Source organism: Niveibacterium umoris, from assembly GCF_014197015.1.
In the GTDB taxonomy this organism is placed as follows: Bacteria; Pseudomonadota; Gammaproteobacteria; order Burkholderiales; family Rhodocyclaceae; genus Niveibacterium; species Niveibacterium umoris.
Genome location: NZ_JACIET010000001.1, coordinates 1660957 through 1717260 on the forward strand (window position 1 = coordinate 1660957; position 56304 = coordinate 1717260).

The 56304-nt window shown below is 65.0% G+C and carries 54 protein-coding genes and 1 tRNA gene (2 of these 55 cut by a window edge); 16 read left to right on the plus strand and 39 right to left on the minus strand.

From position 1 onward, the window contains the following. From GGR36_RS07490 to hppD, 5 genes are all read right to left on the minus strand, one after another. Positions 1-1039, minus strand: the 5' portion of a protein-coding gene (locus GGR36_RS07490; protein ID WP_183633696.1) for a methyl-accepting chemotaxis protein. 581 nt of this gene lie to the left of the window's left edge; the window shows 1039 of its 1620 coding nt (coding positions 1-1039); the start codon lies at positions 1037-1039; its stop codon lies beyond the left edge, outside the window. Between the two features lie 197 nt (positions 1040-1236). After that, on the minus strand, positions 1237-2223 hold the full coding sequence (locus tag GGR36_RS07495; protein WP_183633698.1) for a fumarylacetoacetate hydrolase family protein: 987 nt from the start codon (positions 2221-2223) through the stop codon (positions 1237-1239). Positions 2224-2247: 24 nt separating this feature from the next. Beyond that, positions 2248-3387, minus strand: a complete 1140-nt coding sequence (locus GGR36_RS07500; RefSeq protein WP_183633700.1) for a homogentisate 1,2-dioxygenase — start codon at positions 3385-3387, stop codon at positions 2248-2250. Further along, positions 3384-4247 carry a phenylalanine 4-monooxygenase gene (phhA, locus tag GGR36_RS07505; protein ID WP_183633702.1) on the minus strand — a complete coding sequence of 288 codons (864 nt, stop codon included), beginning with the start codon at positions 4245-4247 and terminating at the stop codon, positions 3384-3386. The genes GGR36_RS07500 and phhA overlap by 4 nt, the downstream gene beginning before the upstream one ends. Before the next feature lie 109 nt (positions 4248-4356). Continuing rightward, positions 4357-5460: a 4-hydroxyphenylpyruvate dioxygenase gene (gene hppD, locus GGR36_RS07510; protein WP_183633704.1), complete on the minus strand. Its 1104-nt coding sequence runs from the start codon at positions 5458-5460 to the stop codon at positions 4357-4359. 152 nt (positions 5461-5612) lie between these two features. Between hppD and GGR36_RS07515 the strand changes: the two genes are divergently transcribed. Beyond that, positions 5613-6098, plus strand: coding sequence for an Lrp/AsnC family transcriptional regulator (locus tag GGR36_RS07515; RefSeq protein WP_183633706.1), 486 nt, complete (start codon positions 5613-5615; stop codon positions 6096-6098). Here the strand turns inward: GGR36_RS07515 and GGR36_RS07520 are convergent, their stop codons facing one another. After that, on the minus strand, positions 6099-6641 hold the full coding sequence (locus GGR36_RS07520) for a DUF2062 domain-containing protein (RefSeq protein WP_183633708.1): 543 nt from the start codon (positions 6639-6641) through the stop codon (positions 6099-6101). Positions 6642-6755: 114 nt separating this feature from the next. Between GGR36_RS07520 and GGR36_RS07525 the strand changes: the two genes are divergently transcribed. Then, positions 6756-7880: a peptidogalycan biosysnthesis protein gene (locus GGR36_RS07525; protein WP_183633710.1), complete on the plus strand. Its 1125-nt coding sequence runs from the start codon at positions 6756-6758 to the stop codon at positions 7878-7880. A gap of 128 nt (positions 7881-8008) precedes the next feature. Here GGR36_RS07525 and GGR36_RS07530 read toward each other — a convergent pair whose 3' ends face one another. From GGR36_RS07530 to GGR36_RS07540, 3 genes are all read right to left on the minus strand, one after another. Next, on the minus strand, positions 8009-8749 hold the full coding sequence (locus tag GGR36_RS07530) for a hypothetical protein (protein WP_183633712.1): 741 nt from the start codon (positions 8747-8749) through the stop codon (positions 8009-8011). 501 nt (positions 8750-9250) lie between these two features. After that, complete coding sequence (locus tag GGR36_RS07535) at positions 9251-10594, minus strand: sodium-dependent transporter (RefSeq protein WP_183633715.1); 1344 nt, start codon at positions 10592-10594, stop codon at positions 9251-9253. Between the two features lie 100 nt (positions 10595-10694). Continuing rightward, a complete protein-coding gene (locus tag GGR36_RS07540; RefSeq protein WP_183633717.1) occupies positions 10695-11489 on the minus strand; it encodes a transporter substrate-binding domain-containing protein in 795 nt (264 codons plus the stop codon). Positions 11490-11654: 165 nt separating this feature from the next. Between GGR36_RS07540 and GGR36_RS07545 the strand changes: the two genes are divergently transcribed. Then, positions 11655-12434: a ferredoxin--NADP reductase gene (locus tag GGR36_RS07545; protein ID WP_183633719.1), complete on the plus strand. Its 780-nt coding sequence runs from the start codon at positions 11655-11657 to the stop codon at positions 12432-12434. Between the two features lie 8 nt (positions 12435-12442). Here GGR36_RS07545 and GGR36_RS07550 read toward each other — a convergent pair whose 3' ends face one another. The 4 genes from GGR36_RS07550 to GGR36_RS07565 form a co-directional block, all read right to left on the minus strand. Continuing rightward, positions 12443-13291 carry a CPBP family intramembrane glutamic endopeptidase gene (locus GGR36_RS07550; RefSeq protein ID WP_183633721.1) on the minus strand — a complete coding sequence of 283 codons (849 nt, stop codon included), beginning with the start codon at positions 13289-13291 and terminating at the stop codon, positions 12443-12445. 3 nt (positions 13292-13294) lie between these two features. After that, a complete protein-coding gene (locus tag GGR36_RS07555; protein ID WP_183633722.1) occupies positions 13295-13957 on the minus strand; it encodes an HAD family hydrolase in 663 nt (220 codons plus the stop codon). A gap of 2 nt (positions 13958-13959) precedes the next feature. Further along, positions 13960-15258, minus strand: coding sequence for a tryptophan--tRNA ligase (locus tag GGR36_RS07560; RefSeq protein WP_183633724.1), 1299 nt, complete (start codon positions 15256-15258; stop codon positions 13960-13962). A gap of 101 nt (positions 15259-15359) precedes the next feature. Beyond that, positions 15360-16109, minus strand: a complete 750-nt coding sequence (locus GGR36_RS07565; protein WP_183633726.1) for a class I SAM-dependent methyltransferase — start codon at positions 16107-16109, stop codon at positions 15360-15362. Positions 16110-16277: 168 nt separating this feature from the next. Here GGR36_RS07565 and GGR36_RS21870 point away from each other — a divergent pair, with 168 nt between their 5' ends. The 3 genes from GGR36_RS21870 (at position 16278) to GGR36_RS07580 (ending at position 20330) form a co-directional block, all read left to right on the plus strand. Beyond that, positions 16278-16631 (plus strand): FKBP-type peptidyl-prolyl cis-trans isomerase, encoded by a 354-nt coding sequence (locus GGR36_RS21870; protein WP_183634935.1) that lies wholly within the window; start codon positions 16278-16280, stop codon positions 16629-16631. Between the two features lie 191 nt (positions 16632-16822). Continuing rightward, the gene (locus GGR36_RS07575; RefSeq protein WP_183633729.1) at positions 16823-19192 is read left to right on the plus strand and encodes an ATP-binding protein; all 2370 of its coding nucleotides are present in this window, start codon (positions 16823-16825) and stop codon (positions 19190-19192) included. Between the two features lie 43 nt (positions 19193-19235). Beyond that, positions 19236-20330 (plus strand): HD domain-containing phosphohydrolase, encoded by a 1095-nt coding sequence (locus GGR36_RS07580; RefSeq protein WP_183633730.1) that lies wholly within the window; start codon positions 19236-19238, stop codon positions 20328-20330. Between the two features lie 8 nt (positions 20331-20338). Here the strand turns inward: GGR36_RS07580 and gloA are convergent, their stop codons facing one another. The 4 genes from gloA to gmhB all read right to left on the minus strand — a co-directional run bounded on the left by gloA (position 20339) and on the right by gmhB (position 22892). Then, the gene (gene gloA, locus GGR36_RS07585; RefSeq protein ID WP_183633732.1) at positions 20339-20725 is read right to left on the minus strand and encodes a lactoylglutathione lyase; all 387 of its coding nucleotides are present in this window, start codon (positions 20723-20725) and stop codon (positions 20339-20341) included. 67 nt (positions 20726-20792) lie between these two features. Further along, complete coding sequence (locus tag GGR36_RS07590) at positions 20793-21560, minus strand: M48 family metallopeptidase (RefSeq protein ID WP_183633734.1); 768 nt, start codon at positions 21558-21560, stop codon at positions 20793-20795. A gap of 19 nt (positions 21561-21579) precedes the next feature. Further along, positions 21580-22362 (minus strand): lysophospholipid acyltransferase family protein, encoded by a 783-nt coding sequence (locus GGR36_RS07595; protein WP_242533074.1) that lies wholly within the window; start codon positions 22360-22362, stop codon positions 21580-21582. Continuing rightward, positions 22359-22892 (minus strand): D-glycero-beta-D-manno-heptose 1,7-bisphosphate 7-phosphatase, encoded by a 534-nt coding sequence (gene gmhB / locus GGR36_RS07600; RefSeq protein ID WP_183633736.1) that lies wholly within the window; start codon positions 22890-22892, stop codon positions 22359-22361. The genes GGR36_RS07595 and gmhB overlap by 4 nt, the downstream gene beginning before the upstream one ends. Before the next feature lie 148 nt (positions 22893-23040). On the opposite strand from gmhB, the gene pstS reads away from it, so the two are divergent. Continuing rightward, positions 23041-24084 carry a phosphate ABC transporter substrate-binding protein PstS gene (gene pstS, locus GGR36_RS07605; RefSeq protein WP_183633738.1) on the plus strand — a complete coding sequence of 348 codons (1044 nt, stop codon included), beginning with the start codon at positions 23041-23043 and terminating at the stop codon, positions 24082-24084. Between the two features lie 71 nt (positions 24085-24155). On the opposite strand, the gene glyS is transcribed toward pstS, so the two are convergent. The 3 genes from glyS to GGR36_RS07620 all read right to left on the minus strand — a co-directional run bounded on the left by glyS (position 24156) and on the right by GGR36_RS07620 (position 27754). Beyond that, positions 24156-26237 (minus strand): glycine--tRNA ligase subunit beta, encoded by a 2082-nt coding sequence (gene glyS / locus GGR36_RS07610; RefSeq protein ID WP_183633740.1) that lies wholly within the window; start codon positions 26235-26237, stop codon positions 24156-24158. Positions 26238-26291: 54 nt separating this feature from the next. Continuing rightward, positions 26292-27260 (minus strand): glycine--tRNA ligase subunit alpha, encoded by a 969-nt coding sequence (gene glyQ, locus GGR36_RS07615; RefSeq protein ID WP_183633742.1) that lies wholly within the window; start codon positions 27258-27260, stop codon positions 26292-26294. Between the two features lie 95 nt (positions 27261-27355). Next, positions 27356-27754, minus strand: coding sequence for a TerB family tellurite resistance protein (locus GGR36_RS07620; protein ID WP_183633744.1), 399 nt, complete (start codon positions 27752-27754; stop codon positions 27356-27358). 132 nt (positions 27755-27886) lie between these two features. Between GGR36_RS07620 and GGR36_RS07625 the strand changes: the two genes are divergently transcribed. After that, on the plus strand, positions 27887-29269 hold the full coding sequence (locus GGR36_RS07625; RefSeq protein WP_183633746.1) for an MATE family efflux transporter: 1383 nt from the start codon (positions 27887-27889) through the stop codon (positions 29267-29269). Here the strand turns inward: GGR36_RS07625 and GGR36_RS07630 are convergent. Continuing rightward, on the minus strand, positions 29258-30427 hold the full coding sequence (locus GGR36_RS07630; RefSeq protein ID WP_183633748.1) for a DUF1501 domain-containing protein: 1170 nt from the start codon (positions 30425-30427) through the stop codon (positions 29258-29260). The two genes, GGR36_RS07625 and GGR36_RS07630, sit on opposite strands and share 12 nt — an antisense overlap. Before the next feature lie 3 nt (positions 30428-30430). Beyond that, on the minus strand, positions 30431-31768 hold the full coding sequence (locus GGR36_RS07635; RefSeq protein ID WP_183633750.1) for a DUF1800 domain-containing protein: 1338 nt from the start codon (positions 31766-31768) through the stop codon (positions 30431-30433). A gap of 190 nt (positions 31769-31958) precedes the next feature. Here GGR36_RS07635 and GGR36_RS07640 point away from each other — a divergent pair, with 190 nt between their 5' ends. After that, positions 31959-32498: an NADPH-dependent FMN reductase gene (locus GGR36_RS07640; RefSeq protein WP_183633752.1), complete on the plus strand. Its 540-nt coding sequence runs from the start codon at positions 31959-31961 to the stop codon at positions 32496-32498. Between the two features lie 87 nt (positions 32499-32585). Here GGR36_RS07640 and pap read toward each other — a convergent pair whose 3' ends face one another. The 8 genes from pap to GGR36_RS07680 form a co-directional block, all read right to left on the minus strand. Then, complete coding sequence (gene pap / locus GGR36_RS07645) at positions 32586-34067, minus strand: polyphosphate:AMP phosphotransferase (protein WP_183633754.1); 1482 nt, start codon at positions 34065-34067, stop codon at positions 32586-32588. A gap of 221 nt (positions 34068-34288) precedes the next feature. After that, positions 34289-35749, minus strand: a complete 1461-nt coding sequence (gene lnt, locus GGR36_RS07650; protein ID WP_183633757.1) for an apolipoprotein N-acyltransferase — start codon at positions 35747-35749, stop codon at positions 34289-34291. Between the two features lie 53 nt (positions 35750-35802). Further along, a complete protein-coding gene (locus GGR36_RS07655) occupies positions 35803-36921 on the minus strand; it encodes a DUF2891 domain-containing protein (RefSeq protein ID WP_183633759.1) in 1119 nt (372 codons plus the stop codon). After that, positions 36921-37763, minus strand: coding sequence for an HlyC/CorC family transporter (locus GGR36_RS07660; protein ID WP_183633769.1), 843 nt, complete (start codon positions 37761-37763; stop codon positions 36921-36923). Before GGR36_RS07660 ends, GGR36_RS07655 begins: the two co-directional genes overlap by 1 nt. Before the next feature lie 125 nt (positions 37764-37888). Continuing rightward, the gene (gene ybeY, locus GGR36_RS07665; protein WP_183633771.1) at positions 37889-38581 is read right to left on the minus strand and encodes an rRNA maturation RNase YbeY; all 693 of its coding nucleotides are present in this window, start codon (positions 38579-38581) and stop codon (positions 37889-37891) included. Continuing rightward, positions 38547-39524: a PhoH family protein gene (locus GGR36_RS07670; protein ID WP_183633773.1), complete on the minus strand. Its 978-nt coding sequence runs from the start codon at positions 39522-39524 to the stop codon at positions 38547-38549. The genes ybeY and GGR36_RS07670 overlap by 35 nt, the downstream gene beginning before the upstream one ends. Further along, entirely contained in the window at positions 39524-40861 is a 1338-nt protein-coding gene (miaB, locus tag GGR36_RS07675) for a tRNA (N6-isopentenyl adenosine(37)-C2)-methylthiotransferase MiaB (protein ID WP_183633775.1), read from the minus strand. Before miaB ends, GGR36_RS07670 begins: the two co-directional genes overlap by 1 nt. A gap of 55 nt (positions 40862-40916) precedes the next feature. After that, positions 40917-41228: a hypothetical protein gene (locus tag GGR36_RS07680; protein WP_183633777.1), complete on the minus strand. Its 312-nt coding sequence runs from the start codon at positions 41226-41228 to the stop codon at positions 40917-40919. 114 nt (positions 41229-41342) lie between these two features. Here GGR36_RS07680 and GGR36_RS07685 point away from each other — a divergent pair. The 4 genes from GGR36_RS07685 to GGR36_RS07700 all read left to right on the plus strand — a co-directional run bounded on the left by GGR36_RS07685 (position 41343) and on the right by GGR36_RS07700 (position 44987). Continuing rightward, positions 41343-41419, plus strand: a tRNA-Met gene (locus GGR36_RS07685). 189 nt (positions 41420-41608) lie between these two features. Next, positions 41609-42346: a trehalose-phosphatase gene (gene otsB / locus GGR36_RS07690; protein WP_183633785.1), complete on the plus strand. Its 738-nt coding sequence runs from the start codon at positions 41609-41611 to the stop codon at positions 42344-42346. Then, positions 42343-42882 (plus strand): macro domain-containing protein, encoded by a 540-nt coding sequence (locus GGR36_RS07695; RefSeq protein ID WP_242533073.1) that lies wholly within the window; start codon positions 42343-42345, stop codon positions 42880-42882. Before otsB ends, GGR36_RS07695 begins: the two co-directional genes overlap by 4 nt. Continuing rightward, entirely contained in the window at positions 42879-44987 is a 2109-nt protein-coding gene (locus GGR36_RS07700) for an FUSC family membrane protein (RefSeq protein WP_183633787.1), read from the plus strand. The genes GGR36_RS07695 and GGR36_RS07700 overlap by 4 nt, the downstream gene beginning before the upstream one ends. A 1-nt stretch (position 44988) precedes the next feature. Here GGR36_RS07700 and GGR36_RS07705 read toward each other — a convergent pair whose 3' ends face one another. From GGR36_RS07705 to GGR36_RS07720, 4 genes are all read right to left on the minus strand, one after another. Further along, a complete protein-coding gene (locus GGR36_RS07705) occupies positions 44989-45771 on the minus strand; it encodes a hypothetical protein (protein ID WP_183633855.1) in 783 nt (260 codons plus the stop codon). 16 nt (positions 45772-45787) lie between these two features. Next, positions 45788-46435: a TetR/AcrR family transcriptional regulator gene (locus tag GGR36_RS07710; RefSeq protein ID WP_183633857.1), complete on the minus strand. Its 648-nt coding sequence runs from the start codon at positions 46433-46435 to the stop codon at positions 45788-45790. Between the two features lie 112 nt (positions 46436-46547). After that, positions 46548-47774, minus strand: coding sequence for a patatin-like phospholipase family protein (locus GGR36_RS07715; protein ID WP_183633859.1), 1227 nt, complete (start codon positions 47772-47774; stop codon positions 46548-46550). Between the two features lie 212 nt (positions 47775-47986). Beyond that, positions 47987-48430 (minus strand): phasin family protein, encoded by a 444-nt coding sequence (locus GGR36_RS07720; RefSeq protein ID WP_183633902.1) that lies wholly within the window; start codon positions 48428-48430, stop codon positions 47987-47989. Positions 48431-48727: 297 nt separating this feature from the next. Here GGR36_RS07720 and GGR36_RS07725 point away from each other — a divergent pair, with 297 nt between their 5' ends. Then, a complete protein-coding gene (locus tag GGR36_RS07725) occupies positions 48728-50731 on the plus strand; it encodes an SDR family oxidoreductase (protein ID WP_183633904.1) in 2004 nt (667 codons plus the stop codon). Between the two features lie 118 nt (positions 50732-50849). Here the strand turns inward: GGR36_RS07725 and GGR36_RS07730 are convergent, their stop codons facing one another. Further along, entirely contained in the window at positions 50850-51752 is a 903-nt protein-coding gene (locus GGR36_RS07730; protein WP_183633906.1) for an esterase/lipase family protein, read from the minus strand. 114 nt (positions 51753-51866) lie between these two features. Between GGR36_RS07730 and GGR36_RS07735 the strand changes: the two genes are divergently transcribed. Then, positions 51867-52598 carry a DUF8198 family protein gene (locus tag GGR36_RS07735; RefSeq protein ID WP_183633908.1) on the plus strand — a complete coding sequence of 244 codons (732 nt, stop codon included), beginning with the start codon at positions 51867-51869 and terminating at the stop codon, positions 52596-52598. A gap of 98 nt (positions 52599-52696) precedes the next feature. On the opposite strand, the gene GGR36_RS07740 is transcribed toward GGR36_RS07735, so the two are convergent. From GGR36_RS07740 to GGR36_RS07755, 4 genes are all read right to left on the minus strand, one after another. Beyond that, positions 52697-53623, minus strand: a complete 927-nt coding sequence (locus tag GGR36_RS07740) for a CobD/CbiB family protein (protein ID WP_183633910.1) — start codon at positions 53621-53623, stop codon at positions 52697-52699. A gap of 134 nt (positions 53624-53757) precedes the next feature. Beyond that, positions 53758-54366: a CoA pyrophosphatase gene (locus GGR36_RS07745; protein WP_183633912.1), complete on the minus strand. Its 609-nt coding sequence runs from the start codon at positions 54364-54366 to the stop codon at positions 53758-53760. Between the two features lie 39 nt (positions 54367-54405). After that, a complete protein-coding gene (locus tag GGR36_RS07750) occupies positions 54406-54600 on the minus strand; it encodes a putative motility protein (protein ID WP_183633914.1) in 195 nt (64 codons plus the stop codon). A 111-nt stretch (positions 54601-54711) separates the two neighbouring features. Continuing rightward, complete coding sequence (locus GGR36_RS07755) at positions 54712-55197, minus strand: YajQ family cyclic di-GMP-binding protein (protein ID WP_183633916.1); 486 nt, start codon at positions 55195-55197, stop codon at positions 54712-54714. Between the two features lie 83 nt (positions 55198-55280). Here GGR36_RS07755 and murB point away from each other — a divergent pair, with 83 nt between their 5' ends. Then, on the plus strand, positions 55281-56304 hold the 5' portion of the coding sequence (murB, locus tag GGR36_RS07760; protein WP_183633925.1) for a UDP-N-acetylmuramate dehydrogenase. Its footprint extends 17 nt past the window's final position; only the first 1024 of its 1041 coding nucleotides appear in the window; the start codon lies at positions 55281-55283; its stop codon lies off the right edge, out of view.

Sequence of the window (56304 nt, forward strand, 5' to 3'; positions counted from 1 at the left end):
CGTCGATGTCGCCCACCGTCTGCGCGATGATCTTGACGCCGTCCGCGGCAAGCCTGCCGGACTCGCTCGAGTGCGCGCTCGCGTCCATCGAGCGCTCGCCGACATGGTTGATGCTGACGGTCAGTTGCTCGACGGCCGCTGCCATGCTGGCCGCCGATTCGCTCTCCGCCGCCGCAGCAGTTGCAACCTGGTCTGAGGTCGTCGCCATCTCACTCGCCGAACTTGCTACCGAGCGCGTGGCCTGGGCGATCGACCCCAGGCTCGCCTGGAGCTTTTCAAGCAGGCGATTCACCGCTGCGGCCGTCCGCGCCACTTCGTCCTGCCCGCTGACCGGCACCCGCAGCGTGAAATCCAGTTCATTGTCGATGCGGGTGACCGTGTGCTCAACGGCGTTCAGCGACTTGCTGATGCGCTGCACCAGCACAAAGCCGAGGATCGCCAGCGCCGCACTGCAGCCCAGGCTCAGGGTCCAGGCCAGCGCAAGACCTTGCTTCTGCATCGCCTGAGCGCTTTCGTGCGCCGTGGCCGCCAGCTTGTTGTTGTACTCGACGTGTTTGCCTAGAAGATCGACGAGTTTGTTGCCGGTTTCCGAACCGCGCGTCGTCGCCAGTGCGGTGGCACCGGCGGTATCTCCGGCATTGGAGAGCTTCAACACCTCGGACAGATAGGCCTTGTAGTCGCCGAATGCCGCGACATCATCGGCCAGCATCTTCTTGTCAGTTTCGTCGACCACAAGCTTCTCGTAGTCTTTCAACTGCTTCTCGGCGCCTTCAAGTGACTTTGCAATGCGGCCCTCCATCTCGGTTTTCTTCGCCGCGTCGGTAAGGATGATGTGCTGCAACGCGCGAACGCGAAGCCGGAGTGTCTGATTGGTCGCTTCCTGCAGCACCGCATAGCTGGGCAGGATATTGTCGTTAACGTCATCCAGCGCCGTCCCCAACTGCGACGCCACCCTGACGCCGTTCAGCCCCACCACCAGCAGGGCCGCCACCGCGATCCCCACCATCAACCAAAGCCTGCGCGCAATCGTCAGATTCATGATCAACCCCGGTAAGGTCTGCAAGAAATTCGGGCACTGAAACGGTTTGCGGCAGGACGGACGAATACTTGAGCCGCAGACAGGGGTTTCATAGCACGCAGGCGAGCAGACTTCACCCAACAGCGAAGCAAGCCTTGCGATAGCCCAAGCGGCTGGGGCCAGCGGAGCGGATCACGACGCCCCGCGTGCGCAACGCTTCAGACGGGGTATGCGGCGACCACCTGATCGATTGCACCAAAGATCGACTGCCCGTCGGCACCGAACATCTCGATCGTGACGCGCTCGCCGTAGCCGAGATAAGGCGTGACCGGCTTGCCCTCCGCCAGGGTCTCGAGCATCCGGCGTTCGACGATGCAGGCCGAACCGCGCGAGCGATCGACGTTCGAGATGGTGCCGCTGCCGATGATCGAACCGGCTTCCAGCTCGCGGGTTCGGGCGACATGCGCGATCAGTTGCGGGAAGCCGAACACCATGTCGATGCCGCACTCCGGCCGGCCGAAGTGCTCGCCGCGAACGGTCACCTCCAGCGGGCGATGCACCCGCGCGCCGTCCCAGGCTTCGCCCAGCTCGTCCGGCGTCACCGCCACCGGCGAGAAGGCTGTCGCCGGCTTGCTCTGGAAGAAGCCGAAGCCCTTCGCGAGTTCAGCCGGGATCAGGTTGCGCAGCGTCACGTCGTTCACCAGCATGAGCAGCCGGATCGTGCCGGCGCACTGCTCGGGCGTCGCGCCCATCGGCATGTCGCCGGTGATCACGGCGACCTCGCCTTCAAGATCAACGCCCCAGGCGGTGTCGCGCACCGCGATCGGGTCGCGCGGGCCGATGAAGCTGTCGGAGCCGCCCTGGTACATCAGCGGGTCGCTCCAGAACTCGGGCGGCATCTCGGCGCCGCGCGCCTTGCGCACGAGCTCCACGTGGTTCACGTAAGCCGAACCGTCCGCCCACTGGTAGGCACGCGGCAAGGGTGAATGGCAGGCGGCAACGTCGAAGGGCTGGGCGTGGCGCGCATGGCCGTTGTTGAGCGCCAGCGACACTTCGGCGAGCTGGGGTGCGCAGCGATCCCAGTCGTCCAGCGCTGCCTGCAGCGTGCGGGCGATCTCCGGCACCGGCTGGCAGCGCGTCAGGTCGCGGGAAACGACGACCAGCGTACCGTCGCGGCCGCCGGTCTTGAGGGTGGCGAGTTTCATGTTGCCTCGGTGTGTTCGCGGCCCTCAGGCCTTGGGTTTCCAGGAATCGGCGTATTCATGCAGTTCAACCGCCCGCGCCGGCTCGTTCACTTCGAGCGGGAAGCGGGTGTCGATCATCACCGCGACCTCGTCCGTCTCCTTGCGTTCGGCCTTAAGTCCGGCGGCAAAGGCTTTCGGATGCGGCCCGTGGGTGAAGCCACACGGGTGCAGCGTCGTCATGCCGGGGCGGATGTTGTCGCGCGAAAAGAAGCTGCCGCGGTGGTAGAGGATGAATTCGTCGTAGTCGTCGTTCGAGTGATAGAACGGCACCTTCAGTGCACCGGGGTCGGATTCGATCGGCCGCGGCACGAAGGTGCAGACGACGAAGTTGCGCGCCACGAAGGTGGTGTGCGCCGAGGGCGGCAGGTGATAGCGGTGGCTCATCAGCGGCCGGATGTCGCGCCAGTTCACCCGGCAAGCCGCCAGATCGCCATGCCAGCCCACCGCGTCGAGCGGGTTGAACGGGTAGCGAATCGTCGTGAGCTTGCCCTGGTGCTTGACCTGCACCGCCCAAGGGCGGCTGCCGGCCTCGCCATCGCGTTGCGCGGCAAAGGCGTCGTCGAGCTTGGGCGTATCGAGCGCAGTCGCGTCAAAGATCGCATGCGGGCCGACGAGGCCCTTTTCCGGCAGCTGGTAGCTGCTGCCACTCGCCTCCACCAGCATCACCCGCGTCGGCTGGCGGGGTTCGAGCCGCCACATGGCGCCGCGCGGCAGCACGATGTAATCGCCGTCGCGGTAGTCGAGATGCCCCCAGTCGCAGAACAATGCCCCTTCGCCTTCATGGATGAAGAGCAGTTCGTCACCGTCGGCATTGCGAGCGAGTGCCGGCATCGGCGCATCGAGCAGCCACCAGCGGATGCGCGCATCGCCGTTGGAAAGCAGCGGATAGGCCTGGAACGGGCTGGCGGCACGTACTTCGAGTCGATTCAGGTCGAAGGCGTGCGGCCGCAGCGGGCCGTCGAATTCGGTCCAGCCGGTCGGTGCGTGCTTGTGGTGGAAGTGGCAGGCCGGGCCGAAGAAGCCCTCCTTGCCCATCTCGCGCTCGAAGGTGCCGTCCGGCAGGTCGCAGTGCGCCTGACGGGAGAATTCACCCTCGGCTTTGGGGTAACTGATCCAGCGTTTCATGCGGCGGATCTCCGGTTGAGGTCGTGGTGACGTGCCAGCGGTATCAGCGTATCGCCCCCCACGGTGACGGAAGGATCGATGATCGGCAAGCCCCGCAGCCGCGCGTACAAGGGCGCGAAGTCCTGCGCTGTCTCGCGGAACAACTGGTCGTAGCTGTCGATGACGAAGTAGGTGTCCTGGAAGCGGTCGATGCGGTACTCGGTCTGCATCACCCGCATCAGGTCGAAGCGCACCCGGTGCGGCGCCGGTGAATCGACGCAGTGCAGGATCTCGCCGCCGGAAGACAGGATGCCCGCCCCGTAAGTGCGCAGGCCCTGCGGTGTGTCGATGAGGCCGAACTCGACGGTGTACCAGTACAGCCGAGCAAGATAGCCCAGGCCGCCCAGCGCCGCTGCCTTCATGCCACCGCGGCCGTATTCCTGCAGGTAATCGGCGAACACCGGGTTCATCAGCAGCGGCACATGGCCGAAGAAGTCGTGGAACACGTCCGGCTCGACGATGTAGTCGAATTCTTCGGGCTTACGCAGCCACACCGTCACCGGAAAGCGGCGGTTGGCCAGATGGGTGAAGAACACATCGTCCGGGATCAGGCCCGGCACGCCGACGATCTGCCAGCCGGTGGCGCGGCCGAGAATGGCGTTCGCCACCTCAAAAAGCGGGATGCCATCGCTGAGCAGTTCGTTCACATGCTCGATGAACTCGTCGCAGGCGTAGCCCGGCAGCTTGCGGCTCTGCCGCTCGACGAGGCGGCGGTAGAGCGCATGTTCCTCGGGCGTGTAGGCCGCCCAGTCCTGATCAACGGTGTAGTCCGCGCGCATCTGCGAGTAATCGCCGCGCAGCGGGTTTTCGGGTTTCAGCATCGCGAACCCTCCTGAGGGATGAGGCGGGCCGCGGCCCGCGTGGCGCTCGTCGCACCCTCATGTGTACTGAGAGTGACGGCTTCACCGCGCGTTCCGCGGGGTCGGTAACTCAGGCGGCAGCCGGGTCGGTCAGCACGCCACGGCGGATCTGGTCGAGCTCGATCGAGTCGAACAGCGCCTTGAAGTTGCCCTCGCCAAAGCCCTCGTTGCCCTTGCGCTGGATGATCTCGAAGAAGATCGGCCCGATCACCGTCTCGGTGAAGATCTGCAGCAGGTAGCCCTGCCCTTCGCTCGGCGCCCCGTCGATCAGGATGCGGTTGGCGCGCAGCCGCGCGACATCCTCCGCATGGCCTTTCACCCGCGTATCCACCGCGTCGTAGTAGGTATCCGGCGTGTCGAGGAACTTGATGCCATTGGCCCGCATGCCCTCGACAGTGGCGATGATGTCGTCGGTGCCCAGCGCGATGTGCTGGATGCCTTCGCCGTTGTAGGCATGCAGGAATTCCTCGATCTGGCTCTTGTCGTCCGAGGATTCGTTGATCGGGATGCGGATCTGCCCGCAGGGGCTGGTCATCGCCTGGCTCTTCAGGCCGGTGAGCTTGCCTTCGATATCGAAGTAGCGGATCTCGCGGAAGTTGAACAGCTTCTCGTAGTAGCTGGACCACACCTTCATGCGGCCGCGGTGCACGTTGTGCGTCAGGTGGTCGATGTAGGTCAGGCCGTAGCCCTTGTGCTCCACGTCGTCGCAGAGCGGCACGAAATCGACGTCGTAGATCGAGGGGCCGCCGTAGCGATCCACCAGATACACCGGGCAACCGCCGATGCCCTTGATCGCCGGAATCTGCAGCTCCATCAGGCCGTACTGCTGGGCATGGGGTTCGGCGCCGAGTGACAGCGCGCGTTCGTAGGCGGCCTTCGCGTCACGGACACGAAATGCCATCGCACAGGCGCTGGGGCCATGTACACGGGCGAAGGATTGCGCGAAACTGTCTTTTTCCGCGTTGACGATGAAGTTGATCTCGCCTTGGCGGTAAAGTGTCACGTCTTTGGAGCGGTGGCGCGCAACAGCCTTGAAACCAAGCTGTTGGAACAGCGCGCCAAGCAGCTTCGGGTCGGGCGCGGTGTATTCGACGAATTCGAATCCGTCGGTGCCCATGGGGTTGTCCCATAGGGCGCGCGGTTCCGGCCGCGGCCGGACAAGGTTCAGCGGCATGATTGTGTCTCCTCTGTTGGGGGCCGCTCTGTCGGCAGCGCCTCGCAGAAAGAAGAATAGTCAAACGCGCCGAATTTTTCGTTGCGTTTATTGCTCAAACAAACAGCATTTGCGCAACTTTTGAATAGACTTTTTGATATTCAAGCAACCACATGACTGACGCCGTCAAACTCGATCGAACCGACCGCCGCATCCTCGAAGTGCTGCAGCAGAATGGTCGCATTCCCAACGTCGAACTCGCCAAGAACGTCGCCCTGTCGCCCTCGCCCTGCCTGCGCCGCCTGCAGCGCCTGGAGGAAGACGGGGTAATCGACCACTACACCGCGATCCTCAATCCGGCGAAGCTGGGGCTGACGCTGCTCGCCTTCGTCAATGTCTCGCTCGACAAGCGCGCCGGCGAAGGCACCGACAGCTTCAAGGCCGCCGTGCAGGGCTGGCCGGAAGTGACCGAGTGCTACGCGATGACGGGCGAAATGGACTACCTGCTGCGCGTGCTGGTGACCGATCTGCAGCACTTCTCGCGCTTCGTGATGGACAAGCTGTTGCGCCACCCCGGCGTGCTGGACGTCAAATCCAGCTTTGCACTGGAAGAGGTCAAACACACCACGATCCTGCCGGTCGACGCGCTGATCGAGTAATCAGCCCGGTCGGGCCGCCGCGGCCAATTGGCGGGAGGCAACTCCCCGCATGACCAGCCATGCGACCAGGTAACCGACAATTGCCGAGGCGCAAGCAATCAGCACCAGACCGATCGCAAACGACAGCCCCGCCCAGCCCAGCGACATGCCCTGCCACATCGCCTGCAGGGCGTCGAAGCTGAAAGCCTCCAGCTGCGGAATCAAGGCCGCATCCAGCGTCGGCACCAGCCAGGGCAATAACTCCGCCCCCAGCCGATAGGCCGCCAGATAGATCGGGGGCGCGGTCAACGGGTTGGTGACCAGGGTCGCCACCGCCGCCGCCATCAGGTTGGCCCGCAACACGGTGGCCGCCAATGCTGCCAGGAAGATCTGCGCCACCGGCGACACGATGCCGAAGAACAAGCCGAGCGCAATGCCCAGCCCGATCGTGTGCGGCGCCGGACGCCACAGGCGCCGATCCAGCAAGCGCCCGGCAAAGGGGCGCAGCAATCGTGAGCGCAGAAGGCGCAGCGGCGTGATACGCAGGGAGTCAAACACAAGCATGTCCGGAACAAGGCGTCTGCGATTTGACCCGGCGCGGCGAGCGGGGTTCCCCGTGTCGGCGCCGCGCCAGATCGGCGATGATGCGCCCCATCTGCATCCTCGCCGAAACGCCGCGTGAACCGTCTGCACCTGCACCCCCGCATCAGCGACATCGACCCCGCCGAGTGGAACGCGCTGGCCGGGCCGCAACCCTTCGTCCAGCACGCCTTTCTCGCCGCGCTTGAAGACACCGGCTGCGTCGGCGAAGGCACCGGCTGGCAGCCGATGCACGCCAGCCTGTGCGATGAAACCGGCCGCCTGCTGGCCGCCATGCCGCTGTACGCCAAGCAGCATTCCTACGGCGAATTCGTCTTTGACTGGGGCTGGGCCGAAGCCAGCCAGCGTGCCGGCATCCCCTACTACCCCAAGGCGCTCGCCGCGATCCCGTTTTCACCGGTGCCCGGCGCACGCATCCTCGCCGCCGCGCCGGCGTACCGGACGCAGTTGCTTGAAGCGGTGCTGGTTGCGTGCGGCGAAGCGCGCCTCTCGTCGCTGCACCTGCTGTTCCCGGATGCCGATGCACGCGCCGCCGCCGAAGCGCTCGGCATGCACCTGCGCCGCAATGTGCAGTTCCACTGGCACAGCGCGGGCGAAGCCGATTTCGAGGCCTTCCTCGGCCGCATGTCGCACGACAAGCGCAAGAAGATCCGCCAGGAACGCCGCAAGGTGCACGACGCCGGGGTGCGGCTGCGCTGGCTCGAAGGCAAGGCGATCACCGAAGCGGACTGGGCCTTCTTCTACCAGTGTTACGCCACCACCTACGCGCTGCACCGCTCGACCCCCTACCTCACCCCGGCCTTCTTCATGCGGCTCGGCGAAGTGCTGCCGCAGGCCTGCGTGCTGGTGCTCGCCGAACGCGAAAGCACCCCCATCGGCGCCAGCCTGATGCTGCGCGACGACACCGCACTGTATGGCCGCTACTGGGGCGCGGTCGAATACGTACCCTGCCTGCACTTCGAAGCCTGTTACTACCAGGGCATCGAGTACGCGATCACCCGCGGCCTGCAGCGCTTCGAAGGCGGCGCGCAAGGCGAGCACAAACTCGCACGCGGCATGGACCCGGTCGAAACCCACTCCCTGCACTGGCTAGCCGACCCGCGCCTCGACCAGGCGGTCGCGCGCTTCCTGGCGCATGAAGGCAATGGCGTGGCGAATTACATTGACGAACTGGCGGAACACCGGCCGTTTCGAAAAGAATGAGATCAATCCACATTGCGCACGTGATGCTCGCACGTCGGCGTCGCGCAACCTGATAGTCGTCACGAACGGACCAATCGCCCCGCGGTGCCATCTTCATGCGACAAGCCAAGGACACATCTCGCCGTTGATCACTGGGAAACAACAGTTCCCGTCGCGACCGCACTCTTCGCCTTTCCGTCTTTCCAAAGCTTTGAAAGGTCGCCGCCCCGAATCGCGGAAGCCAGCACATTCACCTCGCTGCTCAGCGTCTCGGATAGCTTTTCACGTGCTGCCATTTCATCGACTGCTGACAGCAGATTGTCACCGCACAACCCCAGGTCAATGCAGGCCACATTGCTCATGAAAGAACCTTTGGCACAGTCGGCGCCGTTCAGACACGCGAGCTGCAAATAGGAAACAGGCAATTGCGCGACTGCGCCCAGATTCGGTGGCAATGAGAAACCCACGGCCGCGAGCGCAACGGGGTCGCCCGACGCAATGACGGCCTCGATCTTCGATCGCGCCTCCAAAATCCTTCCCGCCGCGGCGAGTTCGTCCACTTTTCGCAGTTGCGCCATCGGAGAATTGAGACTTGCCATCCTTTGCTCCAGTGCGGCTCGCTCCGACTTCAATTCCTCCGGCGTCAAGGAAGAGAACCCTCGGCACCTGCCTGCGAGGTCAGCCCATGCGGCGGTGCGTACTGCGCGATCTGGAATGCCTTCGCCAAACGCTCGTTCAGCGACTTGTTTCTCACCCCGGGCAGTCGGAATGGTCAGTTCCCGACATCGGTCGACTGCAAGCCATGCCGCCTGTGCGATAAACGGGTCATTTGCCGCCTGATTGGCCCGCCACCAAGCAAACAGGTCATTGCTCCGCTCGAAGGCAGCCACGACAGCCCTCCCACCAGCCGATTCGCTACCAAACGGCGACAGGGGTCCGCTTGAATTCGTTGCAGGCTGCGGCGATTCCTGTAAAGCCGGACTGACCACCGAGATGCCATCTGACGCCGTTCCAGGCTGGGGACCGGCGCGGAAATGGCCGTAAATGAGCACAGCCGCAAGACACATCAATGCGAGGATCAATACACGTACAAACCTTGATTGCATGCCAATTCCCAACGATAACCGCGGCAGGGTGGATCCGCCGCAGGCGTACCCGCGGGGAGCAAACGTTTGCCGAATAATGCCCCAATGAATTGCCACGAACTGCGGAGTTCAAAGACGATTACTATCGTCAATGCCCTGGTCAGCCTGGTAGGGCGGGTCCGCCGCAGGCGTACCCGCGCGGAGAAAACGGCTGCAGATGCGTGACCCGTTAAATTGCGGGTTACGCCTTTGGCTAACCCGCACTACGTGAAAGACACCGCCGGTTCGACACGGCCCCTGCCCCGTTCAGAGCGCCCCCAGCCCCTTGAGCATCACCACCGCGATCAGCAGCGGCGAGACCCAGCGCACCAGCACGAACAGGATGCGGATCACTGCGGCCTTGCCGCCGCCTTGCGCCAGCGCGTCGCGCCAGGCATCGCGGCCCCAGGCCCAGCCGACGAAGAGTGACACCAGGATGCCGCCGAGCGGCAGCAGGATGTTTGACGAGAGGTAGTCGAACAGGTCGAAGGGGTTGAGGCCGAAGAGCGTCCAGTCGGCGGTGGCGCTGCTCGACATGGCCGCCAGCGAACCCACGGTGCCGATGGTCAGCACGCTGAGCAACGTGGCCTGCCAGCGCTGCAGGCGAAAGCGCTCGGCCAGCACCGCGACCGGCACTTCGACGATCGACAGCATCGCACCCATCGCCGCCACCGCGGTGAGCACGAAGAAGGCAAACATGAAGACCGCGCCGCCCGGCATGCTGGCGAACACGGCGGGAATGGTGATGAACACCAGCGAGGGCCCGGCCGCCGGCGTGAAGCCGAAGGCGAACACCGCCGGGAAGATCGCGACGCCGGCGAGCAGCGAGACCAGCAGATCGGCCAGCATTACCCGCGTCGCGGTGGCGGGGATGTTCTGGTCGGCGCGGAAGTAGCTGCCGTAGGTGACCATCGTGCCCATGCCGATCGACAGCTTGAAGAAGGCCAGCCCCACCGCCACCAGCACCACCGCCGGTGTGATCTTGGAAAAATCGGGCTTGAACAGGAAGGCGAGCCCATCTGCCGCGCCGGGCAGCATCAGCCCGCGCACGCCGATGACCACCAGCAGCAGGAAGAGGATGGGCATCAGCCGCTTGGTCACCGCCTCGATGCCGCGCGATACGCCCATCGAGATCACCACCCCCACCACGCCCAGCACCAGCCACTGCCAGGCCAGCGCCTGCCATGGGTTGGACACCAGCGCACCGAAGGCGGCGGAAGTGACCTTGGGGTCGGTCGACAGCAAGCCACCACCCGCAGCCTTGGCCACATAGGCGAAGACCCAGCCGGCGACCACGCTGTAGAAGGCCATGATGAGGAAGGCCGCGATCACGCCAGCCACCCCGATCAGGCCCCAGGCGCCGTTCGGCCGCAGCCGCTGGAACGAGGTGATGGCGTCGCCGCGCGCCGCACGCCCGATCGAAATCTCCGCAATCATCACCGGCAGCCCGACCAGCAGCGTGGCCAGCAGGTAAACCAGCAGGAAACCCGCACCACCGTTGGCACCGGTGAGGTAGGGAAACTTCCAGATGTTGCCCAGCCCGACCGCCGAGCCCAGAGTTGCGGCGAGCACGCCGAAGGTCGAAGAAAAGCCGTCACGGGCAGAAGACATGCGACACCGCCAAGCGTTGAGAAAACCGGCGCAGCTTACCTGCTGCTCCGGCAGGCGACGTTGATCGAGGTGAATGGCGGATCGATCGGAGGCGCCGGGTTCAACGCGCCGCTGCCGGCAAGGCCTGCGCGCGCCCGTCGCCACCCGCAAGTTGCGCCGCCAGCAGCCGCTGTACGGCCCCCTCGCGCCGCATCGCTTCGATGGTTTGCGAAATCAGGCGGCGATCGGCCGCGGCGACGGTCGCGTGCAGCATCGACCAGCCGATGCGATAAGGCTCGCCACCGAGCGGTAGCGCCCGGATGCGCCCGCCCATGCCCGCGAGCTGGACGCTGCCGAGGTAGAACAGCGGCGTGCCGAAAAAGGCCTGGATGTGCCCGGCCGCCAGTTTGCGGGCAAGCGTGTCGGCGTCTTCCGACACATCGATACGTGCCGGATCGATCCGCGCGAAGTACTGCCGCAAGGCCGGCGTTTCCGCCCCGCGCCGCATGCGGCCGAGCAGCGCGCCGGGCGTCGCCGCGAACTGGTCGAGGCTGCGGATCTCGCTGCGGGCGTCCAGCACCATCTCGACTTCCAGCACGGTGATATCGACGAAGTCGCGATCGGCCGGCTTGCTGTTGCCGCGGCTCACATTGCCGAGCAGGTCAGCCTTGCCGACATCGGCCATCGCGATGAGACGTTCGGGCGGCACCACTTCGACCGTCAGCACGCAGCCGCTGCGCCGCGACACCTCGGCCGCCAGCGCGGGCAGAAACCCCGCCGCGCGGCCGTCTTCAATGTAGAGATTGAGTCCGCCCGGCGAGCCGAGCACGACATAGGGGCGCGCGCAGGCAGCCTCGGCCGCGGCGCCGAGCGTCAGGAGTGCAAACAGGGAGAGGGCCTTCAGCGATGCCAACACTTGAGCGCCTGTCGGTGGGGGCCACAGCTTCGATCATAGGGTGCATATCGGCCGGGCTGCACCTTGTAGTGCGTCGGCCACCCTCTGCTGCACGCGGAAGCGGGAACCAATAACCTACTGTTTTTGTCGGATATTGAACGCAACATTGCCGTCGCTTGAGGCCCCATGAGCGGATCACCCGAAACCCGATACACCGAAACGCCGGTACTCAGCCTGCACCACTGGACGCCGAAGCTGCTCAGCTTCCGCGTGGAGCGGCCACGCGCCTTCCGTTTCACGCCGGGGCAGTTCGCGCGGTTGGGCCTCGACAGCGCGGACGGCGCGCCGGTATGGCGTGCGTATTCGATGGTGTCGGCGGTGTGGGACGAGCATCTGGAATTCCTGTCGATTCTCGTACCGGGCGGCAAGTTCACCTCGCAACTCGCGCAGATTCAGCCCGATGCGCGCATCCGCATCGAAAAGACGGCGACCGGCTTTTTCACCACCGATCGCTTCGTGGACGGCACCGACCTCTGGTTGCTTGCGACCGGCACCGGGCTGGCGCCCTATCTGTCGATCCTGCAGGACCCGGCGGTGTGGCAGCGCTTTGAACGGATCGTGCTGGTGCATTGCGTGCAGGTCTGGGACGAACTCGCGTACCGCAGCGAAATCGCCACGCTCGCGCAGCACCCGCTGTGGGCCGAGCACGCGCACAAGCTGCGCTACCAGCCGGTCACCACGCGGGACGACCACGCCGACGCGCTGCACGCGCGCATTCCCGAACTGCTGCGCACCTGCGCACTGGAGCGCGCGCTAGGCGTTCCGCTCTCGCCCGAGACCTCGCGCCTGATGATCTGCGGCAATCCGACCATGGTGCAGGACACGCACCGGCAGCTGATGCAGATGGGCTACCGGCTAAGCCGGCTCAGCGCGCCAGGCCAGTTGGTGGTCGAGAACGCCTGGTAGGCAAACGTTCAGCTCGCCAGACGCGGATAAGTGAAGCCGATGAAGTGCACCGCATTGACGGCGAAGTGCATCAGGATCGCCGCCTCGATGCGGCCGCTGCGCGCAAAAGCCCAGCCATAACCGACACCGGCCAGGGTCGCGATGGCCGCATACAGCGCGCCGCCGCCCAGATGGGCAAGGCCAAAGAGCAACGCCGCGACACCGATGGCGGCCCATTGCCCGCCCGCGCGACCGGCCGCAGCCGCCTGCAACCGCGCCTGGATGAGTCCGCGGAAGAAGGCCTCTTCGGCCACGCAGGTGAAACACAGGTTCGCGATCAGAAAAACCGGTGCCAACTCGGGCCATTTCGGCGCCCAGCGCACATAGCCTGCGGCGAGGCTTGCCGCGACCACCAGCCCGACGATCACCGGCGCACCACGCAGCAAAACCGCGCCAAGCTCGCGCCAGTCGGCACCGCGTGCGGGCGTCGCCACGGCGGCGATCAACAACAGGCCGGCGATGCCGGTATCCAGACGCCAGCAGAAACTGAACGGCGCCGCATCGGCCGAGAGCCGCAGATCATGCGCCACCAGCTCGGCATGAAACCCCGGCACCACATGCAGCGCCATCGCCAAGGCAAGCACCGCCGCACCGGTCAGCGCCAGCGCGCGCAGGCCAGGTTGCGGGGCATGTCGCGTGACGAAGACCAGCCCGCCAAGGGCCGCGGTGACGCCGAGCCCGATCGAGTCCATTGCACCTGATGCAAGGCCCGCAAGCGACGCAAGCACCAGCAAGCCCGGCCACAGCGGCCAGCGCCCGGCGAGCGGCGGCAGCCACCAGGCGAGCACCGCAAGCGCGAGCAGTGCCGCGGGCTGCATCGCTCAGATCGCGAGCCCGGCGCCGGCCAGCAGGACCGGCAATTCCGCCATGTCGGCGAACGGGGTTGCGCCCAGGGCGACAACCCGCTCATGCGGCGTGAATCGGGCAAAGCCGAAGACCCGTGTCCCGGCCGCGCAGGCTGCGCGGATGCCGTTCTCGCTGTCTTCGATCACGACGCACTCGGCCGGCGCGACGCCCATCTCGCGGGCAGCATGCAAGTAAAGGTTCGGCGCCGGCTTGGCGTGGGCCACATCTTCCGCGCCGCTGAAGCGACGCGAAAAGTAGTGCGTGAATCCCAGGTGCGCGAGCCGGATCTCGATCTCGCGATGGCGGCTGTTCGACGCCAGACACATCGGCACCCCGGCATCGGCCAGCTGCCGCAGCACCGCGGCGACGCCGGGGATCGCATCGGCTTCGGCCACCGACGCGTCGATCTGGTCATCGACCTCGCGCACGAAATCGGCGGGCGGTGACCAGCCGTGCCGAGCGGCCAGCGTGGCAACCCGGTGACTCAGCGTGGCGCCATTGAACTCATGCAAGGTCGCCTCGAGCTCGAGTTGCAGGCCGTGGGCGGCCGCATGCTCGACCAGTTTGCGGTTGGCCATCGGCTCGCTGTCGACCAGCACACCGTCGCAGTCAAAGATGAGCAGCCGCGGCGCCACCATGCTCAGTCTTCGGCGAACAACGCGAGTGCGGCGGCAATCTCGTCGGCGCTGACGCCCTCGGCGGCCTGAACCGGCGCGCCGGCCAATGCGGCGGCACCTTCGCTCTTGAGGCGACCGACCCACTGGCCGGCGTCGCGCCCGCCATCGAAGCCTTCGCTCTGCAGCAGCAAGCGGCCTTGCGGATCGGTGAGCTTGAAGTAGAAGCGGCCGTCGGCCTCGCGGTACTGCTTGAACGCCGGCTTGGCTGCGGCTTTCACCGCTTCGGCAGCTTTGGCGGTCGGTGCCGCGACCATCGGGCGCAGGCCGACCGCCTGACGCAGCTCGGCGAGCAGCGGCGTGGCCAGCGCGCGCGCCTTGCGGGCGCCCTCCTGAAGCGCTTCTTCAATCTTGGCCGGATGTGCGATCAGCTCCTCGTAGCGCGCGCGCATCGGCGCAATTTCGCGCTCAAGCTGCTCGACCAGGCGTTGCTTGGCATCACCCCATCCGAGACCGGCGCGCAGGTCGGCGCGGAAGGCTTCGCGTTCGGACGGCGTGGCGAAGGCGTCGAACAGCGCGGTGAGGCTGGTGCTGTCCGGGTCTTTCGGCTCACCCGGCAGACGGGAATCGGTGACGATGCGCGCAATGGCTTCGCGCAGCCCTTTGGCGCCGCCTTCAAACAGCGGCACGGTGTTGTCGTAGCTCTTCGACATCTTGCGACCATCGAGGCCGGGCAGCGTCGCCACCGCCTCGTCCACCGCCGCTTCCGGCAGCACGAAGAACTGGCGCCCGTTGCCGAAGAGGTGGTTGAAGCGCTGCGCCACGTCGCGCGCCATCTCGATGTGCTGCACCTGGTCGCGCCCCACCGGCACCTTGTTGGCGTTGAAGATCAGGATGTCCGCCGCCATCAGGATCGGGTAGCTGAAGAGTCCCATCGTCACGCCGTCGTCCGGCTCGTTGCCGGCCAGCTCGTTCTGGTCCACCGAGGCCTTGTAGGCGTGCGCACGGTTCATCAGGCCTTTGGCGGTGACACAGGTCAGCAGCCAGGTCAGCTCGGGGATCTCGGGGATGTCGCTCTGGCGGTAGAACACCACGCGCGAGGTGTCGAGCCCGGCCGCCAGCCAGGTCGCGGCGATCGCGAGACGCGAGCGCTCGATGCGGTCCGGGTCGTCGCATTTGATCAGCGCGTGATAGTCGGCGAGAAAGAAGAAGCTCTCGGTGGCCGGCTGCTGGCTGGCGAGGATCGCCGGGCGGATCGCGCCGACGTAGTTGCCGAGATGGGGGATGCCGGTGGTGGTGATACCGGTCAGGACACGCAGACTCATCGATGCCGCCTTGGGAAAATTCGGACACAAAGCCGAGAGTCTACCGAAGCGCGGCCGCAAGTACGAATCGCGCCGGGCCGTGCGCCCGGCATGTCCGCCGCTCAGGCCGGCTTTCGCACCGCGCGCAGGTAAAAGCTGAAGTCGAGTTCCTGCTCATCGGTGGGCAATGCGCCCCACACCGGCAACAATGCTTCGGCCGCGTCGCGCAGAAAGGCGTCGCCTTGCGCTTCGGTGCATAGACGCACCGCGGACCAGGACTTGAGGTAGGCGATAACGCCTGCCAGATCGGCGCGCACCGTCATCCGGATCGCGGGCACGTCGAGGTCGGGATATGGCAGCGGCACGGCGCGATAGCCGCCCCACAGCAACTGGTTCTGCGGTGCCCAGAAGGCATCGACGCGATCGAGCACGGTGCGGCGCAGCACGGCGTCGAACGCCGGGTTCAGCGAGAAGCCGCCGTAGCCCCAGGCGGCAAACAGGCCACCCGGCTTGAGCACGCGATCGAGCTCCGGCGCAAAGCGGCTCATGTCGAACCAGTGCAGCGCCTGCGCCACACACACCGCATCGAAGGCCTGATCGGGGTAGCCGGTGGTTTCCGCGGGCTGGGCCCGGTAGCGCACACGCGGATGCGGTTTCGCGTGCGCGATCTGCGCGGCTGACAGATCGCTCGCTTCCACCTGTGCAAAGTGCGCCGCCAGCGCGATGGCCGCCTGCCCGTTGCCGGTGCCGCAGTCCCACACGCTGTCGCGCGCGGGTGCCGCGGCCGCTACCCAGTCGATCAGCGCGTCGGGGTAATGGGGCCGCACTGCGGCATAGTGGCCGGCTTCCGCCGAAAACAGGTCGATCGCCATGGTCGTCGCTCGTTTGATTCTGCCGCCCGCGGGGGAACGACAGGTCTGTCGTATCCTTGCCGCTTCAAACCTCGGAGGATACCCGTGAAGTCCATCATCACCCTGCTGGCCGCGCTGAGCATCGCCCCCGCATTTGCCGCCGACGCCGGCGCCGACCTGACCGCCCGCATGGCCAAGGAGCCGGGCGCCGTGACCACCGCGTCGGGCCTCGTGTTCGTGCCGGTGAAGGAAGGTTCTGGCCCCGCACCCAAGGTTACCGATACCGTGCGCGTGCATTACCGCGGCACCCTGCCCGACGGCAAGGAATTCGACAGCTCCTACGCCCGCAACGAACCGGCCGAATTCCCGCTGACCCGCGTGATTTCCTGCTGGACCGAAGGGGTGCAGAAGATAAAGGTGGGCGGCAAGGCCAAGCTCGTCTGCCCGCCGGCCATCGCCTACGGCACCCGCGGTGCGGGCGGCGTGATTCCGCCCAACGCCACGCTGCTGTTCGAGGTGGAGTTGCTGGGTATCGCCAAGTAAACACAAGCGCCGGGGGGTCGCACCTTCCCGGCCGCAGCACCGATCGGGCCCATACGCGCTGCGGTCGTCGCCGCGCAGACGGGCGCGAACCCGACGCGTACCGGGCGTGACAATAGTTTTTCAGCAATTACTGAAGTTCCTGCTGAAACGTCCGTAATAGCAGTCTGGAACCCTGAGGCTGCGCGTCGCCCATGTCCCGAAAAACCCGTTCGCTACGTACGTCGATCCTGCTGTTCGTTGCCATCGGCCTGGCGCTGCCGGCGTTGTTCGCGCTGCCCCTGCTGTACAACAGCTACCAGGTCGAGGTTGAACGCCGCATCACGCTGCAGCTCGACCAGTACGCCAACATTCTCGCGTTCGGCGCACGCGAACCCTTGTGGAATCTGAGCCCGGACGGGGTCCGCCCGCTTGTCGAAGCGATCATGAGCGACCCTGACGTGGTGACCGTCACGATCGTCGACCGCACCGCGGGCCCGCTGATGGAGATCAAACGCGGGCAGCCCGCCAGGCAAGTCCGTGAAACCGCGCGCAAGGTCATCTACAAGGATCGCGAACTCGGCACAGTGCACGTGGGTGTCACCGGCGACACGGTACGGGCCCAGCAGCTGCGCCAGATGAGCGCCTTTGCCGGCACCGCCCTGCTGCAGCTGGCATTCGCGGCCGGATTGATCTTCTGGCTGCTGCGTCGGCGCCTGGTCGCCCCGCTCGCATCGCTGGGCAATGCGGCCGATGCCCTGGCGCGCGGCGAACTGTCACAGGAAATCCCCTCGCGCGGCGACGACGAGATCGGCCACCTCGCGAGTCGTCTGGAAGTCACCCGCAAGGAACTGCTGGGCCTGTTCGCGGACCTGGAAAACAAGAACGAGGCCCTCGCCCGCGAACTTGAGGAACGGCAGCGCTCCGAAGCCGCACGCCGCGAATCCGAAGAGCGCCTTGCCACCGTGTTCGCGCTCACTGCCGCGCCGATGTCGGTGGCACGCAAGGATGATGGCCTCTTCCTGATGGTGAACCCCGCCTGGGAGCGCACCTTCGGTTTCGCTCAGGGTGAAGTGCTCGATCGCCGCGCCAGCGAGATACCGCTGTGGATCGACGAAGGTGCGCGCGAAAGCTGCATCGCCGAAATCGACAGCAAGGGGCGCCTCGACGGCCGCGAAGTCTGGATGCGCTCGCGCGAAGGCGCCGGCCTGCTGATGGAAGCCTCGGCCCGCCTGTTCCGGGCCGGCAACGAAGAACTGCTGGTCTGGAACCTGCGCGACATCACGGTGGAGCGTGCCGCGGAAGAAGCGCTGCGCGAGAGCGAACAGCGTTTTGCCGCCCTCTTCCACCATGCGCCGGTTGCGCTGTGCATCGTCGATCTGACGCACGAGGCCGAGGTCCTGGACGTCAATACCCAGTTTGAAAGCGACTTCGGACGCACGCTCAGCGGCTGCATCGGCAAACCCTTGTCGGCGCTGGGCCTGTGGGCAAGTGAAGAAGATGCCGGGCGGTTCGCAGGCATGCTTTCGGGTCAAGGCGAGGAAGAGAAGATCAGTGCCTGGACACTGTCGGCAGCCGGCGAACGTGCCTGCCACGACATCGCGGGACGGCGCGTGACCCTGCATGGGCGCGCCTGTTTCATCTGGAGCGCGATCGACGTGACGCCGATCATCAACGCCAAGGCCGAAGTTGAGGAGATCAACCGCACGCTGGAAGACAAGGTGGCGCGCCGCACGCACGATCTCGAATCCGCCAACCGCGAACTGGGCGAATTGCTCAACCGCCTGCAGACGGCCCAGACCCAACTGGTGCAGAGCGAAAAGCTCGCCGCGCTGGGATCACTGGTCGCAGGCGTGGCACATGAGCTCAACACGCCGATCGGCAACTGCCTGATGGTCGCCAGCACGCTGGAAGACCACCGCCGCGATTTGCAGTCAGCGCTCGAGAGCGGTCTGCGCCGCAGCACGCTGAGCGAATTCATGTCTGCCTTGACGGACGGAAACGACACGCTGCTGCGCAACCTTCAGAAAGCGGCGGATCTGGTATCGAGCTTCAAGCAGGTGGCCGTGGACCAGATCGGCGCCCGCCGCCGCGCCTTCGATTTGCGCGAAATCGCGCGCGAAATCGAAGTCACGCTGGCACCCACTTTCCGCAAGGCCGGCTGTACCTTCGCCAACGAAATACCGGAAGGTCTGGACTTCGACAGCTATCCAGGGCCGCTCGGGCAGGTGATCACCAACCTCGCGACAAACGCGATCACCCACGGATTCGAAACCCATGCCGGCGGCCGCATCACCGTCAGCGCCGAAGCGGAAAGCGAGCAGCATGTGAAGCTGGTGTTCTCGGACAACGGGCGCGGCATTCCGGCCGAAAACCTGCCGCGCATCTTCGACCCCTTCTTCACCACCAAACTCGGGCGCGGTGGCACCGGGCTCGGGCTGAACATCGTCTACAACATCGTCACCGGTGTGCTGGGCGGCGCGATCCGGGTCGAAAGCCAGCCCGGACACGGCACGTCGTTCATCCTCACGCTGCCGCGCAAGGCACCGCAGCGCGCCGATGACCAAGAAGGGGAAATCGCTTGATGAGCGCTGACCGTCGAGCAGATTACAAGGTCGGGGCACAGCCATGAAGGTCGTGATCATTGACGACACGCCGGTCAATCTGGCGCTGATGCAGGCGCTGGTCGCCCGTATCGAACACTGCGAGACGCAGGCCTTCAGCGATCCGGAAGCGGGGCTGGTGCATTGCCTTGAAGTGCAACCCGATCTGTTGATCGTCGACTACATGATGCCGGGCATCAACGGGCTCGAACTGATGCGCCGCTTTCGCGCTCGCACTGAAAACATGGATGTCCCGATCCTGATGGTAACGGCTGCGCATGAACGGGAGGTGCGCTATCAGGCACTGGAAAGCGGCGCGACCGATTTCCTGTCAAAGCCGATCGACAAGAACGAGTTCATTCCCCGTGCGCGCAACATGCTGCGCTTGCGCGAGCATTCATTGATGCTGGCTGCGCGCGCCAAAGATGAAGAAATCCGGGCAGATACCCAGACACAGCGAGCAGACGAAGAAGCCCGGCGGGCGGAGGAACTGAGCCAGGCCGTCAAGCGCGCAACCGCCGACATTCATGAACGCGAACAAGAAACTGTAAGGCGCTTAGCGAAAGCGGCCGAATTCCGCGACCCAGAAACCGGATCACATATCCAGCGTATGGCCCATTATTCGGCAATGATTGCCCGCAGGCTGGCGCTCGACACGCAGACCTGCGAAAGGCTGCTCGCCGCAGCACCGATGCACGATGTGGGCAAGCTCGGCACCCCGGATGAGATTCTGCTCAAGCAGGGCCGGCTCACGCCGGAGGAATTCGAAAAGATGAAGCAGCACGCGACGATGGGCTACGACATTCTCAAGGACTCGGCCTCACCGGTGTTGAAGATGGCGGCGGAGATTGCCTACACCCACCATGAGAAGTTCGATGGCACCGGTTACCCGCGTGGGCTCAAGGGCGACGGCATCCCGCTGATCGGCCGCATCGTCGCGGTGGCCGACGTCTTCGATGCGCTGACTTCATCGCGCCCCTACAAGAAAGCATGGGCGCTCGAGGATGCGCGCGCCTTTCTCGAACAGGGGCGCGGCAGCCACTTCGACCCGCAGTGCGTCAATACCTTCCTCGACGGCTGGGACGAGGTAATGGCCATTCGCGCCCGCTTCACCGACTGACCTGCCGGTCAGCCCTTGCGCTGTATCAGTTCGACCTTGTAGCCATCCGGATCCTGCACGAAGGCGATCACCGTCGTGCCGTGCTTCATCGGCCCAGCCTCGCGGGTGACTACACCCCCGCGTGCCTTGATGTCGGCGCAGGCGGCGTAGGCATCCTCGACTTCCAGGGCGATGTGGCCGTAGCCGGTGCCGATCTCGTAGGCATCGACGCCCCAGTTGTGGGTCAGCTCGATCACCGCGCCTTCGCTTTCGTCCTGATAGCCGATGAAGGCCAGCGTGAACTTGCCTTCTGGGTAATCGTGGCGGCGCAGCAAACGCATGCCAAGCACCTCGGTGTAGAACTTGATCGAGCGATCGAGATCGCCGACACGCAGCATGGTGTGAAGGATTCGCATCAGGGTTTCCTTTCCGGAATCAGGTGCGGGGCGCCGGTTCAGCGCGACACCCCTTGAATGGGCCAGTTCAGATCTCGGGCAGCGCGTGGCCGCGCGCCTTCAGCGCCGCCCTCGCCGCCCGCCAATCGGGACAGAGCAGTTCGACGACAGACCAGAAACGCGGCGAGTGGTTCATCTCGATCAGATGCGCCACTTCGTGCGCCACAACGTAATCGATCAGAGCGTGTTCAAAGTGGATCAGCCGCCAGTTCAGGCGGATGCCGCTGTGGCGGCTGCAGCTGCCCCAGCGGGTGCGCGCGCCGGTCAGCGACAGCGCGGGTCGCGGCACGCCCGGGTGTGTGGCGGCGAGCCGATGGAGGTATTCGTCGAGCCGACCGGCAAAGTAGTCGAGAGCATGACGCTGCAGCACGCGGCGAAGCATCAACCGCGGGTCTTGACCCGGACGGTGCGGCAGCTGAAGTTCGCGGTCGAAGTGGCTCTCGATCCAGCGCGCACGGCCTGCACCGGGCATGACCCTGATCGTGCAGTCCTGACCGAGCACCGGGAGCTTGGCGCCGTCGACAACTTCGAACCGCTCTGGCTTTGGGCGCGCCGCATGGGCGTCGAGCTTCTCGATCAACCAGGCGGCATGGTGGCGGATGAATGCCTCGGTCTCGGCGATGCTGCCCTTGAGCGGGATCGACACGGTCAAGCCGTTGGCGTCCACCTTCATGCCAAACGTCTTGCGTGCGCTGCGTTTGAGTACATACGGCACGACCCGCGTGCCGAACACGATTTCGCGCTGCTGGGTAGCAGGGGAACCGGCGTTCAGCAGGCGCGTGAGGCGGTCGAACATGAATCGGTCGTGGGCCAGTTCAAGCGGTTGCCGTCTGCGTTTGCCGCAGATAATGGTGAGGAAAGCGGGCATGCATGGTGTTTTCGATCCACGCTTCGACTTCCGCGTTCACCTCTTCCGGTGATCGCCCGGCGGTCTCGATGGCCGGGCCGATGATGATCGTCGCCTCGCCCGGATACTTGATGAAGGCGCGACGCGGCCATACCTCGCCGGTGTTCAGCGCAACCGGCACGATGGGTGCGCCGGCGTGGGTTGCCAGCGTCGCGCCGCCAAGCTTGTAGCGCCGTTTGCCACCAACAGGCATGCGGGTACCTTCCGGGTACACCGACACCCACCACCCTTCGGACAGGCGCTTCGCACCCTCTAGCTTGACCTGCGTCATCGCGTCGGCGCCGCGCGATCGATCGATGGCGATCATCGGCAGCATCGCCAGTCCCCAGCCGAAGAACGGCAGCCAGTGCAGTTCGCGCTTGAGCACGAAACTTTGCGGCGGAAACAGCACCGGAAACAGGATCGTCTCGAGCGCCGATTGATGCTTGGCCAGGATCACCGACGGGCGTTGCGGCAGGTGTTCCCAGCCTTCGATCTTCCAGCTGATGCCAAGCAGGCTGCGGATCATCCGCACGTTGGTGCGGCACCACCCCATGATGATGTGATAGCGCCGCTGCGGCGGCAGCGGGAAGGTCAGCATCGACAGGAAGGCGTACGGAACAGTGACCAGCAATTGCAGCAGCAGGAACACTGCTGACCGCAGCATGGCTTCGACTGCGTCGGTCGAACAAAGCGTGGTCTGGCGATTCATTTGATCAGCGCGTCGGCCACCGCCGCCAGATCCGGGAATATCCGCGTACCTTCCGGCACGCCGGGCGCCGCTGCCGTGCGCTCACCCTTGCCTGTCAGCACCAGGAAAAGCTCGCAACCGACTTCCTGACCGGCAAGCAGATCACGCAAGCTGTCGCCCACCGTCGGCACCGAAGTCAGATCAACGTTGAACCGGCTGGCAATTTCTCGCAGCATGCCGGCGCGCGGCTTGCGGCAATCGCAGGTGGAATCGGCCGGGTGCGGGCAGAAGAAGATCGCGTCGATGCGCCCGCCCGCCAGCGCCAGCAGCTTGGTCATCTTCTCGTGGATGGCGTTGAGCGTATCCATGTCGAACAGCCCACGGCCAACGCCGCTCTGATTCGACGCCACCACCACCCGCCAGCCCGCTTCGTTGAAGCGCGCAATGGCCTCGAGGCTGCCGGGAATCGGCCGCCACTCTTCGGGCGATTTGATGAATTGGGCCGAGTCGAAATTGATGACGCCGTCGCGGTCCAGGATGACGAGTTTCATGCGAGTTCCAGCCTAGTGCTTCAGACCCCAATCGTAACAGGGCGGGTCAGTGCCGGACACCGCCCAAACGCCGTCGAGCACAATTCCGGAACCTGCCAAATATGACAATGGCAGTACAATCCGGAACTTTTTTGCGGAGACACTGGCAATGCGCCACACACCAGCAGTCCTTCTGAGCGTTCTGCTCGTTACCACTGCCGCGCAAGCATCAGATCTGTCTGGCGCGGGTTCGAGCGCCGCAGCGCCGCTCTACAACGCGTGGGCCGCCGAATGGGGCAAGAAGACCGGTGTGAAGCTCGAATACACCGCGTCCGGTTCGTCGGCGGGGATCAAGGCGATCAAGGAAGGCAAGGTGGACTTCGGTGCCTCCGACGTCTCGCTGCCACCGGATCAGCTCGAACGCGACGGTTTGGTGAATTTTCCGACCGCGATTTCCGGCGTCGTCCCGGCCATCAACGTCAATGGTGTCGCGCGTGGCCAGCTCAAGCTGACCGGGGCCGTGCTCGCCGACATCCTGTCGGGCCGCATCAACCGCTGGAACGCTTCCGCGATCACCGCGCTCAACCCCGGCGTTCGTCTGCCCGACCAGGCGATTACCGTGATCGGCCGTGAAGACGGTTCCGGCACCACTTACGTGCTGTCGAACTACCTGAGCAAAGTCAGCCCGCAATGGGCGAGTTCGCTCGGCAACGACTTCAAACTGAAATGGCCTGAGGGCACCAAGCTGGTCAAAGGCACCTCGGCGCAACTCGAAGCCTTGTCGAAGACATCCGGTGCGATCGCCTATGCCGAATATGGTCAGGTCGAAAAGGCCGGCCTCAACTACGCCCGGGTAGCCAACAGTGCCGGCAACTACCCTGCTCCCGGCCCGATCAGCTTCAAGGCGGCGCTCAAAGCCAGCGCCTGGACGACCGCCGGCAAGTTCGAGGAGATGCTGACCGACATGCAGGACAAGGAAGCCTGGCCCATCACCAGCGGCACCTTTGTTGTCATGCGCAAGAAGGTCACTGATGCGAGCAAAGCGGCGCAGGCACTTTCGCTGTTCAGCTATGGCTTCATGCGCGGCGATGCCATCACCGCCGAGTTCCGCTGGATCGCCATGCCCGATCTGACTCAGGCACGCGCCGTCAAAGAGATGAACAAGGTGCGCGACAAGGATGGCCAGCCGATCGCCTGGAACATGAACTTCTGAGCGACACCCCAGCCAACAAAAAAGGGCGACCCTCAGGTCGCCCTTTTTGTTTTGCGTAACGCGTCAGCGTGTCAGACCGACAAGCGCGAGATGTCTGCCACCGCGTTCATCATGCCCGCGAGTTGCTTGAGCAGCGCGAGGCGATTCGCGCGGATCAACGGCTCGTCGTGATTCACCATCACTTCCTCGAAGAAGGTGTCGACCGCGCCGCGCAGGCCGGCCAGCGCCTTGAGCGATCCGGTGTAATCGGCGTTTTCGAGCAGCGACCGCTGCAGCGGCGCCGCTTCGATCACGGCATGCGCGAGCGCTTTTTCGGCCGGTTCAACGAGCAGTGCAACGTCGATCTCGCCGATCGCACCCTCAGCCTTCTTCAGGATGTTCACGATCCGCTTGTTGGCCGCCGCCAGCGCCGCCGCTTCCGGCAACGCGACGAACTCGGCCACTGCGGCGAGTTTGGCCGGCACGTCGGCGACACGGCTCGGCAACGCGGCGAGCACGGCATCGACCTGCTCGACCGGCGTGCCCTGTTCGCGCAACAGGTTGCGCAGGCGGTCACCGATGAACTCAACCAGTGCCGGGATCGCCGCAGCCGCGTTGTGCTCGGCCGCAAAACCCGCCGCCGCATCCGCCAGCAGCGCATCAAGCTCGAGCGGCAGTTCCGTTTCGATCAGGATGCGCAAGGCGCCCAGTGCTGCACGACGCAGGCCGAAGGGGTCCTTGTCGCCGGTTGGCTTCTCGCCGATCGCGTAGAAGCCCACCAGCGCGTCGAGCTTGTCGGCCAGCGCAACCGCGCAGGCCACGTTGCCCTGCGGCAGGCTGTCACCGGCAAAGCGCGGGTGGTAATGCTGCTCGATCGCCTTGGCGACGACTTCGCCCTCGCCATCGTGGCGGGAGTAGTACTCGCCCATGATGCCCTGCAGCTCGGGGAACTCGCCGACCATCTCGGTGACGAGGTCGGCCTTCGCCAGGCGTGCGGCGCGCTGCGCAGCGGCCACGTCGGCATGCAGGCGTGCAGCGATCTTGCCGGCCAGCGCTTCGAGTCGGCCGATGCGGTCCAGCACCGAGCCGAGCTTGTTGTGATAAACGACGTTCGCCAGGCGCGGCAGGCGCGAATCGAGCTTCGCCTTGCGGTCGGTGTCGAAGAAGAACTTCGCGTCCGACAGTCGCGCGCGCACGACGCGGGCGTTGCCGCCGGTGATGTTGTCGGCGATGTCGGCCTTGATATTGGCGACGATGAGGAACTTGTTGATCAGCTTGCCGGCGGCGTCCAGAAGCGGGAAGTACTTCTGGTTCTGCTTCATCGTCAGGATCAGGCATTCCTGCGGCACCGCGAGGAACTCGGCTTCGAACTCGCCGACGTAGACCGTCGGGTGCTCGACCAGCGCAGTCACTTCGTCGAGCAGCGCGGCGTCTTCCACCGGATGCGCGCCGACCTGCGCGGCGGCTTTCGCCAGCTCATGCGCGATCAGGCTGCGGCGGGCCTCGAACGAGGCGACGACCGAGCCTTTCTCGAACAGCGTGCGGGCATAGGCTTCGGCGGACTCCACCGTGACCGCGCCTTCACCGAGGAAGCGATGCCCGCGCGTGGTGTTGCCGGCCGCCAGGCCCAGCACTTCACCCGGCACCACACGGCTGCCGTGCAACTGGATCAGGCCATGCACCGGGCGCACGAACTGGTGCGTTGAATCGCCCCAGCGCATCACCTTGGGAATCGGCAGCTTCTTCACGGATTCAGCAACGATGCCGGCGAGCACCGCATCCAGCGCCGCGCCCGGCACGGTCATCGTGTGGAAGAAGGTTTCGCTCTTGCCGTCCATCGCGCGCTCGAAGCTCGCCACTGCATCGGCGGAGATGCCCTTTGCTTCGAGCTTCTTCAGCAGCGCGGGCGACGGCGTGCCGTCGGCCGTCAGCGCGACGCTGACCGGCATGATCTTCTCGCGCACCTGCGCATCGGCTGCCTGCGCGGCAACACCGCTCACGGTGACGGCCAGGCGCCGCGGCGACGCAAAGGTGTGGAATTCGGGCGCAGCGCCCACCAGCTTGTGGGCCACCAGGCCCTTGACGATGCCGTCAGCGAAAGCCTCGCCGAGCCGCGCAAGCGCCTTAGGCGGCAGTTCCTCGGTCAGCAGTTCTACGAGCAGAGTGTCTTGCATGTTGATCCGGGCACGGCGAGCGCGCCCCTCCAGAATTCGATGTTCGGATGTCGCTTACGCGCGGCGGGCAGCGAGCTCGGCGCGAACGGCTTCAATGCGCTGGCATTCCTCGTCGCCCAGCAGCGCACGCAGCTTCGGGTCGTCGAGCTTGGCCATCGGGAAGCCGAGGCGATCGCGCGAGGCGAGGTAGGCCTGCGCAACCAGGCGCGAGTTGGCACGGATGCGGCCGATGTAGGCGGCACGCTCGGTGACCGAAATCGCGCCACGCGCATCGAGCATGTTGAAGGTGTGCGCGCTCTTCAAGGCCATCTCGTAGCCCGGCAGCGCGAGGCCGGCGTCGATCAGGCGCTTGGCTTCGGACTCGTAGTTGGCGAACTGGCTGAAGAGGAAGTCGACGTTCGAGTGCTCGAAGTTGTAGGTCGACTGCTCGACCTCGTTCTGGTGATACACGTCGCCGTAGGTCACGCCCGGCGTCCACACCAGGTCGTAGACGTTCTCGCAGTCCTGCAGGTACATCGTCAGGCGTTCGAGACCGTAGGTGATCTCGCCCAGCACCGGCTTGCATTCGAGGCCGCCGACCTGCTGGAAGTAGGTGAACTGCGTGACTTCCATGCCATCGAGCCAGACTTCCCAGCCGAGGCCCCAGGCACCCAGCGTCGGGTTTTCCCAGTCGTCCTCGACGAAGCGGATGTCGTGTTCGTTGGTGTTGATGCCCAGTGCGCGCAGCGACTCGATGTAGAGCTCCTGGATCGCGAGCGGCGACGGCTTCAACACCACCTGGTACTGGTAGTAATGCTGCAGGCGGTTGGGGTTCTCGCCGTAGCGGCCATCCTTGGGGCGGCGCGAAGGCTGCACATATGCGGCGTTCCACGGCTCGGGGCCGATCGCCCGCAGGAAGGTGGCGGTGTGGCTGGTGCCGGCGCCGACCTCCATGTCGTAGGGTTGCAGCAAGGCACAGCCGTGTTCGCTCCAGAACTTCTGGAGACGCAGGATCACTTCCTGAAAGGTGGGTTTCACGCTCATGGGTCCAGGGCGGCCGAACCGCCGGATCGGGGCAAAAGCGCGATTTTACAGGGTTCGCGGGTTCCGGCGCGCCCCGATTTGCTAAGCAGCGGGATTTACCCCGCCAGCGTGTCGAGCGACAGCCCCCAGCGTTCCATCAATTGCAGCAGCAGACGCTGTTCGCCTACCGTCACCTGGCCGTCAGCTTTCGCCATCACCAGGATCGCCGAGCACACCGTGCGACGCAGTTCCGGCCGCGTGATGTCGGCCGCGAGGCGGTCGATCCTCGCGTTCTCGAGCAGGTGCACGCGGGACTGTTCCGCCTCGTCGACCAGGTCGCGGCAACAGTCGAGCAACACCTGGACGAGCGTGTCCTTGGTAATCCCGACGGCATCGGGAATCATGTGTTGATCGAGCAGGGCCACCTCGCGATCATGCAGGCGCCCGTCCGCAAGAATGGCCATGCAGATCAGGCGGGCGGCCGCCTCGGGGCTATTGACGGGGTAACTACGCATTGCTGTGTTTCGCTCCCATGGAAAGGGTCATCCAGCGCGAGGGTAGCGCGGAAACGGGCGCTGTGCATCGCAACCGAAACAAGCCGGATACAGCGCACCTGTAGACTGCCGCTTTGCCCGCACCGTCGAACCATGCATCGCCTGCCCCGCTTCCTCGCCGAATCCCGCCTGCTGTTCCGCCTGACCGGGCCGCTGATCCTGTCGCAAGCGGTGTACATGCTGATGGGCCTGATGGACACGGTGATGGCCGGCCACGCCGGTGCCGAGGAACAAGCGGTCGTCGGCCTGGGCGTTGCGTTGTGGGTGCCGATCTTCCTCGCCCTGCTCGGTATATCGCAGGCGCTCAGCCCGGTCGTTGCCCATCACCACGGCGCGGGCGACAACGCAGCAATCATCGCCGACACACGCGAAGGGCTGTGGCTTGCCGGCATTGCGGGTGTCGTGCCCTTCCTGCTGCTACCCCTCATTCCGACCGTCCTCGCGGCGGCGCAGATCGAAGCGGGCCTCGCGCAGAAAGTCAGCCTCTTCCTGTGGGGCATCGTGATCGGCCTCCCGGCCGCCCTCCTCACCCGCACGCTGGGTTTCTACTCGGCAAGCATCAACCACACGCGGCCGCTGATGGTGTTCGGCCTGATCGGGCTGGCGGTGAATTTCGTGCTCAACTGGGTGCTGATCTACGGCCACTGGGGTGCGCCAGCACTTGGTGGCGCGGGCTGCGGCTGGGCCACAGGTATCGGCATGTGGGCCGGCCTGCTGATGATGGTGCTCTATACGGCGCGGGCACGGATCTACCGCGACGTCTTCCTGTGGCACGGATGGAGCTGGCCGCACTGGCCGCGACAGAAGAACCTGCTGAAGATCGGCCTGCCGATGGGCGCATCGATGCTCGCCGAAGTTTCGGCCTTCGCCGGCGTCGCGCTGCTGATCGGCCGCTTCGGTGCGGTGCCGATCGCCGCGCACCAGGTGGCGCTGAACTTTGCCTCGCTGGTCTTCATGCTGCCGCTTGGGCTATCGAACGCGCTGTCGATCCGCGTCGGGCAGGCGCTCGGCGCCGGCGATCCACGCGCGGCCCGCTTCATTGCCTGGAGCGGTGTGCTGATCGGGCTTGCCGTCGCAGCGGCGATGGTGCCGGTGGTCTTGCTGGCACGCGAAGGCATCGTTTCGCTCTACACGCCCGATGCCGCGGTGCAGGCGACCGCCTCGACCCTGCTGCTGTTCGCCGCAGTGTGGCAGTTTTCAGACGCTACGCAGGTCTGCGCGGTCGGCGCGCTGCGTGGCTACAAGGTCACGGTCATGCCGATGTGGCTGGCGATTGGCGCCTTCTGGCTGGTGGCGATTCCGCTCGGTGCCGTGCTTGGTTACCACGGCGCCCGCAACGGGCAGCCGCTCGGCGTTTATGGCTTCTGGACCGGGCTGGTAGTCGGGCTGACCCTGGTCGCAGGCGGCCTCGTCCTGCTGTTGCGCCGAGTCGCCCGCGACCGCATTACGGGCCAGCACGCAGCCTCAAACGCGTAGCAAGCCTTCCAGCGGACGCAGCGCTTCGCCACCGGGAAACACGCTGCGCGCCTGCGACAGGCCCAGTCCCAGCTGAGGCATCAGGAGGCCCATGGCGACTGCACGCAGGTCCGTCGTCGGCCGCAGGTCGCGGCCCTCATGCAGGTCGCGGCTGGCAAGGCCCGGCCAGTCGCCGAGCACCTTGCCGCCGGCCACCGCGCCACCCAGCACGAAGGCAACGCCCGCGGTGCCGTGATCGGTGCCGCGGGTGCCGTTAGGCGCCACGGCGCGGCCGAATTCGGAAACGACCAGCACCGCGGTGTCGCGCCAGCCCGCGCCGCTCGCTGTACGCAAGGCCTCAAGCCCCTGATCGAGCTGGCCAAGGTTGCGCGCCAGCGGGCCTTGCGCGGCCGCCTGGTTGGCGTGCGTATCCCAGCCGGAAAATTCCAGCACCGCAACCCGCGGGCCATTCGGCCGGGCGAGGAATTCGCCGGCAGCGCGCGCCAGCGTCACGAAGTTGTCGCGCTTGCCGCCAGCAGCGTCCATCTCGGCCATGCCGCCCTCCCCTTGCAGGGCGCGCGCCCGCCCAAAAGCCTGCGCCAGCTGCGGGTCCGCGGCGTAGAGGCGCTCGATACGCGCAAGCAGATCCGGTTCGGGGGTGGGCAGTTGCGAGGGTGACCAGGAATCGACGTCGCGGGCGCCGCGTAGCGCGAGCGGCGTCACGCTCGCAAGCGCAAGTCCGCGTGACCCCTGCAAAGTCAGCGCTCGCCCCAGCCAGCCGCTATCCAGTTCGTGCGGGCGCACGCCGCCGCTCTCCAGCACCTGCTGCGCGTCGAAGTGCGATCGCTCGCGGTACGGCGACGCCACCGCATGCACCAGTGCCAGCTCGCCCTCGCGGAAACGCTGCTGCAGGTTCACCAGCTTCGGATGCAATGCGTACGGCCCGGTCAGCGGCAAGGGCGCATCGCCCTCGGCCAGTACACCACGCACCGATGCGAACGCAGGGTCGCCGATAACCGGCGCAGCGGCGAGTCCATCCATGCCGCCGCGCAGGATGACGAAGACGAAGCGGCGCGTTGCGCTCGATGCCGCCCATAACGGCGCCGCAAGGGACAGCGACATCCACGGCGCGCTCGCCGCAAGCGCCGAACGAAGCAGGAACTCACGACGGCTTTGCATGATTTACCTCCGCTGGAATTCGGGGCTGGCGAGAAACAGCGCAAGCGCCTGACGGCTGCTCTCGGCGCGTTCGATCTGTTGCAGCGTGCCGGCGGAAAGGCTCGGCCCGAAGGCCGCCTGTGCCAGCGCGCGGGTGTCGGATTGCGGCGCGCGGGCGGCGACCTGGTCGGCCCATTCGATGCGCTTCCACATCGCGTCCGGGCCCAGCCACTCCTCGGCGCGGTCGCCCCAGCCGGCGGGTGACGGCGCTGCGCCCACCGGCTGCCCCATCTCGCGCACCGCACGCCCGACCTGCTCGACCACCTTGCCGCGTACGCCGAGCACGCGCAGCGTCGACACCGCCAGTTCTTCCGGGCGCTTGAGTTTCGGAAAGCCCGGCGCCCAGGCTTCGGGCGCATCGAGCAAGCTGCGGTAGGTGCGGGAAAGGTCGCCGCCGCTGCGGGTGAAGCTCTGCGCCAAGCGATCGACAAGCGCCGGTGCCGGATCGTCGCTGACGAAGTGGCGCGCGAGCTTGGTCGAGATGTGACGGGCAGTGGAAGGATGCGTGGCGAGCATGTCGAGCACCGCCTCCAGTTCCTGCGCACCGGCCTCGCCAAAACGACGGCCGAGAATGGTCTTGCTGCCGGGCTGGTGCATGCGTTCGATGAACTCGGCTTCGCCGTTGCCGTCGGGGCGCACGGTCCAGCCAGTGAGGACCTTGGCGAACTCGATCACGTCTTGCTGGCCGTAGCCACCCTCGACACCGAGCGTGTGCAGTTCGAGGATTTCACGTGCGAGATTTTCGTTGAGACCGCGCTCACGGCGCCGCCCGGCCGGCGAATCCGGCCCGATTGATTGGGCATTGTCGAGGTAGACCAGCATCGCCGGGTGAATCACTGCGGCACGCAGGAGCGTGCCAAACCGGCCCGCGATGTTAGGCCGGATCGCCTCGCGCTCGAAGGGCCCGACCAACCCGGCCACGCGCGGCTTGGCGGCCGATACGGTGAAATGATTGGCCCAGAAGAGCGCCAGCCGCTCGGCGAAGGGACGTGGGGTGCTGGCCGCGAGTGACCAGCGCGCATCGAGCTCTGCCAGCACCGACTGCCGGTAGTGCTTGCGAAAATCCGCCTCCACCCCGTCGGTCGCGCTGGAAGGGTCGCGCGCCCTTTCTTTCTGCTGTTTCACGAAGGCTGGAAAGAGCTTCAAGGCCTCGCGACTGCTCATCAGGCCGGCGCCATCAGGCTGATCGCCCGGACCGATCTGCCGTACCAGCCAGCCCGCGCCATCGTCGCCGACGACGGCAAGGTCTTTCTCCCCAAGCCCGAAGCGGTGGGCGGCAATCGCGGCCTGCATGGTGCTCATCGGGTGCTCTCCCGCGCTGATGACGACGCCACGCTACGCCCGAGGAAAGCCGCACGTCTGCAACAGAGCGTTGCGGAATGTGTCTGCGCAATGCAACCCGAGGCGGTACAGCGCGTCTATGATGCTTCGGGAAGGCAGCCCTGCCCGTTCGACCCAGTCCGTGATCGACCCACACGAAGGAGCCAGTGAGATGAAAGTGCTAGGCATCTGCGGCAGCCTGCGCCGCCAATCCAGGAACAAGGGCCTGCTGCGATACGCAGTGGCCAACGCACCCGCCGACATGACGATCGAGGTCGCCGATCTGTCCGCCATGCCGTTCTACAACGCTGACATCACCGAACGGCCCGCGCCGGTCGAAGCCCTCTTCGCGCAACTCGCCGCGGCCGACGCATTGCTGCTGGTGTGCCCTGAATACAACTACTCGATGGCACCAGCGCTGAAGAATGCGCTGGACTGGGCCTCGCGCGAAACCGACAACCGGCTGCTTGCCGGCAAGGCGGCGGCGATCATGGGGGCCGGCGGCGGCATGGGCACCTCACGGGCGCAGTACCACCTGCGGCAGAGCTGTGTGTTCCTCGATCTGCACCCGCTGAACAAGCCCGAAGTCTTCGCGAACGCTTTTACCGACAGCTTCGATGCCGACGGCAACCTGGTGGACAAGCGCATCCAGGATCTGGTGGTCGCCCAGCTCGGCGCGCTGCAAGCTCTGGCAAAGAAACTGCGCGGCTGACGCCTGCGAGGCGGGAATCGGCGCACGCCCTGCAGGCTGTGCCACCCCGCCTCGTCGAGCGCCCTTCTGTGCGCTCCCGGATTCCGGTCAGCTGCCCATTTCGCGCTCAAGGCGCTGGCAGATGGTCTTCAGGATCTTGATCCGCGCGTGCTTCTTGTCGTTGGCCTCGACCAGGGTCCACGGCGCCTGGCCGGTGCTGGTCCGATCGACCATGTCGCAGACGGCCTCGCGGTAGGCGTCCCACTTGTCGCGGTTACGCCAGTCCTCTTCGGTGATCTTGAAGCGTTTGAAGTCGGTCGCTTCGCGTTCCTTGAAGCGCCTCAGCTGTTCGTCGGCATCGATCTGCAGCCAGAACTTGATGACGATGACGCCAGCGACGTCGAGCGCGTGCTCGAAGTCGTTGATCTCGGCGTAGGCGCGCAGCCAGTCGGCCTCGGCACAGAAGCCCTCGACCCGCTCCACCAGCACACGGCCGTACCAGGTGCGGTCGAAGATCGTCACCCGCCCCTTGCGCGGCACATGGCGCCAGAATCGCCACAAGTAGGGCTGCGCGCGCTCTTCGTCGGTCGGCGCCGCCACCGGCACGATCTGGAACTGCCGCGGATCCATGGCCGCTGTCACCCGCCGCACGGCCCCGCCCTTGCCGGCGGCGTCGGAACCCTCGAAGGCCAGCACCAGCGCCTTGTTGCGGAACTTCGGATGGCGCACCAGTTCTGACAGGCGCCCTTGCCATTTGGCGAGTTGTTTCTCGTAGGTCTCTTTCTCGACCGTCAGTGACAGATCCAGCGCGGTGAGCACATCGCGCCCGTCGATGCGGGGCGGAATCGGCGGCGCGACCGGAATGCGCATCGGTACATCGTTGGTGAGCCGGTACTTGAGTGCTTCGAGCAGCACCTTGCCCACGCGAAGGTTGCGGTAGTTGTCGTCGGATCCATCCACCACGATCCACGGCGCCCATGGCGTGTTGGTAATGCGCAGCACATGCCCGGCAACGTCGATCAGTTCGTCGTGGGTCTTCAGGCGCGACCAGCTTTCCTTGGTCACCCGCCACGCGGTTCGCGGATCGGCTTCGAGCTTTTCAAAGCGTGCGCGCTGCGCCTTCTTCGACAGGTGAAACCAGAACTTCAGCACCAGCGCACCTTCGTTGGCGAGCATGCTCTCGAAACGATTGATGCGCGCCATTTCGTGGTCCACCTCGTCGGCCGTCAGCGTGCCAGCGATACGCTCCGCGATCGGCGTCGAATACCACGAACCTGCGAAGACGCCGATGCGGCCCTTGGGCGGCAGAGAGCGCCAGTAGCGCCACATATGCGGGCGATCGCGCTCTTCATCGCTGGGCGACGAGAAGGCCAGCGTGGAGAGAAAACGCGGGTCCATCCACTCGTAGAGCATGTTGATGGTCTCGCTCTTGCCACCCCCATCAACGCCGGAGATCAGCAGCATCACCGGAAACTTCGCCGCTTCGCGCAATTCGAACTGCGCGTTGAGCAACTCGACGCGGAGCGCCTCGACTTCCTTGCGAAAGGTCTTGTTGTCGATGCTGTGACCGAGTTCTGCCGATTCGAACATGGTGAAGCCCCCCTCAAGCGCCACGCTGCACGATGGATGATCCGGGCGAGGATACGCCGTCTTGCAAAACGGGGGGTCTGATGCGCCTCAATTGCCGCTTCGGCGCAGCGCCGGGGCCTGCCCTGGGAGCGCCGTGGGGATCCAGCCCCCGCGCGGCCACAACCGCTCAGCTGCTCCGACGCACCGGGCCGGTCGCGCCGATGCCATGGCGGGAAAGGTCCTCAGGCAGGCCGTCTGCGCAAGGCGGCGAACGCCAACACGGCGAATGCGCCAAGCACGACGCTCAGGTTGCCGCTGCGTGCATAGGGGGTCAGGCCCTGGTAACCGCGCACATCCGCATGCAGCACGCCGCGCTCGAACTGCGGCAAGACTGCCTCGACACGGCCCTTGGGCGAGATCACGGCGGTCATGCCGGTGTTGGTGGCACGCAGCATCGGGCGTGCGGTTTCGAGCGCGCGCATGCGCGAGATCTGCAGGTGCTGCGGTTGCGCGTGGGAGTTGCCGTACCAGGCGAGATTGCTCATGTTCAGCAGCAGCGTCGCCTCCGGCAGAGCCGCGATCAGTTCCTCGCCGAACACGTCCTCGTAGCAGATGTTCACCGCGACTTTCTGGCCAGCGATGTCGAGCGGCTTGCCGGAGCGACCGCGGCTCTGGTCCGACATCGGAATTTTCGCCAGTTCGTAGAACCAGCCGAACATCGGCGGCGAATACTCGCCGAAGGGCACCAGGTGGCGCTTGCTATAGACCTGCTGTGTCGCACCGCCGAGGGTGACGGCACTGTTGTAGATGTGGCCTTCGCCATCGCGGGTGAACACGCCCAGAACGCCTTCGCCACCCTCGGCATGAAAGGCTGCGGCGAGCGCCGCGAGGTAGTCCTGCGGCACATGCTCGAGCAGGATCGGCACCGTGGTTTCCGGCATCGCGACGATCTGGCCGTGGGCGCTGCGGGCCGACTCGAGGTTGGATTCGAGCACCGCCTGGAAGCGGTCGCGGTCCCACTTCATGTCCTGCGGCACGTTGGTCTGCACCAGCGCAACGCGAACCGGCGCGCCCACCGGTTCGCTCCAGTCGATGCGGCCGAGCCCGAAGCCGAGAACCAGGATCAGCGCCGCGGCGCTCGATGCTGCCCCCCTGGCACCGCTGCGCCAGCCCAGCACCAGCGCGGACGACACAGCCATCAGGATGAAGCCGACGCCATACACACCGACGATGGGCGCGTAGCCGGCAAGCGGGCTCGGCGGCGTCTGCGAGTAGCCGATCGCAAGCCACGGGAAGCCGGTGAACAGCCAGCCGCGCGTCCATTCCACCAGCGCCCACGCGGCGGCCATCAGCAGCGCATCGAAGGCCCACCGATCACGACGCAAGCGGGCAAAAACGAAGCCCGCAAGCGCCGGCAGCAGGCCCATGAAAGCCGACAGCAAGGCGATGGCGAGCACTGCCAGCGGTAATGGCATGCCGCCGTACAGGTAGAGCGCGACCATCAGCCAACCCATGCCTGCAAAGAACGCGCCGGTACCCCAGCACAGGCCATAGAGCGCAGCGCGCCCCGGCGTTGCATCGCGCCAACACCAGGCCAGCACACCGAGCGCGGGCAGGATCAGGGGCACCAGATCGAAGGGTGCGTAGGCCAGCACGGACAGCGCACCGGACAGGATCAGGACGAGCGGGAGGAGTCGGTTCATGGCCGTATTCGGGGTGACATGGGGCCACGCGGCATGGTGGCCCCATGCCGGGGTCACGGGGTTTCGGTCAGCAGGTAGGTGGCGAACTGCGGCAGCCAGTGCTCGCCGGCATAGTCGCCGGACAGCACCGCGGCGATGCCAGCCTCCTGATGCAAACGGGCCGCTGCGAGCGCACGCGCACGACGCGGGTCTTTCGCCGGCAGGTTTGCCGCGATGCCGCGCCAGCACCAGGCACGCGACAGGTTGAGCCCGTCGAGGTGCACAAGATGACCGTCGCTTCGATCGAGCACCTTGCCCGGCGTGAACAAGGTCGCCGGCTTGCCGTGCTCGATCCCGCGCAGGAAGCGCGCAAGCCAGGCAGAGAACTCGCCAGGCTTGAATACGCGACGCATCAGGTCGGCCTCGATCAGCGCCGGCGACAGGAAGTCGTAGCCGGACGGTTCCAGATGCGCGGCGGCATCGGTGTCGGCCGCGTACCAGTCGCGCGCGCGTCGTTCGATCAGCGCGGCAAAGTCAGAGCGACCGGTCGCACGCGCGAAGTCGAGCGCAAAGCTCAGCGCCAGCGCGCTGTTGGTGTGGGTGCCGACACGGATCGGGTACACCAGCTTGGGCAGAAAGGCCTCGAAGCGCGCCACGAAGGCATCGGTGAGTGGCTGTAACTGCGCGCCCCAGCGACGGATCTGCGGATCGTCCGACTGTGCGAGGTCTTGCGCCAGCCGCAGATACCAGCCCCAACCGTAGGGGCGCTCGAACGCGCTGCTTTCGGCGCGCTGCAGGTAGGCCAGTTCGATCGCAACATTCGCAGGTGCGAAATGCTGCTCCAGCACGGCGCGAATATCGGTCGCCAGCTTCAAGCCTGGCATGATTCGGAGCAGCCGGACCAGCATCCAGTGGCCATGCACCGAAGAATGCCAGTCGAAGCTGCCATAGAAAATCGGATGCTGGACGCGCGGTGTTTCAACGTCCGCCGGGCCGGTGATCACATGGTCAAGCTTGTTCGGGTATTCGGTCTGGATCGCCTTCAGCGCGACCGCGGCAAATCGCTCAGCCAGATCCGGCGTCAGCGTCGCGTCGGGCGGCGTTGCGGCCGCAAGCGCGGGCACGGCGTGCGCCACGACGACACCAGCACCCAGAGTCAGCGCACGGCGGCGCGCAGGATTACAGGGGTCCATCAGCCACCTACCGTGTGCGGCGCTGCCATGCGTTCGACCAGAAGCGTGTAGACCCGCCGGCTATCGGCACGCAGCACCTGAAAGCGGAAGCCTTCGTATTCGACCACTTCGTTGCGCTTGGGCAGGCGACCGAGCAGGTGGATCACCAGTCCGCCGACCGTGTCGTAATCGTCGTCGACAAATGCGGTCGCGAAGGCTTCGTTGAAAGCCTCGATCTCGGTGGTGGCCTTGACGCGGTAACGGCCGGCCTGGTCGGCGATGATGTTGCCCGCCTCTTCGTCGAAGTCGTATTCGTCTTCGATATCGCCGACGATCTGTTCGAGCACGTCTTCGATCGTGATCAGCCCGGCGACGCCGCCGTACTCATCGACGACGATCGCCATGTGGTTGCGACTGACGCGGAATTCGCGCAGCAGCACATTCAGGCGCTTGGATTCGGGAATGAAGACCGCCGGACGCAGCATGTCGCGCAGGTCGAAATCCTTGCCGGCGTAGTAGCGCAGCAGGTCCTTTGCGAGCAGCACGCCGAGGACGTCGTCCTTGTTCTCGCCGATCACTGGAAAACGCGAGTGGGCGGCGTCGATGGCAAAGGCGGTGATCTTGTCGATGGAGTCATCGACGTGCACGACATCCATCTGCGCACGCGGGACCATGACGTCCCGTACCTGGATATCGGAGACGCCGAGCGCGCCCTCGATCATCGTGAGCGCATCGGCATCGAAGATGTTGCGTTCGTAGGCGGCGTGCAGCAGATCGAGCAGTTCGCCGCGGTCTTCGGGTCCGCGCGTCAGCAGCGCGGAGAGTCGTTCGAGCAGTGTCGGGCGACTACTGGAGGGTTCCATACATGGAAGGGTGAGTGGCTAGGGGCAAACAGCCGGTTGTGCCCGGCCGCTTGCCGCTGACCGCTCCCCGCATCGTGCGGCCGCCGGGGTCGCCCCCGGCCAGCCGTTGCTGCAGTCTGCCGCGATCAGGCGGCGTAAGGATCAGGATAGCCCAGCGCGGAGAGGATTTCCCGCTCGACCGATTCCATTTCCTCGGCATCGTCTTCGTTTTCGTGATCCCAACCCTGCAGATGCAGCGTGCCATGAACGATCATGTGCGCCGCATGCGCTTCGAGCGCCTTGCCCTGCTCGCGCGCTTCGCGCTGCACCACCGGCCAGCACACGACCAGATCGCCGACCACCAGAGGCTCTTCGGTGTAGGGGAAGGAGAGCACGTTGGTCGAGCTGTCCTTGCCGCGGTATTCCTTGTTCAGGGCCTGGCTCTCGGCCTCGCCGACAAAGCGCACGTTGATCTCGGCGTCGGTACCGAGCGCAGCCCCGATCCATTCGCGTACCGCCGCTTTGGAAGGCAGGCCCTTCTTCTCGTCCTTGCCGAGTTCCTTCTGCACGGTCAGCTCCAGATCGTGCTCCGCGGGTTCCGACTCGCCTTCAGGCTCGGCGACCGACAACACATGAAGCGTCGCGAGGTTAGCCGCGCCGGGTTGCACCAGCATGACCGGCAGGCCAGCCTCGGAATGGGCCTCGACCGCGAGGTCGCCCATGTCGCCCGGCGGAAACGCCAGACGCAGGTAGCGCCCTTCACTGAGCGGAATCTCGATCGAGGCGACCTCGATCTCACGGCGTTTACCCTTGGCGTTCAGGACGGTGATGGTCTTCATGGTTTTGCTCCGCGGCGTCTTTTTCGTAGGCGGCGACGATGCGCGCAACCAACGGGTGGCGCACAACGTCTTCCTTGAGGAAACGGGTTGTGCCGATGCCGCGCACCCCCGTGAGGATCCGGGTGGCCTCGGTGAGGCCACTCTTGTGGCCACGCGGCAGATCGACCTGCGTAACGTCACCGGTGATCACCGCCTTGGAACCGATGCCCATGCGGGTCAGGAACATCTTGATCTGTTCCGGCGTGGTGTTCTGCGCTTCGTCGAGGATGATGAACGCGTGGTTGAGCGTGCGACCGCGCATGAAGGCGAGCGGCGCAATCTCGATGCACTGGCGCTCGAACAGCTTCGCGACGCGATCGAAACCCATCAGGTCGTACAGCGCGTCGTACAGCGGCCGCAGGTAAGGGTCGACTTTCTGCGCCAGATCGCCGGGCAAGAAACCGAGGCGCTCGCCCGCCTCCACGGCCGGCCGTGTCAGCACGATGCGCTCGACCTGCTGGCGCTCGAAAGCATCCACTGCGCAAGCGACGGCAAGATAGGTCTTGCCGGTACCGGCCGGGCCGATGCCAAAGGTGATGTCGTGTTCCTGAATGTTGCGGATGTACTCGGTCTGCCTCGGCGTACGACCATGCAGGTCGCCCTTGCGGGTCAACAAGCCGTTCGCGGGCTGCATCGCCTGCGAGGTGTTGTTGAGCTCGACCATGCCAAGCTGGATGTCCTCGACGGTCAGCTCCTCGTCGGCCCGCTCGTACAGGAAATTGATCGCACGCGCAGCAAGCCGCGCCTGGGCGACGTCACCGCGCAAGGCGAAGCGTTCGCCGCGACGGGCAATGGCAACGTCGTACGCGGCTTCGATCTGCCGGATGTTCTCGTCGAGCGGCCCGCACAGCTTCGCTAGGCGATCGTTGTCGAGCGGGTTGAGCGAGATCTCGATCGGTTTCATCAGTCGGCGATCACCACTTCACCACGCAGCGAATGCGGCAGCGCGGAGACGATCTTCACATTGATGAAGTGACCGATCTGGCGCGCGTTACCGGGGAAGTTGACGATGCGGTTGTTATCGGTGCGGCCGGCGAGCTCTTCGGCATTCTTGCGCGACGGCCCTTCGACGAGGATGCGCTGCACCGTGCCGACCATGCGCTGCGAGTGCTCGGCGTACTGCTCGTCGATGCGCTTCTGCAGCCGTGCCAACCGCGCGAGCTTGAGCTCCTGCGGCGTGTCGTCCGCCATGTCGGCCGCCGGCGTACCGGGGCGCGGGCTGTAGACGAAGCTGAAGCTGCCGTCGAAGCCGATATCGTCGATCAGCTTCATCGTCGCTTCGAAATCGGCTTCGGTTTCGCCGGGGAAGCCGACGATGAAGTCCGAGGTCAGCGACAGATCCGGCCGCGCCGCGCGCAGCTTGCGCACGATCGACTTGAACTCAAGCACGGAGTAGCCACGCTTCATTGCGGCCAGCACACGGTCGGAGCCGCTCTGAACCGGCAGGTGCAGTTGCGACACGAGCTTCGGCAGTTTGGCGTAGGCCTCGAACACCCGCGGCGTCATCTCGCGCGGATGCGAGGTCGTGTAACGGATGCGCTCGATGCCGGGCAGATCGTGCACGCATTCGAGCAGGAAGGCGAAGTCGCCCATCTCGTCGCTGCCCTTGGTCAGCGGCGCGCGCCAGGCGTTCACGTTCTGACCGAGCAGCGTCACCTCCTTCACGCCTTGCGCGGTGAGGCCGGCGATCTCGGTGAGGATATCGTCGAGCGGGCGCGACACTTCCTCGCCCCGCGTGTAGGGCACGACGCAGAAGGTGCAGTACTTCGAGCAGCCTTCCATGATCGACACGAAGGCGCTCGCACCCTCAACGCGCGCCGGGGGCATCGAATCGAACTTCTCGATCTCGGGGAAGCTGATGTCCACCTGGGCGCGACCGCTTTCCTTGCGCTGCGCGATCAGGTTGGGCAGGCGATGCAAGGTCTGCGGCCCGAACACCACATCCACATACGGTGCGCGCTCGACGATGGCAGCGCCTTCCTGGCTCGCCACGCAGCCACCGACACCAATGATCAGGTTCGGATTGAGCTGCTTGAGGTGCTTGACCCGGCCGAGATCGTGGAACACCTTCTCTTGCGCCTTCTCGCGCACCGAGCAGGTGTTGAAGAGGATCACATCGGCCTCTTCCGGGTTGTCGGTCTTGACGAGTTCTTCGTTCGCGCCGAGCACATCGGCCATCTTGTCCGAGTCGTACTCGTTCATCTGGCACCCGAAGGTGCGGATATACAGCTTCTTGGTCATGGCATCACCCGGCGCGTGCCGGAGACTGCCTTGCAGCAAACCGGTCCACGCGCGCTCAATGTTGCTGCCGCTCTTCGGGCGTAAGGACCCAGACACGCCATACGGCGCCCTGGCTGTCGAACTGAACCTGGACGTCGAGCTTGCCCGCGTCCTGCAAGACGCCAGACACGACAATCAGGTTCTGCTGGTTACGAACCTGCAGGGCCGGCGACACAGGAAAAGTCCTGGAGCCCAGCACCATGCGGCTGCCGTCGAACGACTTGAACGTCGCACGCTGACTGTTCTCCGGGAAATTGCGCGGCGCATTGGCCCACGCGGAAAACGCCAACAGCCATGCAATACAGCCCAGCAGAATCGTTCGCAGCATTGGTTCCCCCACACCCGCGACGCGGGCAGCGAATCAAAACAAGGACTTGGCGCAATTATAGCCCAAGCCGCGCTTGACCCCTTTAACCGTCCGCGATATATTTGCGGGCTTCGTGGTGATGTAGCTCAGACGGTTAGAGCGGAGGATTCATAACCCTCAGGTCGGCAGTTCGATTCTGCCCATCACCACCAGAAATACCAAGCCGCTGATTCCGAAAGGGTCGGCGGCTTTTTCGTTTGGCCGAGCTATCGGGGTGCTGCACTGTGGGCGCCTGCTTGCTCGGATGCCACGCACAGCGCGTCGTCTGGGATAATCACCGGACACATCGACGGCAAGCGTCTATACCCAAAAGAGCGCGACCGCCCTGCCAGGACCTCCCCATGCCGACACAAAACCCGCCGCGGCTCGCCGCCGAAGCGCTCGCATTCTTTCTCGACTTCGACGGCACGCTGGTGCCTTTCGACAAACCGGACGAGAACGTTCCGTTGGTAGACGACGGCCTGCGTTCCCTGCTGACGGAACTGCGCAATCGCGCCGACGGCGCCCTTGCGGTGATCAGCGGCCGCAGTATCGAAGTCATCGATGGCCTTTTTGAGCCGCTGCGCCTTGCTGCAGCGGGTGAGCACGGCGCGGAGTGGCGTTTCACGCCGCACGCGCACCGCGAACAGATTGTGCCGCCACCCGGTCTTGTCACGGCACACGCTGCCTGCGAACGCTTTGCCAGCACCAACATCCTGGTACGGTTCGAACGCAAGGCGCTGTCGATGGTCTTGCACTTCCACCGCCACCCCGAGCTGCGGGATGCGGCCGCCAAGGCTGCAGAATCGGGCTGCCTGCCGGGCAGCGGCGTCAAGGTGCTGCACGCGCGCGGCATGGTCGAAGTCAAGCCGGTCGATGCAAGCAAGGGCCACGCGATCAACCGCTTCATGCAGGCCTTTCCCTTCGCCGGGCGCAAGCCGGTATTCATCGGCGATGACGTCACCGACGAAGACGGTTTCCTCGCCGTGAACGCGCTGGATGGCATCTCGATCAAGGTCGGGGCCGGCCATTCCCATGCCCGTTACCGGCTGCCGGACGAAGACGCCGTGCGCGACTGGCTGGAGCAGTTGCTCGATTGAGCCAGGGTGACCACAGCGACCTGTTGGCCCGTCTGAGTGTCTGGCAGGGGGACATCACGACGCTGGCGACGGATGCCATCGTCAACGCCGCCAACAGCAGCCTGCTCGGCGGGGGTGGCGTCGATGGCGCGATCCACCGCGCGGCGGGCCCGCAACTTCGCGCATTCTGCGCGACGCTGGGCGGCTGCCCGGCCGGCGAGGCACGGCTTTCGCCCGGATTCGGCCTCGCCGCACGTCATGTCATTCACACCGTCGGCCCGGTGTGGCGCGGAGGGGCCCACGGCGAGGCAACGACCCTGGCGGCCTGTTACCGCGCCTGCTTTGACATTGCGCACGCTCAGGGCCTGACAACGCTCGCATTCCCGGCGATCAGCTGCGGCATTTTCGGCTTCCCGTTTGACGCAGCGGCGACGATCGCCGTGCGCGAATCGATGAGCGCGCTGGCCGCACGCGCCGACCTGAAAGTCACGCTGGTTGCCTACGACGCCGCGGCGAGCCAGTTGTACGAACAGACCATTGCACGGTTCGCAACGTGATCCCGCGACTACCACGCCTGCTTTTCACCCATACGCTCTACAACGGGATCGGATGCGCCGCCGGGGTGCTGCTGGTCGCGCTGATCGGCTATCTGCTTGGCGGCCACCCGCTCGCAGCGGTGCTGTCGAGCGGCGCGATGGTGGTCAGCATTACTGACACGCCGTCACCCGAAGGGCACAAGCTGCGGCAGTTGCTGCCGGCGTTGGTCGGCAGTACGGCCATCTCGCTGATCGTCGGCGCCAGCCACGGCAATACCGCACTGCTCGCCGGCGAAATCACGCTGGTCGGATTTGTCGCTGGCCTGTTGAGCGCATGGGGCCGCCTTCTGCTCGCGCTCGGCTTTTCGTTGGTGCTCGCCACGGTATTCGCGATGGCGTTTCCATTGCCGCCGGGCGTTTCGGTCTTTGCGCACGGGCTTGCGTTCGCCGTTGGCGGGCTTGCCTACATCATCTGGGCCACTGCCTTGGCACGCCTGCTCGCGGTGCGGACAAGGGTACAGGTGCTCGCCGACGCGCTCGCCTCCTTCGCCCGCTACCTGCGTCTGAAGGCAGCGTTCTATGACCCGTCCGCAGCCCTCGACACCATCTACGAACGCCTGATCACCGAACATGCGCTGCTGGCCGAGAAACTGCAGGCAGCACGCGATTTCTGCTTCCACCGGATTCGCCCTGGCGCGCGGGCGCACCAGGCCCAGGTTCTCTACGCGCTGCTGGATGCCTATGAACACGCCCTCGCATCCCAGACCGACCGCGAACTGCTGCGCGCGCGTTTTGGCGAGACCGCGCCAATGCGGGCGATGGGGCGTTGCGTGGCGGACCATGCCGCCGACATCGAGACGGTGGCCGACGCACTGCTTCGCGAACGCGAGATTCCCGCCCTGCCGGACCGACAGACAAGCTGCGCCGAGACACATGCCGCCGTGCTTGCGTTGACGGCGGACCCTCTGGCCAACCCTGCCGACGCCCGCGCTGCTGCGCTGCTCCGAGGGCTTGCCGCCAAACTGTTCCACTCACTGCAACGCGCCCGCAATGTCATCGACGTCGCTCGTCACGCAGTAACGACGGCAACGCTGCCACAGGAAGACGCGCTGCGCGCCTTCACATCGCAGCGCAAGGTGCGACTTGCCGCGCTTCGGCCTCATTTCGACCTCGCATCGCCGGTGTTGCGCTATGCATTGCGCCTGGCGGCCGCAATGCTCGCCGGATTCCTCGTCGCGCGCAGTCTGCCCTACGCTGCGCACGGCCACTGGATCCTGCTGACCATCGCCGTCGTACTGCGGCCAAGCTTCAGCCAGACGCGCCAGCGTCACAACGACCGCATCCTCGGCAACCTGATCGGATGCGTGATCGCCGGCGCGTTGCTTCACACCGTTTCGTCGCCCGCATTGCTACTCGTGTTTCTGTTCATCTCGGTCGCGTTCGCACATGCCTTCGTGACGGTGCAGTACCGGGTGACCTCGGTCGCAGCCTGCGTGATGGGGCTGCTGCAATTGCATCTGCTATCCCCCGGCGCATCTTTCGTATTGACCGAGCGGATCGTCGACACCGTGATCGGCGCCCTGCTGGCGCTCGGCTTCGCATTTGTGCTCCCGGCCTGGGAGCGACGCTCGCTGCCGCTGCTGATGAAGCGCCTACGCGAGACGGCTGCGCGACACGCCGCCGCCGCGCTCGACCCGGACACACCACCGCTGACCTACCGGCTGGCGCGCAAGCAATTGCAGGACGCCCTCGCAGCGGTGAGCCAGGCGACAGCGCGCATGCTCGATGAACCCGGCTCACGCCGGTTGCCGCTGCCGCCGCTCCACGGCGCGGTGACCGCCGCCTATCTGCTGGCGGCACAGCTGGCATCGGTGCGTTTCCTGTTGCAACAGCGCGCCGCGGACCTCGACAAGGGGCGACGCGACGCTCTGCTGAACCAGGCGCGTATTGCTCTGGAGGATGCACTGGCAGGGCGGCGTCCGGACGACGTAATGCCCGAACCCGCGATGGTGGGCACGGATCTCGCGAGCGCGAGCGCGCTCGATCCACATGAACTGCTCGATCGCCGCCTTGCGGCCGCCGCGGATGACGCGCGGCGGCTTGCCGGCTTTACCGCAACAAGCTGATTCAGTCTTCGAGTTCGGCCTTCGCGGCTTCGACGTCAAGCCGCTCCATGGCTTCAACCGGCTCGCATTCGGCCGCTTCGGCGTAAAGCTCCTCGGCCTTCTTCATCCGGCTCTTGCCGAACAGCATGACGAGGCCATTGGCCATTTCCATGCGCGCGATTGCCGAGAAGGGAATCAGGGCCAGCGCCTGCTCGAAATGTTCCACGGCGCTGTCCTTCTTGGCGCCATAGGTCAGGTTGCCCACCAGCGAGCCGACCTTGTCGATCACTTCTGCCTGGAATGCGGCGAGCGCGATGTGCGCCTCGGCATGGTCAGGTGCGATTTCGAGGGTCTTTTCGAGGCTCGAACGGATCTTGCCACCCAGCCCCTTCGCCAGCGCTTCACCGACCGAGATCAGCTGGCTATAGCGCCCCAGCGCGTAAGCGTGGAAATACCAGGCGTTCGCCGCGTCGGGCATCTGCGCCTGCTGCGTCTCGGCGCGCTCGATGATCTGCTGGAACAGTTCAGCCTTCTCGTCTTCGTCATCGACAAGATAGGTCGCGTAGATCATGGCCGCCTTGTTGGCCGCCGAAATGCCGGCACCACCCGCCTTGATGCCCAGATCCACCGCTTTGGCGAAATCGCCGGCGTGGTAGGCGCGCCAGGCATCCTGCACATCGGCTGACTCCGGCCACGGCTCGCAGTCACCCTGATGCAGCCGGGCCCAGTTCTTCTTCAGGGCGTCGCCCGGGTATTCGTATGCCTTGTCGGGATGCGGAAACTTGCGCCAGCCTTTGGTACTCATTTTTGGTCCCTCCTCCTCAGCGTTTCAGGTATTCGCGTGACAGCGCCTCGAAGTGCTCACGCGCCTGCCCCCTTAGATACGGTGCCACCAGAGCCATCACCTGGTAGGCGCCGCGTGTGAATCCAGCCCCTTCGATCTTCCCGCGCGGGTCACGCGCGTACTCAAAACTCAGCCAGAACGTCGACAGCACGACCATGTTCACCGCGAGTGTCTGGATTTCCGCCGTCGTCGCCTGCATTTCCCCGTTGCTGACCAGCCCGTCGCACAAGGCCGCGGCGGTGCGCCCCTTGTGGGCGAGGATCGCGCGCAGATGGGTTTCGAGCAAGCGGTTGCGCGACAGCAGATCGGCCAGGTCGCGATACAGGAAGCGGTACTTCCAGATCAGCTCGAACAGCAGGTGCAGGAAGAGCCAGATGTCTTCCACCGTGCTGCGACCGCCGGCCGGCGCACCAAGGGTGATGGTGATTTCGCGCTCGAACTGGCCGAAGAGTTCTTCGAGCAGTTCGTCCTTGCTGTGGAAGTGGTAGTAGAGATTGCCCGGGGAAATGTCGAGCTCGTCAGCAATGGTTGTCGTGCTGACATTGTGTTCGCCGAAGTCGTTGAAGAGCCGCAGGCTGGCTTCGAGAATCCGCTCGCGAGTGCGTCGCTTCGGCTTGCGCTCCATACCCCTCCTCCCCAGGTCAGGTGCCGAAGCGTATCACCGAGCCACGCCGCACGCGCTTGTGCGAAAGCAAAAGGCCGCGGTCATACCGCGGCCTGGTCACTTCCAACCGGCGTCACGCCTTGCGCGCCTTCAGCCACGCATCGAGTTCATCAAGCGTATGGCGCAGCGTCACGGCAACACGGGCGAGGCCGCGCGCGGGCTCAAGCGCCGGCAGCTCTTCGTCCAGCAGCGTACGGTGCGGGTCTCGCAGCACATCCACGCGCAGGCGGATGCCATGTCGCGCAAGCACCGGCCGCAGCATGTGGCGCCGCCGCAAAAGGTCGCGCCGCGTCATCTGGTATGCGTGCTCGCACAGCTTGTGGCGGTCGCGATAGCTGAACACGTTGGTGAAGAACATTTCGGCGTCGTCGGCATGCGGCTCGAACAGCACGACGTCGGCATCCGGATACTGGTGCTGGTATCGGTCCATGCCGGTGCGCATGCGCGAATGGATGATTGCGCGGAAGGTCTGCGACAACACCACCGGCAGGCCGCCCTCGACCAGCTTGTGGCGCTCCTTGGCGCCGCGCTTCTCGGCAAGCTGGGCATCGAAGGGCACCAGCGGGTTGATGCACAACACCAGTTTCGCCCCTTCCTTCAGCGCGACCGAGGCATGCAGGGTCTTGATCAGCGCGCCGTCGACGAAGTAGCGTCCACGCACCCGCACCGGCGGAAAGAGGCCCGGCAATGCAGAGCTCGCCTGCACTGCCCGCGCGATCGGCACATCGTCCCAGTCCTTCGATCCGAAAGGCACCGATTCACCCGAATCGAGATCCGTCGCAACGATGAAGAGCTTGTTCGGGAGTTTGCGGAAATCGTTGGTGCGCCCCGCCACCCGGAACAGGCGCGACAGGAAGCGACCGATACCGGCATTGTTGAACACGCCGGTGGGCAGCGCGCGGCCGAGACGGGCAAAGGACTCATAGAGGCCGTGATCGAACGGGTCGGACAGGAATTGCTTGAGCGACTTCCAGATCAGCGGCGGCACGCTGCTGGCGCGATTCCAGTATTCCTTGAATGCGGGCTTGAGCAGAACCTCGGGATCGAAGACCTCGTCGGTCTTGCCGTTGTCGATCAGCATGTGCGTCAGGCGCATCGGCGCAATGCCGTTGGCCAGCGCAGCCGCGATGAAGCTGCCCGAACTGACGCCGACGTAGATGTCGGCCTCATTGAAATCCAGGCCTTCGAAAGACTCAGCCAGCGCCGCAATGGCCCCGACTTCGTAGATACCGCCGAGTGGGCCGCCTCCTGCGAGCGCGATGCCGATCTTTCTGGCCGCGACGTTTTCTTGTGGGCTCATGGTGTCTCCTCTGCTGCGCTTCGGGCAAGTCACGCCACGCTCAGCGACGTCACGCCAGCCTCGCCGGGCACGCAACGTTTCGGACAGCCGAACGCGACAAGGCCGTGGCTCCCTCCAGGCAGCCACGGCCTCGGCCGGATCCGGTCACGACACTGCCGCTTCCGGGGTCCCGGCAGGAGCCGCGCCAGCTGCGGCTCCGAAACCTGCCTGGATTACTCGGCAGCTTTGGCGGTGCGACGACGGGCGGGCTTTTCTTCGCCAGCCACTTCAGCAGCGTCCGCTTCTTCGGTCAGCTTCTGAACCAGTGCGGTCAGTTCGGCGACGCGCTTGGTCAGCTTGTCGATATCTTTCTTGGTCGGAACGCCAAGGCTCGACAGGGCGCGCGAAACACGCTCTTCGAACACGTTCTCAAGCTTGTCCCAAGCACCGGCCATCTTGCCAGCGGCGTCAGCGATCTTCGCGTCGGCTTCTTTCTTGGTACGCGACTGGATGACTTCGCCTTCCTTCACCAGTGCTTCGAAAACCTTGTTGCCTTCTTCCTGGGCCTTTGCAAAAGCGCCGAGGCCGGCCAGCCAGATCTGGTTGGCGGAATCCTTGATGGTTTGCGCGAGTTGGCTGTCAGCTGCGCCCGAAAGGGACTTGAGTTTCTTGACCATGGTCTACTCCTTGTGGATCAGTTTTGCGTTACGTCGCAGCGTCGGTCCAAAGGCTTGAGCTGCGCGGCTCGTTCTTGCTACGGTTCCCAGTGTATGGATTGGCTCTAGAGGGCACACACTAATCCTCTAGGCATGTGACTCTAGATTGGCGCGCCCTGATGCACCGCCCAGAGTGCGGCATCGATCTGGCAGTGCATTTCTGCGCTTGCGCGATGCGATCTCTCGGTTAGCATCGCGAAGTTCCGGCCCGCGGGGGAGCGGTCGGCAGAAGAATCTGAAAACAGCGGAGGAAAACACATGAACTACTTCATCACCGGCGCTACCGGATTCATCGGACGGCGCCTCGTCCGCAAGTTGCTCGAGCGGCCGGAAGGCACGATCTTCTTCCTCGCGCGCAAGGAAGAAGCGGAACTGGTCGAAACGCTTCGCGCCGACTTCTGGTCGGCTGGCAGCGACCGTGTCGTGGCGGTGTACGGTGATCTGCGTGAAGACGGCCTGGGTGTCAGCGCCGCCGATCTGCGCAAGCTGAAGAACAAGGTCACGCATTTCTTCCACCTTGCTGCGATCTACGATCTGAAGGCCAGCGCCGAGATCCAGCAGAAGGTCAACGTCGAAGGCACACGCCGCGTCGTTCAGTTCGCCGAAAAAGTCGCGGCGAAACACTTCCACCTGTTCAGTTCGATTGCCTCTGCCGGGATGTTCGAAGGCCTCTTCCGCGAAGACATGTTCGAGGAAGCCGAGGGTCTGGACCACCCCTACTTCTCCACCAAGCATGAGTCAGAACGCATCGTGCGCGAGGAATGCAAGGTGCCGTTCCGCATCTACCGGCCGGGCATCGTGGTCGGCGACTCGCGTACCGGCGAGATGGACAAGATCGACGGCCCCTACTACTTCTTCAAGCTGATCCAGCGCCTGCGCAACCTGTTGCCGCCATGGATGCCGACCGTGGGCCTCGAAGGCGGCCGCATCAATATCGTGCCGGTCAATTTCATTGTCGATGCGGTCGACCATATTTCGCACGCCAAGGGCGAAGACGGAAAGTGCTTCCACCTGGTCGATCCGACGCCCTATCGCGTCGGGGACATCCTCAACATCTTCGCGCGTGCCGGGCATGCACCGCAGATGACGATCCGCATCAATGCGGCACTGTTCTATTTCATCCCGAAGGGCATCCGCAAGGCGATCCTGTCGCTCACGCCGGTCAAGCGTGTGGTGAACGCGGTGATGAAGGATCTTGGCCTGCCCGATGAAGTCTTCACCTTCGTCAATTACCCGACCCGCTTCGACGCGCGCGAAACCCAGCGCGTGCTGCGCGGCAGCGGCATCGAGGTGCCGCGACTGGAGGACTATGCCTGGCGCCTGTGGGATTACTGGGAACGCCACCTTGACCCGGATCTGTTCGTCGACCGCACGCTGCGTGGCAATGTGAAGAACAAGGTGGTGCTGGTGACCGGCGGCTCTTCGGGCATCGGCAAGGCGACCGCTTACAAGCTCGCCGAGGCCGGGGCCACCACCGCGATTTGCGGCCGCGACGTCGAGAAGCTGGAAGAGACGCGCAAGGAATTCGAAGCGGCCGGCCTCACGGTGCATACCTTCCAGGCGGACGTGTCCGACGAGAAATCCTGCGCCGAATTCGTCGCGAAGCTCAACGAGCGGTTCGGTGGCGTCGATATCCTGGTCAACAACGCCGGACGTTCGATCCGCCGCGCGATCGAGAACAGCTTCGACCGCTTCCACGACTTCGAGCGCACGATGCAGACCAACTACTTCGGCGCCTTGCGGATCACGATGGGCCTGCTGCCGAAGATGATCGAGAAGCGCCGCGGTCACGTCATCAACATCTCGTCGATCGGCGTGCTGACCAACGCGCCGCGTTTCTCCGCTTACGTGGCATCCAAGTCGGCACTCGATTCCTGGACGCGCTGCGCGGCCTCCGAATTCGCCGACCGCGGCATCGAGTTCACCACCATCAACATGCCGCTGGTGCGCACCCCGATGATCGCGCCGACTGAGATGTACAAGGATGTGCCGACGCTCGCGCCGGAAGATGCCGCCGACCTCATCGTCGAAGCCATCATCCACAAGCCGGTGCGCATCGCGACCCGCCTGGGAATCTTCGGTCAGGTGATCCACGCACTGCTGCCGAAGGCGGCGCAAGCGATCATGAACACGACCTTCCGCATGTTCCCGGATTCAACCGCGGCCCAGGGCGGCACCGGAAGCGGCGAGAAGAAGTCGCTGTCTGGCCCGACGGCCGATCAGGTTGCGTTCAGCCAGTTGATGCGCGGCATCCACTTCTGAGCCGCAGTCGCACCGCAAGCGAAACGGCCGCCTTCGGGCGGCCGTTTGTCATTGCGCGATTGCGCCACAAGCCGAGGCAACTGTTAGCCAAGGCAGGCGCCACTGCCGAGAAGGTCGCCTAGGTGCCGGCAAGCTCCTTCAACACATGATCAATCACGCGCTTCGACAGCACCATGTGGAGGTGACCGACCCCGGCCAGCGCCACGTTCCGGGCACCACTTACATGACACGGCCCTTGCGGCATGATGAAGTTGTCGTGCGCGCTATAGATCGACACCAGCGGCACCGGAATTGACGTAGGCAGATCCTTCAGAAACGTGCTGTCGGGCTCCATCTCCCGCGCACATTGCCCGCGCCCGAGTGACGCGATTCGCGTGCCGTGGTGTGGAGTTCCCAGCGTGATCACCGCCCGCACCGCGTCATCGCCATAACGTGCCACGTATTGGCGAGATACCAGCCCGCCCATCGAATGACCGATCAACACGACGCGATCGGCGCCAGTCTCGAGCAACACCTGGTCGATGCGCCGCGACAATTGGGTCGCAAAGTCATTGATGCTCGCACCCGCCGGTTCCAGGTTGATCGTTGCGACCGGCCAACCGGCGCGATGGATCGCACGCGCCAGCCGGAACCACGTGCCGCGGTTGCAACCATAGCCATGCACGAGGAGCACCGGACAGCGGCCGCGCTCGGACGCACCACTCAGATCGCGATGCATCCAGGAACGCTCGAAGGGCATGATGACGGTGAACAAGGTCGCGAATGCGCCGACCTCGCTGCACAACAACCGCATCGACCCGGCAAGCCCGAGTCGCATTCCGGGCGGCGGCGCGATGCCCCAAGCGGCCGCGAAAGCGAAAGTGCCACCAACAATCGCAGCGCGCAGGCCAAGCGTGCCGACGATCGGTACCAGAAACAGCATGAAAACTTGCCAATGCCACACGTTCAGTCCGTAGACCGACAGCGCCAGCCAGGCAAGCACTTCCACCGATAACAGGATACGGAGCTGACGGGCGAGCATTTCGGGCTCACATCCCTTGCGGCATGAACAGGCTTGAATGGTACCGCCCGCGCCGCACCCTGGATTAGGGCGCGGCCCCTACTCCGGGATGTTTGCGTCGCTATGATTCAAAGCATGGACGCAGAAAAACACGAAATCGCCGAACGTCTTGCCGGACACATTGCCAGCGCCAGCGCCTATCGCAGCCGCGAAAACGAGGACGCCGAGTGGAAACGTGACCGGCATGCACTGCGTGCCTGGCAGTCCGCCCGCCTTGCTCGGACTCATCAGGATCTGCTTGCCAGCGAACGCTACCAGCCCGCCGCCGCCTTCTTCCTTGAAGAGCTGTATGGCCCGAAGGACTTTGGCGAACGCGACACCGCACTGGAACGGGTGCAGCCCATGCTGTCGCGCTTTCTGCCGCGCTCGGCGCTGGAAACGATCTGCAAGGCGATCGAGCTGGATGCGCTGTCAGAATCGCTCGACGCGGCGATGGTGGATGCCTTGCGCGCTGCCGGAAAAGCGACGGCCATCGACGAGTCCGCCTATGCCGCGGCCTACCGCACTGTCGGCCAGCGCCGGCAGCGCAACCGGCAGATTGCCCTGATTCGCCAGGTCGGCGAACCGCTGGACGAGCTGACCCACCACCCGATGATTCGCGGCATGCTCAGGCTGATGGGCGGCCCGGCACGCGCGGTAGGTCTGGGCGCTCTACACGCGTTCCTCGTTCATGGATTCGAGGCTTTCGCGCACATGCAAGGTGCGGACGAATTTCTGGAGCGCATCGTGAGCCGGGAACAGGCCCTCTCTGACCGGCTGCTGAACGGCGAGACCGAGCCTTTCGGGCCACAGAACCCGTCCGCCTGACCGCCAGGCAAACCGCCGTCAGATCGCCAGCGCCCCGCTCATCGCCATCCGGCAACTCGCAAGGCGAAGCAGACTCAGCGAACTGGCGCCCGGTTCGCTCAGCGACCCGCCCAGCCAGCAACGCCGACCAGCAGGATGACGACGAGGAACAGCACCAGCGTGCGCCGGATCAGCCCGACGGCGCTGTACATGAAGTCGACGTCAGCGTCGTCGCCGGTGCCCAGTTCCGGGCGCTCGACGACCTCGCCGCTGACATGGATCGGGTTGCCCAGACGCACCCCGATCGCACCGGCACCCGCCGAGAGCAGCACGCCTTCGACCGGGTCATGCCAGAGCGCAGCCTGGGTTCGCCAGCAATAGATCGCATCCTCAAAATCGCCCATGATCGAGAATGCAACCGCGGTGATCCGTGCCGGAAGCCAGTCGATCACTTCGAAGGCCTTGCGCGCGAATCGTCCGAACTCAGTGAAGCCGGGCTCCCTGCCTTCTGCCCACAGATAGGCGAAGCGTTCCGACATGCGGTACAGCACCACCCCGCTCGGGCCGGGGAACAGCAGGAACATCGGGAACAGCGCGAACACCTGCCGGTGCCCGACGACCAGACCTTTTTCGATCGACAGGCGCGCCACTTCGGAGGGTGGCGTGCGGTCGTGGCGCCCGCCTCGCCAATCCGCCAGCAGGCTACGCGCGCGATCGTTCTCTTGAGCCCGCAGCGAGGCATGGATACGACCGAAGAAATGGCTGTGCTGGCGATAGCCCATACCCAGATACAGGATCACCACGTTGAACACGACAGCGGCGATCGGCTGGACCAGAAACAGCGCCGCATAGATCAGCACCGATGCGACGGCAGGTGCGAGCACCGCAATGCACCATGCGATGGTGCCGTGACGAGCCTGGCCGTCGTTCAGGCGGTCTTCGAGCAGGCGGGCAAGCGCCTCGACCGGCTCCTCGACCATACGCCGCCAAGGCAGAGGGCGAAGTTGTTCGAGCAGGATGGCAACAAGCAGGGAGAGCAGCGTCATGTAGGGAATGAAATTGCGTTCGAACCGGCCCACACGCGGGTCGCATCGTGCACCGCAAGATACCACATCCGCCCCAGCAGATTGACGTCAAACCCTTGTGCGACGCGGCTTCGCAACAATCTGCTGAAGCAGGCTCAGGGCTCCGGCACCAGCACATCGACCAGGGCGCGGAGGATGCCGGCAGTCGCACCCCAGATGTAGTAGTCACCCCAAGGCATCGCCCAGTAGTGTCGCCAGCGGCCGCGCCAGAACACCTCATGGCGCTGGTGATTCGCACGGTCAAGCAGAAAACTGAACGGCACTTCGAACACTTCCGCCACCTCGAAGGGGTCTGGTCGCAACGCGAGCGGTGGACGCACCACCCCAACCACCGGGGTGACCCGGAATCCGGTACTGGTATCGAACTCAGACATTTCACCCAGGATTTCGACGGACGCAGGCGTCAGACCGGTCTCTTCTTCGGTTTCACGAAGGGCGGCGGATTCCGGCGATGCGTCGTCCGGTTCGATCCGCCCACCCGGGAAGCTGATCTGACCGGGGTGATGATGCAGGTGTGCGGTGCGTCGGGTCAGCAGCACCTGCAGGCCGAAGGGCCGCACCACCAGAGGCACGAGCACCGCAGCTGCCGTCAGCGCTGAGCCGTCGCGCGCAGTCGCCGTTGCAGCATCGCGCGACGCGGACGCCGCAGCCAGCCGCTCTCGCAAGCGATCCAGTTCAAGTGTTGCATCAACCCCGTATGTCACGTCCGACCCCTGCGGCAATGCAGCGGCCGGAGGGCATGCTCAGGCGAACGTATTCACCAGCCCCCCCGGCTGGCCTGGCTGCGCGGCCGCCGCTTGCGGCAACGACTGCACAAGCTTGAGCGCCGCAGTGCTTTCGAGTTCCATGCTCTTCTTCAGCACCATCAACTGCGCTGCGCCCTTCACCGTGCCCATCGCCTGATCCGAAACCGCTGCTGCAATCGCCGACGTTTCCATGAGCCACCTCCTTGCGGCGACAACAACCGCCCTTCCGTGTAACAACGGCAGCCCGAACCCCGACTTGAGCGTTCGAGCGGGGTGCGCCGAGCCTCATGGCCACCCGCAGCGTTACTCGCGGAAATTGCCGAACTGCAAGGGGAAGTCGGTGACCTGTTTCTTGAGCAGGGCGATCGTTTCCTGCAGCACGTCGCGCTTGGCGCCGGTGACCCGAACGGTGTCGCCCTGGATGCTGCCCTGCACCTTGAGCTTGCTGTCCTTGATCAGGCGCACGATGCGCTTGGCAAGGTCGGAATCAATCCCCGCCTTGACCGTTACGCCACGCTTGACCTTGTTGCCACTGATTTTTTCGATCTCGCCTTCGTCCATGCAACGGACATCGACGTTGCGCTTGGCGAACTTGCCGACCACGATGTCCCACACTTGGGACAACTGAAAATCGTTGTCGGCAAACAAGGTCAGGGCCTTGTCGTTGAGTTCGACACGTGCGTCGGAACCCTTGAAATCGAAACGGTTGGTAATTTCCTTGTTGGCCTGATCGATTGCGTTTCGCACCTCGACCCAATTGACCTCGTTCATCACGTCAAAGGACGGCATCTTCCTGTCGCTCCACAACAATCCCGAATGCCGGAGATTATACGGCGCGCCCCTATAATCAAGGCTTTTCGCCGATTCGAAGCATGCTTGCCGCTATCCAGACGGACGTAGACCTGACTGCGCTGACGACGCTGGGCGTACCCGCACGGGCCGCGTTCTTCTGCAAGGCGGGCTCGGTGGACGAGATTCGCGATGCGCTCGCTTGGGCCGATTCGAAGGGCGTGCCGGTGCAGATCCTCGGCGGCGGCAGCAACGTCGTCTTCGCCGCGGACTTTGCGGGTCTGGTACTGCAGCCGGCCTTGCCCGGCCGCGCACATGTCGGCGAAACGACCAACGCGCATCTCGTGCAGGTTGGGGCCGGCGAACGGTGGCATGACACGGTCAGCTGGACCCTGCAGCACGGCTGGCCGGGGCTGGAAAACCTGGCGCTCATCCCGGGTAGCGTTGGCGCCGCGCCGATACAGAACATAGGCGCCTACGGCCTGGAACTGACCGATCGGTTTCACGAACTGGAGGCCTTCGATCGCACGACCGGTGAAAGTGTGGCGCTCGATCGTGAGGCGTGCCGCTTCGGGTACCGCGATAGCGTGTTCAAGCGGCATCCCCGCGATCGCTGGATCGTGCTCAGCGTGACCTTCGCCCTGCCGCGCGCCTGGACGCCGCAGGCGAGCTACCGCGATCTGGCCGAAGAACTGCTCGCCCGCAAGATCGCCGAACCCTCGGCACAGGATGTTTTCGACGCCGTCGTCGCGGTCCGCCAGCGCAAGTTGCCGGATCCGGCGGAGGTCGGAAACGTCGGCAGCTTTTTCAAGAATCCCCTGGTGGACGCTGCGACTTGGCAAAGGCTGGCCAGCGCATTTCCGGGCCTGGTGAGCTACCCGCAGGCCGACGGACACTTCAAGCTCGCTGCCGGCTGGTTGATCGATCAGGCAGGCTGGAAAGGTCGGTCGCTCGGCCACGCCCGCGTTCACCCCAATCAGGCTCTGGTGCTGACCAATGCGGGTGGCGCCACCGGCAAGGAGATCCTGGCTCTCGCCGATGCCATCGCAGAGGATGTCGCCCGCCGGTTCGACATACAACTGGAAGCCGAGCCGATCGTGATCGGCA

Coding starts and splice junctions, on each gene's coding strand:
- GGR36_RS07495 (WP_183633698.1), bottom strand. CDS start 2,223: ATGAAACTCGCCACCCTCAAGACCGGCGGCCGCGACGGTACGCTGGTC.
- GGR36_RS07500 (WP_183633700.1), bottom strand. CDS start 3,387: ATGAAACGCTGGATCAGTTACCCCAAAGCCGAGGGTGAATTCTCCCGT.
- phhA (WP_183633702.1), bottom strand. CDS start 4,247: ATGCTGAAACCCGAAAACCCGCTGCGCGGCGATTACTCGCAGATGCGC.
- hppD (WP_183633704.1), bottom strand. CDS start 5,460: ATGCCGCTGAACCTTGTCCGGCCGCGGCCGGAACCGCGCGCCCTATGG.
- GGR36_RS07515 (WP_183633706.1), top strand. CDS start 5,613: ATGACTGACGCCGTCAAACTCGATCGAACCGACCGCCGCATCCTCGAA.
- GGR36_RS07520 (WP_183633708.1), bottom strand. CDS start 6,641: ATGCTTGTGTTTGACTCCCTGCGTATCACGCCGCTGCGCCTTCTGCGC.
- GGR36_RS07535 (WP_183633715.1), bottom strand. CDS start 10,594: ATGTCTTCTGCCCGTGACGGCTTTTCTTCGACCTTCGGCGTGCTCGCC.
- GGR36_RS07545 (WP_183633719.1), top strand. CDS start 11,655: ATGAGCGGATCACCCGAAACCCGATACACCGAAACGCCGGTACTCAGC.
- GGR36_RS07550 (WP_183633721.1), bottom strand. CDS start 13,291: ATGCAGCCCGCGGCACTGCTCGCGCTTGCGGTGCTCGCCTGGTGGCTG.
- GGR36_RS07555 (WP_183633722.1), bottom strand. CDS start 13,957: ATGGTGGCGCCGCGGCTGCTCATCTTTGACTGCGACGGTGTGCTGGTC.
- GGR36_RS07560 (WP_183633724.1), bottom strand. CDS start 15,258: ATGAGTCTGCGTGTCCTGACCGGTATCACCACCACCGGCATCCCCCAT.
- GGR36_RS07565 (WP_183633726.1), bottom strand. CDS start 16,109: ATGGCGATCGACCTGTTTTCGGCGGAAGCCGGCCACTATGCCGCAGTG.
- GGR36_RS21870 (WP_183634935.1), top strand. CDS start 16,278: ATGGCCAAGGAGCCGGGCGCCGTGACCACCGCGTCGGGCCTCGTGTTC.
- GGR36_RS07575 (WP_183633729.1), top strand. CDS start 16,823: ATGTCCCGAAAAACCCGTTCGCTACGTACGTCGATCCTGCTGTTCGTT.
- GGR36_RS07580 (WP_183633730.1), top strand. CDS start 19,236: ATGAAGGTCGTGATCATTGACGACACGCCGGTCAATCTGGCGCTGATG.
- gloA (WP_183633732.1), bottom strand. CDS start 20,725: ATGCGAATCCTTCACACCATGCTGCGTGTCGGCGATCTCGATCGCTCG.
- GGR36_RS07590 (WP_183633734.1), bottom strand. CDS start 21,560: ATGTTCGACCGCCTCACGCGCCTGCTGAACGCCGGTTCCCCTGCTACC.
- GGR36_RS07595 (WP_242533074.1), bottom strand. CDS start 22,362: ATGAATCGCCAGACCACGCTTTGTTCGACCGACGCAGTCGAAGCCATG.
- gmhB (WP_183633736.1), bottom strand. CDS start 22,892: ATGAAACTCGTCATCCTGGACCGCGACGGCGTCATCAATTTCGACTCG.
- pstS (WP_183633738.1), top strand. CDS start 23,041: ATGCGCCACACACCAGCAGTCCTTCTGAGCGTTCTGCTCGTTACCACT.
- glyS (WP_183633740.1), bottom strand. CDS start 26,237: ATGCAAGACACTCTGCTCGTAGAACTGCTGACCGAGGAACTGCCGCCT.
- glyQ (WP_183633742.1), bottom strand. CDS start 27,260: ATGAGCGTGAAACCCACCTTTCAGGAAGTGATCCTGCGTCTCCAGAAG.
- GGR36_RS07620 (WP_183633744.1), bottom strand. CDS start 27,754: ATGCGTAGTTACCCCGTCAATAGCCCCGAGGCGGCCGCCCGCCTGATC.
- GGR36_RS07625 (WP_183633746.1), top strand. CDS start 27,887: ATGCATCGCCTGCCCCGCTTCCTCGCCGAATCCCGCCTGCTGTTCCGC.
- GGR36_RS07630 (WP_183633748.1), bottom strand. CDS start 30,427: ATGCAAAGCCGTCGTGAGTTCCTGCTTCGTTCGGCGCTTGCGGCGAGC.
- GGR36_RS07635 (WP_183633750.1), bottom strand. CDS start 31,768: ATGAGCACCATGCAGGCCGCGATTGCCGCCCACCGCTTCGGGCTTGGG.
- GGR36_RS07640 (WP_183633752.1), top strand. CDS start 31,959: ATGAAAGTGCTAGGCATCTGCGGCAGCCTGCGCCGCCAATCCAGGAAC.
- pap (WP_183633754.1), bottom strand. CDS start 34,067: ATGTTCGAATCGGCAGAACTCGGTCACAGCATCGACAACAAGACCTTT.
- lnt (WP_183633757.1), bottom strand. CDS start 35,749: ATGAACCGACTCCTCCCGCTCGTCCTGATCCTGTCCGGTGCGCTGTCC.
- GGR36_RS07655 (WP_183633759.1), bottom strand. CDS start 36,921: ATGGACCCCTGTAATCCTGCGCGCCGCCGTGCGCTGACTCTGGGTGCT.
- GGR36_RS07660 (WP_183633769.1), bottom strand. CDS start 37,763: ATGGAACCCTCCAGTAGTCGCCCGACACTGCTCGAACGACTCTCCGCG.
- ybeY (WP_183633771.1), bottom strand. CDS start 38,581: ATGAAGACCATCACCGTCCTGAACGCCAAGGGTAAACGCCGTGAGATC.
- GGR36_RS07670 (WP_183633773.1), bottom strand. CDS start 39,524: ATGAAACCGATCGAGATCTCGCTCAACCCGCTCGACAACGATCGCCTA.
- miaB (WP_183633775.1), bottom strand. CDS start 40,861: ATGACCAAGAAGCTGTATATCCGCACCTTCGGGTGCCAGATGAACGAG.
- GGR36_RS07680 (WP_183633777.1), bottom strand. CDS start 41,228: ATGCTGCGAACGATTCTGCTGGGCTGTATTGCATGGCTGTTGGCGTTT.
- otsB (WP_183633785.1), top strand. CDS start 41,609: ATGCCGACACAAAACCCGCCGCGGCTCGCCGCCGAAGCGCTCGCATTC.
- GGR36_RS07705 (WP_183633855.1), bottom strand. CDS start 45,771: ATGAGTACCAAAGGCTGGCGCAAGTTTCCGCATCCCGACAAGGCATAC.
- GGR36_RS07710 (WP_183633857.1), bottom strand. CDS start 46,435: ATGGAGCGCAAGCCGAAGCGACGCACTCGCGAGCGGATTCTCGAAGCC.
- GGR36_RS07715 (WP_183633859.1), bottom strand. CDS start 47,774: ATGAGCCCACAAGAAAACGTCGCGGCCAGAAAGATCGGCATCGCGCTC.
- GGR36_RS07720 (WP_183633902.1), bottom strand. CDS start 48,430: ATGGTCAAGAAACTCAAGTCCCTTTCGGGCGCAGCTGACAGCCAACTC.
- GGR36_RS07725 (WP_183633904.1), top strand. CDS start 48,728: ATGAACTACTTCATCACCGGCGCTACCGGATTCATCGGACGGCGCCTC.
- GGR36_RS07730 (WP_183633906.1), bottom strand. CDS start 51,752: ATGCTCGCCCGTCAGCTCCGTATCCTGTTATCGGTGGAAGTGCTTGCC.
- GGR36_RS07735 (WP_183633908.1), top strand. CDS start 51,867: ATGGACGCAGAAAAACACGAAATCGCCGAACGTCTTGCCGGACACATT.
- GGR36_RS07740 (WP_183633910.1), bottom strand. CDS start 53,623: ATGACGCTGCTCTCCCTGCTTGTTGCCATCCTGCTCGAACAACTTCGC.
- GGR36_RS07750 (WP_183633914.1), bottom strand. CDS start 54,600: ATGGAAACGTCGGCGATTGCAGCAGCGGTTTCGGATCAGGCGATGGGC.
- GGR36_RS07755 (WP_183633916.1), bottom strand. CDS start 55,197: ATGCCGTCCTTTGACGTGATGAACGAGGTCAATTGGGTCGAGGTGCGA.